Origin of the sequence: Marinilabilia salmonicolor JCM 21150 (assembly GCF_000259075.1) — a bacterium.
GTDB lineage: Bacteria > Bacteroidota > Bacteroidia > Bacteroidales > Marinilabiliaceae > Marinilabilia > Marinilabilia salmonicolor.
Window position 1 is genome coordinate 1 of sequence record NZ_AJKI01000004.1, and the last position, 57,671, is coordinate 57,671.

37 protein-coding genes (1 of these 37 running past the window's edge) are annotated in these 57,671 nt (G+C 41.0%); 28 read left to right on the plus strand and 9 right to left on the minus strand.

The annotated features are described in order from the left end of the window. Both W7W_RS23080 and W7W_RS0104500 read left to right on the plus strand, forming a co-directional pair. The coding region (locus W7W_RS23080; RefSeq protein ID WP_010662641.1) for a GIY-YIG nuclease family protein at positions 1-268 on the plus strand (268 nt) is incomplete at its 5' end. A 1,065-nt stretch (positions 269-1,333) separates the two neighbouring features. Then, positions 1,334-1,849: a DoxX family membrane protein gene (locus W7W_RS0104500; protein ID WP_199898073.1), complete on the plus strand. Its 516-nt coding sequence runs from the start codon at positions 1,334-1,336 to the stop codon at positions 1,847-1,849. Positions 1,850-1,873: 24 nt separating this feature from the next. Here W7W_RS0104500 and W7W_RS22785 read toward each other — a convergent pair whose 3' ends face one another. From W7W_RS22785 to W7W_RS0104520, 4 genes are all read right to left on the minus strand, one after another. After that, positions 1,874-2,923 carry an OmpA family protein gene (locus tag W7W_RS22785; RefSeq protein WP_025006924.1) on the minus strand — a complete coding sequence of 350 codons (1,050 nt, stop codon included), beginning with the start codon at positions 2,921-2,923 and terminating at the stop codon, positions 1,874-1,876. A gap of 6 nt (positions 2,924-2,929) precedes the next feature. Continuing rightward, the gene (locus tag W7W_RS0104510; protein WP_010662644.1) at positions 2,930-3,307 is read right to left on the minus strand and encodes a hypothetical protein; all 378 of its coding nucleotides are present in this window, start codon (positions 3,305-3,307) and stop codon (positions 2,930-2,932) included. A 169-nt stretch (positions 3,308-3,476) separates the two neighbouring features. After that, positions 3,477-3,635, minus strand: coding sequence for a YqaE/Pmp3 family membrane protein (locus W7W_RS23090; RefSeq protein ID WP_010662645.1), 159 nt, complete (start codon positions 3,633-3,635; stop codon positions 3,477-3,479). Between the two features lie 174 nt (positions 3,636-3,809). Beyond that, the gene (locus W7W_RS0104520) at positions 3,810-4,358 is read right to left on the minus strand and encodes an RNA polymerase sigma-70 factor (protein ID WP_010662646.1); all 549 of its coding nucleotides are present in this window, start codon (positions 4,356-4,358) and stop codon (positions 3,810-3,812) included. A 331-nt stretch (positions 4,359-4,689) separates the two neighbouring features. Between W7W_RS0104520 and W7W_RS0104525 the strand changes: the two genes are divergently transcribed. From W7W_RS0104525 to W7W_RS0104565, 9 genes are all read left to right on the plus strand, one after another. After that, on the plus strand, positions 4,690-5,682 hold the full coding sequence (locus tag W7W_RS0104525) for a FecR family protein (protein WP_010662647.1): 993 nt from the start codon (positions 4,690-4,692) through the stop codon (positions 5,680-5,682). Positions 5,683-6,080: 398 nt separating this feature from the next. Further along, a complete protein-coding gene (locus tag W7W_RS0104530) occupies positions 6,081-9,401 on the plus strand; it encodes a SusC/RagA family TonB-linked outer membrane protein (RefSeq protein ID WP_010662648.1) in 3,321 nt (1,106 codons plus the stop codon). Between the two features lie 20 nt (positions 9,402-9,421). Then, entirely contained in the window at positions 9,422-11,296 is a 1,875-nt protein-coding gene (locus W7W_RS0104535; protein ID WP_010662649.1) for a RagB/SusD family nutrient uptake outer membrane protein, read from the plus strand. Positions 11,297-11,453: 157 nt separating this feature from the next. Continuing rightward, on the plus strand, positions 11,454-12,836 hold the full coding sequence (locus tag W7W_RS0104540) for a BT_3987 domain-containing protein (RefSeq protein ID WP_010662650.1): 1,383 nt from the start codon (positions 11,454-11,456) through the stop codon (positions 12,834-12,836). Positions 12,837-12,934: 98 nt separating this feature from the next. Beyond that, on the plus strand, positions 12,935-15,820 hold the full coding sequence (locus tag W7W_RS22790; RefSeq protein ID WP_010662651.1) for a M60 family metallopeptidase: 2,886 nt from the start codon (positions 12,935-12,937) through the stop codon (positions 15,818-15,820). Between the two features lie 246 nt (positions 15,821-16,066). Further along, positions 16,067-17,389: a DUF3472 domain-containing protein gene (locus tag W7W_RS0104550; RefSeq protein WP_157202441.1), complete on the plus strand. Its 1,323-nt coding sequence runs from the start codon at positions 16,067-16,069 to the stop codon at positions 17,387-17,389. 56 nt (positions 17,390-17,445) lie between these two features. After that, entirely contained in the window at positions 17,446-18,843 is a 1,398-nt protein-coding gene (locus tag W7W_RS0104555) for a Gfo/Idh/MocA family protein (RefSeq protein WP_029510330.1), read from the plus strand. 330 nt (positions 18,844-19,173) lie between these two features. After that, positions 19,174-20,499: a Gfo/Idh/MocA family protein gene (locus tag W7W_RS0104560; RefSeq protein ID WP_010662654.1), complete on the plus strand. Its 1,326-nt coding sequence runs from the start codon at positions 19,174-19,176 to the stop codon at positions 20,497-20,499. Positions 20,500-20,588: 89 nt separating this feature from the next. Then, on the plus strand, positions 20,589-21,677 hold the full coding sequence (locus W7W_RS0104565; protein ID WP_010662655.1) for a phosphotransferase enzyme family protein: 1,089 nt from the start codon (positions 20,589-20,591) through the stop codon (positions 21,675-21,677). A 428-nt stretch (positions 21,678-22,105) separates the two neighbouring features. On the opposite strand, the gene W7W_RS0104570 is transcribed toward W7W_RS0104565, so the two are convergent. Together W7W_RS0104570 and W7W_RS21705 are read right to left on the minus strand one after the other, a co-directional pair. Further along, complete coding sequence (locus W7W_RS0104570; protein ID WP_010662656.1) at positions 22,106-23,617, minus strand: BCCT family transporter; 1,512 nt, start codon at positions 23,615-23,617, stop codon at positions 22,106-22,108. A gap of 544 nt (positions 23,618-24,161) precedes the next feature. Next, positions 24,162-24,581, minus strand: a complete 420-nt coding sequence (locus W7W_RS21705) for a hypothetical protein (RefSeq protein WP_010662657.1) — start codon at positions 24,579-24,581, stop codon at positions 24,162-24,164. A 394-nt stretch (positions 24,582-24,975) separates the two neighbouring features. Between W7W_RS21705 and W7W_RS0104585 the strand changes: the two genes are divergently transcribed. Both W7W_RS0104585 and W7W_RS0104590 read left to right on the plus strand, forming a co-directional pair. After that, positions 24,976-27,126 (plus strand): tetratricopeptide repeat-containing sensor histidine kinase, encoded by a 2,151-nt coding sequence (locus W7W_RS0104585; protein WP_010662659.1) that lies wholly within the window; start codon positions 24,976-24,978, stop codon positions 27,124-27,126. After that, positions 27,123-27,875 carry a LytR/AlgR family response regulator transcription factor gene (locus tag W7W_RS0104590; protein WP_010662660.1) on the plus strand — a complete coding sequence of 251 codons (753 nt, stop codon included), beginning with the start codon at positions 27,123-27,125 and terminating at the stop codon, positions 27,873-27,875. The genes W7W_RS0104585 and W7W_RS0104590 overlap by 4 nt, the downstream gene beginning before the upstream one ends. Positions 27,876-28,058: 183 nt before the next feature. On the opposite strand, the gene W7W_RS0104595 is transcribed toward W7W_RS0104590, so the two are convergent. After that, the gene (locus W7W_RS0104595; protein ID WP_010662661.1) at positions 28,059-28,313 is read right to left on the minus strand and encodes a hypothetical protein; all 255 of its coding nucleotides are present in this window, start codon (positions 28,311-28,313) and stop codon (positions 28,059-28,061) included. 345 nt (positions 28,314-28,658) lie between these two features. Here W7W_RS0104595 and W7W_RS0104600 point away from each other — a divergent pair, with 345 nt between their 5' ends. The 12 genes from W7W_RS0104600 (at position 28,659) to W7W_RS21725 (ending at position 45,939) form a co-directional block, all read left to right on the plus strand. Further along, positions 28,659-29,915: an OmpA family protein gene (locus W7W_RS0104600; RefSeq protein WP_010662662.1), complete on the plus strand. Its 1,257-nt coding sequence runs from the start codon at positions 28,659-28,661 to the stop codon at positions 29,913-29,915. A gap of 398 nt (positions 29,916-30,313) precedes the next feature. After that, entirely contained in the window at positions 30,314-31,231 is a 918-nt protein-coding gene (locus tag W7W_RS0104605; RefSeq protein ID WP_010662663.1) for a hypothetical protein, read from the plus strand. Positions 31,232-31,545: 314 nt separating this feature from the next. Beyond that, on the plus strand, positions 31,546-31,842 hold the full coding sequence (locus W7W_RS23970; protein ID WP_010662665.1) for a LemA family protein: 297 nt from the start codon (positions 31,546-31,548) through the stop codon (positions 31,840-31,842). Further along, positions 31,842-32,102, plus strand: coding sequence for a LemA family protein (locus W7W_RS23975; RefSeq protein WP_010662666.1), 261 nt, complete (start codon positions 31,842-31,844; stop codon positions 32,100-32,102). Before W7W_RS23970 ends, W7W_RS23975 begins: the two co-directional genes overlap by 1 nt. Further along, positions 32,099-32,560, plus strand: a complete 462-nt coding sequence (locus W7W_RS0104620; protein WP_010662667.1) for a DUF3137 domain-containing protein — start codon at positions 32,099-32,101, stop codon at positions 32,558-32,560. Before W7W_RS23975 ends, W7W_RS0104620 begins: the two co-directional genes overlap by 4 nt. A gap of 49 nt (positions 32,561-32,609) precedes the next feature. Continuing rightward, positions 32,610-33,395: an ankyrin repeat domain-containing protein gene (locus W7W_RS0104625; protein WP_010662668.1), complete on the plus strand. Its 786-nt coding sequence runs from the start codon at positions 32,610-32,612 to the stop codon at positions 33,393-33,395. Positions 33,396-33,519: 124 nt separating this feature from the next. Continuing rightward, complete coding sequence (locus W7W_RS22795; RefSeq protein ID WP_157202442.1) at positions 33,520-35,724, plus strand: T9SS type A sorting domain-containing protein; 2,205 nt, start codon at positions 33,520-33,522, stop codon at positions 35,722-35,724. A gap of 10 nt (positions 35,725-35,734) precedes the next feature. After that, complete coding sequence (locus W7W_RS0104640) at positions 35,735-36,316, plus strand: hypothetical protein (RefSeq protein ID WP_148660875.1); 582 nt, start codon at positions 35,735-35,737, stop codon at positions 36,314-36,316. 20 nt (positions 36,317-36,336) lie between these two features. After that, positions 36,337-36,822 (plus strand): T9SS type A sorting domain-containing protein, encoded by a 486-nt coding sequence (locus tag W7W_RS0104645; protein WP_010662671.1) that lies wholly within the window; start codon positions 36,337-36,339, stop codon positions 36,820-36,822. A 96-nt stretch (positions 36,823-36,918) separates the two neighbouring features. Beyond that, complete coding sequence (locus W7W_RS22800; RefSeq protein WP_010662672.1) at positions 36,919-38,025, plus strand: DUF1566 domain-containing protein; 1,107 nt, start codon at positions 36,919-36,921, stop codon at positions 38,023-38,025. Positions 38,026-38,135: 110 nt separating this feature from the next. Next, positions 38,136-42,527, plus strand: coding sequence for an FG-GAP-like repeat-containing protein (locus W7W_RS0104655; RefSeq protein ID WP_010662673.1), 4,392 nt, complete (start codon positions 38,136-38,138; stop codon positions 42,525-42,527). Between the two features lie 136 nt (positions 42,528-42,663). Then, positions 42,664-45,939, plus strand: a complete 3,276-nt coding sequence (locus tag W7W_RS21725; protein ID WP_010662674.1) for a choice-of-anchor U domain-containing protein — start codon at positions 42,664-42,666, stop codon at positions 45,937-45,939. Between the two features lie 346 nt (positions 45,940-46,285). Here the strand turns inward: W7W_RS21725 and W7W_RS23095 are convergent, their stop codons facing one another. Then, on the minus strand, positions 46,286-46,462 hold the full coding sequence (locus W7W_RS23095) for a helix-turn-helix domain-containing protein (RefSeq protein ID WP_262492826.1): 177 nt from the start codon (positions 46,460-46,462) through the stop codon (positions 46,286-46,288). 365 nt (positions 46,463-46,827) lie between these two features. Next, complete coding sequence (locus tag W7W_RS0104670; RefSeq protein WP_010662676.1) at positions 46,828-50,907, minus strand: hybrid sensor histidine kinase/response regulator transcription factor; 4,080 nt, start codon at positions 50,905-50,907, stop codon at positions 46,828-46,830. A gap of 178 nt (positions 50,908-51,085) precedes the next feature. On the opposite strand from W7W_RS0104670, the gene W7W_RS0104675 reads away from it, so the two are divergent. The 3 genes in view from W7W_RS0104675 to W7W_RS0104685 are tightly spaced (at most 26 nt apart) and all read left to right on the plus strand, a layout consistent with a single transcriptional unit that may run on beyond the window. Then, positions 51,086-53,530, plus strand: a complete 2,445-nt coding sequence (locus tag W7W_RS0104675) for a glycoside hydrolase family 2 protein (protein ID WP_010662677.1) — start codon at positions 51,086-51,088, stop codon at positions 53,528-53,530. Positions 53,531-53,536: 6 nt separating this feature from the next. Continuing rightward, on the plus strand, positions 53,537-54,733 hold the full coding sequence (locus W7W_RS0104680) for a glycoside hydrolase family 88 protein (RefSeq protein ID WP_010662678.1): 1,197 nt from the start codon (positions 53,537-53,539) through the stop codon (positions 54,731-54,733). Positions 54,734-54,759: 26 nt separating this feature from the next. Next, a protein-coding gene (locus W7W_RS0104685) for a SusC/RagA family TonB-linked outer membrane protein (protein ID WP_010662679.1) crosses the window boundary here: on the plus strand, positions 54,760-57,671 show its 5' portion. 115 nt of this gene lie beyond the right edge of the window; the window shows 2,912 of its 3,027 coding nt (coding positions 1-2,912); the start codon lies at positions 54,760-54,762; the stop codon falls past the right edge of the window.

A 57,671-nucleotide genomic window follows, 5' to 3' on the forward strand; every position in this document is an offset into this window, starting at 1 on the left:
AACCCTTCTCCTTATGCCACACTACGTTTACATTCTGTACAGCACTTTTCGTGACCGCTATTATATCGGAAGCGCCTCGGATATTGAAGAGCGCTTAAATCGTCACAATGCCGGAGCCACTCCATCAACCAAGTCTGGTCGCCCATGGAAAGTCGTTTACACAGAGGAATATTCAACAAAAAGTGAAGCATTAAAGCGTGAAAACCAAATAAAACGTCAAAAGAGTCGTATCTACATCGAAACGTTAATTGATAGCTCAACTGGTTAGAGCGTCCCGATCTAAATCGGGAAGGTCGGCGGTTCAAGCCCGCCTCTCGCTACGAAGGGTTAGAACTTAACAGTTTTAACCCTTTTTTCATTAAACCCTTCTCCTTATGCCACACTACGTTTACATTCTGTACAGCACTTTTCGTGACCGCTATTATCTTGGTACTACTTCCGATATCACTGGGCGTTTGTTGTGATACAATTCTGGCTCCATGCAATTCACTAAACGTTTTTCTGCTTTCAATCAATTGATGGGTGCAAGTTAAGTTGACTTTTTATCAGATAAAATGAAAAGAACATTCTTGTAATGAGTTGTAATGAAACGAGCCTGGTGCATAGTTCAGAGGGGATGGGGATATTGACTCATGCCTTGAATCTTTCAAACCCGGCAATTGGTTTGACCCCTGCCCCCGGGAGGGGGGGGCACAGTTTGGCATTATGATACAAAAACCCCGGCAGAGGTAACGCCTTTTTCAAAAATTTTGTAAATAAAAAAACTCCAATAAGCTGTAGGTCAATGCATTGGCTAATGATTCTTTTGTCCTTCTTCGTACCTTGTTCGAGTCTTGTTCGGGCTTTGTTCGACTGTTCTTCGACTCTTATAAGGTCGCAAATTAGTCGAAGAAGAGTCGAAGGAGCCCCGAAGCAGCTACGAATCAGCTACGAAGAAGGATCGAAGCTGTATCGAATGAATGTAAGGAGATATAAGCTATTAATATTTGGTTTTTGGGAAAAAGGCTCGATTTTTGGCTGCCGATAAAAGTTGCTTGTGGATGCTGGATATTCTGAGCGGAATTCCAGAATTGATTTTCCAGATCTGATGAGTTTACACAAAAAATGATAGAAAATGGCAAGGCCAGCATCTGGAAATGAATATAGAGTTTTTGTAAAAATATCAGAAGACAAAAGGTACTTATCTCAGCTTTATTTGCTTGCAATCAATTTTTTATTTCTTCCAATCAGGGGAAATTGTTTAGTTTTCTTAATTGGTTTGTTGAACAAGTCATTTATTCCTATTGTTAGATATTACTTTCTAACAGATGAGAGATGTTGATGAAAGTTGTTTGTGTCGTTAGGAATGGTGTTGTTATTAAAAAAAATAGAAACTATGAACCTTAGGGGGGAAACTTTTGAGAAAGCGGATAGAAAAATTACTTTCTGGATGGCTAAGCACGGCCTTGATATTTTGCGAATCAGTATCGGAATAATATTTTTTTGGTTTGGCATATTGAAATTTTTTAGTGGATTAAGTCCAGCGGAAGGAATTGCGGTGCAGACTATTGAAATTCTGACATTTGGGCTGATACCTGAAACTGTTATTCTCTATGGCCTTGGACTATGGGAGGTTGCGATTGGTATTGGTTTGTTGTTTAAGCTATTCATGCGGGAAACATTGTTACTTTTGTTTCTTCAGATGATTGGTACTTTCAGCCCATTATTTTTGTTTCCCTTGGAGGTTTTTCATGTTTTTCCTTATTCTCTTACAATAGAAGGGCAATATATCGTCAAGAACATAGTGATTGTAAGTGCCGCTATCGTATTGGGGGCAACGGTAAGAGGAGGAAGACTTGCCGTGAACTAAAATAAAATATGGTTTTTGAAAAGATTACTCCACAAATATTATCTCCACTCTTCTGTTTTCTGCAGCTTTGGCGGGCTCAGAATCGTCGGGCCATAAGGGATGTTTTTGTCCCATACCCAGGATGAACAGACGATCGGACTGGATGCCTGCATCAATAAGCTTTTGAGCTGCGGCTTCTGCTCTTTTGCGGCTCAAAGTGATGCAATATTCCGGGTCACCTGTCATATCGGTATGCCCCATAATGATGGCTTTGGTTTCGGGTTCTTCCTGCAACACCTGCAAGTATTGTGTGATGTCGTGCGTGTATTTCTCGCGGATGTGGTGTTTGTCGAACCGGAAATTTATCATGTTCTGGGGGCCGGTAAGAGGTACCAGGTTTTCTTTCTGAAGTAGTAGTTCCACATCAGGAGGAAGGGGAGGGAGGTCCTGTTGCGCAATTTTTCTCAGATTGGGCTTTTTTGCAGCATTTTTCGTGGAGTAGTTGATTCCGGTAGCTTTGCCGTCATACTCCAGTATTATGGTTTTCTCCCTTTCATAATTGTTGGAGGTTTCATAATTAATGGTGTAATAATGGAGGTTGGTTTTAAAAATTTCTCTAAGAGCTTCAGATACCGATTCCACATCATTCATTTGATAGTAGTGGGCACCTGTGTAATCGGCCACATATTTCAGTACCTGTTCGTTCACATATCCTCCGAGAGAGACAACGTGTATGGGGAGTGACATTTCGTTTGCCCTGCGGATAATCTCTACAGCCGAGGTGTTTAGATGATTCTTGTAGATGAAGGAAGCATTTTCGTATCCGTCGGTAAAGAGAATAATTTTTTGATCGGGGGTGTTCGTATCCATTGCATTTATGGCTGAGTCGGTGGCGGCATACAATGCCGTGTATCCCGATAACTCTTCCATACCTGTTTGATTGAAATAACTGAGCAGGGAATCCGGATTTGCGCTTGGTGGTGATACAGCGGTAATGGTTTCATCAAATTTTACAAACCGGATAGTGTCCATCGGGTGTTTTTCTTTGATGAGTTTGTGAATCAGTGGCTCCAGATTTGGCATGGAATAATCCATGGAACCCTAATAATCCAGCACCATCATCAGTTGTTGGGGACGATACTCTGTTTCTCCCAATTCGTACTCTTTTACCGAAAAATTTCGAACGGGGTAAGTTTTGTCTTCATATTTTTCAATAACCGTGTGGAATGGATTGTCTTCTTTTATTTGCTTATCGTCAGCCAGTCCTTTAACAAAATTGCCCTGACCATCGATGGTAATAACTTTCAGTTGCTTGCGGTTGATAGTGACATTCCAGGTAAGGGTGACGGTGTCGCCCTGAAATATTTTCCAGTCCGAGAGTTCCATGTTAAGATTTGACCGTTTGGGACCAAATAGTTGGGCATTTGTGCCAATGGAAAACAGCAGAAATGTGAGGATACAGATGTTTTTTAGTTGCATAGCAGCGTGTTTGTTACTGGCCAAAGAAAATCAGTGTGTGTGCATTCAATGTGCATTAATGAGCGATATTTGGGTCCCATGTAGCCTTGGAAATTACAAATAAAAAGGGGGACAGCTGCGAGCAACCATCCCCCTGATGAAAAAGAAAACTAATTGGAAATGCGATTTCTTATTTTTTGAAAATGAGCCATAATGCATGTATCAAACCCGGTAAGAATCCCAGGATGGTTAAAAGAACATTAATCCAAAAATGCTTTGTAATTCCCACATGCAAAGCAGCAGCCACAGGTGGCAAAATGATGGCAAAAATAATTTTGATAATATCCATAATATCAGGATTTTGATGGTTTTAATCAAAGGTAATAAAAAGTATTAAAAATCTTTGCTCCGTTTATTATTGAATCTGTTGAACCGTAGCCGGAAAAGAAATATGCTTTTTTGTGAAAAAAATTATAGTTCACCGTGAGGAAGTCATTAACTAATGATTAATGCGTGAACGATTTTAGTAATTCCAGATAACGATTAAAATAGCCATATAGTCTTTCAGATGTTTTCTCATCGTTAAAAGAGCTCTTGAAATATGGTATTCAACTGATTTGACAGAAATGCCTAATTCTTTTGCAATTTCCTTATATGATTTGAATTCTTCACGGTTCATTACAAAAATTTTTGCTGTTTGTTCAGATAATTCTTCTAATGCCCTGGAATATTGTTGTTTGATATATAGTAACTCTTCCTCAGAGAAATCAGGAGGGGTTTCATTTGAAATAAGCTCTAAGATATCAATTCGCAGTTTATTGGTGTTTTTATTTGACCTTAAAAAATCGATACACTCATTTTTGACAGTCTTATATAGCCATGCTTTACTTGCCTTTTCACTATTGAAATTTTCATGAATGTTCCAATATTTGACAAAGACCTCCTGGACAATATCTTCACACTGGTTAAAGTCTTGAATAAAAGAAAAGGAGAAGTGACATAATTCTGCAAATAGCCATGTGAAAATGTCATCAAAGCTATTGTTTTTATTTTTTTTAATAATATCTCTCATTTTGCTTTTACTCATTTACCGGAAACGAAAGTAAGTAAAATATGGTTTAAGATGTAAAGGAACGTTTAAGAAAAGTTTGTTCTGCCTCACTTGATCTTATGTTGTTTTTTAGTTTGGTGGTGTTTGAAATAATCATTTTAGGTGTTTAAAAATGCCTTTTATCATGTCTGACATAAGGACAAAGATAAAAAATATTTAATGGGAATTCATTGTAAACAGGCACGGAAAATATGGTTTTTAAGGTTTATATGTAAAAAAAAGCAAAAAAAACTCTCTTTTTGTTTAGGGTGGGAGGATGTTTTTTCGTTTAAGAGATATCAAATATAGAAACATGAGCAAGAAAGCTAATTTTAAAAGGTTACTAAGAAAATTCCTTGTCGGTTCCATTGATAATGCTGAATTGGAGGTTCTACATAAAGAATTAAAAGATTCACCTGAGAATTTGGAATCGGCCAGGAAAAGTTATTTTGGAATTATAAAACTGGCCGGATTAGAAAGAAGTGCTGTCTGGTTGGATCAGAACAGAAAAGAAGTTCAACGGAAAATAGTCAGAAGAAGAAGATTTATTCAAGGATTCAAAGTTGCTGCATCATTGTTGGCAATAATTGGTCTTTCCGGAGTGCTCCATTTGAGTGGTATTTTTAATACTACTCCGGAGTGGAAGACTATTACTGCTGCCAATGGTGAAATTAGGGAGTTTTATCTCTCTGACAGTTCACGGATTTATCTTGCTCCTTCCAGTACTTTAAAATTTCCGGTCAAATTCTCTAAGAATTCCAGGGTTGTTCATCTTAATGGTGAAGCGTACTTCGAGGTGAAAAAAGATACTAAAAGAAAATTTATTGTTAAAACTTCATTTTCAGAAGTGAGTGTATTGGGTACATCTTTTAATGTTAGAGCATATCCTAATGAGAGATATGAAGAAACTTTATTGGTTGATGGTATTGTTTCCCTATCACACCTGGACGAAAAGAAAAATAAGGTTCATCAACCATACATCCTCGAACCTTTGGAAAAAGTTAAATACAATAAAGATGATAATACAACCGAACGAAGAATTATTGATTCAAAGGATAAGCCGGTATGGATGAATCATCGGATTGCCTTTTATAATCAGTCACTAAGCTTTGTCACCAAAGAGTTGGAACGATTTCATAATGTCACGATAGTTATTGTAGATGAGGAGGTGGGTGAGATAAAAATTAACGGGGAGTTCAACAATGAATCGCTGGAGGAAATATTGAATTCTTTAAAAATCCTATTGCCTATACGATATTCATACGATATCCAAAATCAGTTAATTCATATTTATTCTTTAAAATAAACATATGACGGCCTGAAATAACTGTGAAAGGGGCTTGGGCTTCCCCACTAATTAGTGTCTGTCCATAAACTAAGCGTTTTTCACGTTTTTGAGATAGAAAGTTCAAATTCAAGGCGTGTGAAAAACCTAAACTGCAGTCCCGAAGTAGCTTTTGTAAGGTTTTTTTAAACAAAAAACCAACAAAAAGCACAATCGGGATGAGGATTTAGATTTTGAGCAACAACTTTATAGACAAACACTAAATAAAAAACGGTGTATGTGCCTGCATACACCGGAAAAAATAAAATCTCCTTTAGGAGACAATTTTTAATTTGCTAATTAACAACAAAGTTATGGAGAAAAATCAATTTAATCCCTTATTTCTAACAAAAAAAAGGCGACTTAAGTCGTCGAAGGTTATGAGATTAATGTTTCTGTTTTTAGTGGCTAACTTATTTGTGGTCAATGCATCACAGGGTTTTTCGCAGCCTGCAAAGTTGACTGTTAATGAAAAAAACGTCACCCTGGAGGACGTGTTTAAAATAATTAAAGACGTTTCCGAGTATAATATCTTATATAAGTCTGGTGATTTGAATGTTGACAAGGTGGTTAATGTTGACGTAAAGGAAGTATCTGTTGAAGAGTTGCTTGCTGTGGTCCTTGCCGGGGAGGATGTAGAGTATATTATTCAAAATAATCAGATTATCATAAAAAAAGCCTTACCGTCAATAAGATCGGATATTCAGGATGATATGTTTACCGTTACAGGAAAGGTGATTGATAAAGAGGGATTACCCATACCCGGAGTCAGTATTTCAGTGAAGGGAACTACCATAGGAACAATTACCAACGGTAACGGTAATTATTCGTTAAACGTGCCGGAGGCAGATGTGGTTCTCGTTTTTTCATTCATTGGCATGCAGAGCCAGGAAATTGAAATTAATGGAAGTTCCGAGATTAATGTAACATTGGAAGAAGATGCTGTTGGTTTGGAAGAGGTCGTAGTTGTGGGGTATGGGGCGCAGAAAAGAGAAAGCGTTGTTGGAGCTATCTCAACCATAGATCCGCAGGGACTGTCTGTTTCCAATGCTTCTGTTTCAACAGCTCTGGTAGGAAATCTTTCAGGTATTGTAGGGGTAACACGTTCAGGTGAGCCCGGAAAAAATAGTGCTGCAGAATTCTATATTCGCGGGATATCCAGTTTTACCGGTAACAATAATCCTTTGGTCCTGGTTGATGGTATTGAGCGTGATTTGGATTTGGTGGATACCGAAGATATCAAGTCTTTCTCAATTCTGAAAGATGCATCAGCTTCAGCTGTTTATGGAGTCAGAGGTGCCAACGGGGTTATTCTTATTACCACCAAACGGGGAACAGAAGGAAAACCTAAAATAGATCTTCGTGCGGAGTCTGGTATTACTTCGCCTACTGTAATGCCTGATCTGGTTAATTCAGCTCAATTTGCTTCAATGTATAATGAGGCAAGTGGTACAAATTATTATTCGGAGGAGGATATTGAGAAGTATCGGAATGGAAGTGATCCTGATCTTTTTCCAAGTGTGGACTGGATAGATGAGTTGTATCGTGATTTTGCCAGTAACCAGCGTGTAAATGTAAATGTTAGCGGAGGAAGTAATATTGCTAAATATTATGTCTCAGGATCTTTTTATAATGAAAGTTCCATTTTTAAGGATGCCGGCGACAGGTATGATTATAATTCATCAATTAATTATAAGCGGTACAACTTCCGGGCTAATATGGATTTTTCATTGACAAAGACCACCAATCTTAATGTCAATCTTTCCAATCTTTATGAACAATCTTTTGGTCCGGGGCAATCTACAGGAAATATATGGGGATATACGTTCGCGACATCTCCGAATGCTTTTCCTAAAGAATATTCTGACGGAACCATTTCTGCTCCCTCAACATCTTCTGGATATAACCCATGGAACCTGCTTGTGCATTCCGGATACAGGGAACAATTCTGGAATTCTGCCCAATCTCTGATTGGATTAAAACAAGATTTAGAAGGTATTACCCCGGGACTTAGTGCAGAAATTAAGTTTTCCTGGGACGCTTATACCTCTTCTCTTCAAGTAAGAAACAAAGAACCAAAACAATTTCATGCGAGTGGAAGAGATGAGGAAGGTAACCTGATTTTTGGTAACCCAATCTATGAAGGAAGTGAAACTCTTGGATATGATAGATCCAGTACAGGTACCCGAACCACATATCTTGAGGGATCACTCAATTACAGCCGCTTGTTTAATGATGTACACCGGATTGGTGGATTGTTTCTTTACAATCATAAGATCCATAATAATACGCATGCAGGTAATCAGGAAACTTCTCTTCCCTATAAACATCAGGGGATTGCAGCTCGCGTAACCTACGGATATAATGACACCTATTTCGCTGAATTTAATATGGGATACAACGGTTCCGAGAACTTTGCCCCCGGACATCGTTTTGGGTTTTTCCCTGCAGGAGCAGCCGGTTGGTTAATCTCTAATGAAAACTGGTTTGCCGGTATTAAAAACACTATAAATAAATTAAAAGTTAAAGCTTCATACGGAAAAGTAGGTAATGATAATATTGGTGCCGATCGACGTTGGATCTATGAACCTACGATAGTTGGTGGTAATAACTGGAATTATGGAGAAACCGGAAATATCGGTGGAGGAAGTATCCGTATTGGTGATGTTGCCAACCCCAATGTCAGCTGGGAAGAAGTCGATAAAACGAATGTCGGTATTGAACTTGGATTATTTAGTATTTTAGATCTTCAGGTAGATTATTTTTATGAGAAGCGCTCGGGTATTTTTATTCGAAGAGACGGTTTGCCAGCAATTGTTGGTGTATCCAATGTTCCTTTTGTCAATATTGGTAAAGCAGAAAATAATGGTATTGATGCTTCTCTGGAGTATCGCCAGGAGGTAGGTGAGGTTATTCTTACAGGAAAAGGAACATTTACTTATACCAATAATAAATTGTTGGATAATGATCAACCCGACTGGGAGTATAAATATCAAAACCAAATCGGGAAAAATATTGGACAACCGTTTGGTCTGGTAGCACTTGGCTTGTTTGAAAGCGAGGAGCAAATTGAAAACAGCCCGAAACAAATGTTTGGACAGTATAGGGTTGGAGATGTTCAATATCAGGATATTAACGGTGATGGTGTCGTGGATTCTTATGACAGAATTGCCATCGGTTATCCCTCCATGCCCAAATTTGTATATGGTATTGGGGGTAATCTTCAATGGAAATCAATAGATGTCAATGTATTCTTCCAGGGGGTTGGGCAAACCTCATTCTTTGTAGGAGGTACAGCAATGCATCCTTTCTCCAGTAACAATCTTGAGAGATCGTCCTTCCATGAGGAGCTTTATTATGAATCATGGAAAACATCCAATACATCTGAAGAAAATGATAATGCCAAATACCCACGTCTAAGTTTAGGTGGAGGTCCCGGTAGTTCCAATAACTCCCAAAACTCTACATTTAATCAGCGGGATGGCAGTTTTATCAGACTCAAAAATGTTGAAATTGGTTATACATTTCCCAAACGGATCCTGGATAAAACCTTTTTGTCTTCAGGGAGAATCTATTTGAAAGGACATAATCTTTATACGTTTAGTTCTTTTGATTTATGGGATCCGGAAAAAGGTGGTGGTGACGGTTCAGGCTATCCGCCAAACCGGGTTATCTCACTAGGGTTTAGTACTAATTTTTAACACCTAAAACAGACTAGAATATGAAACTATTGATAAATAAAACGATAAGTATTTTTTTAGGAGTTTTACTCTTAGGGTTACTTCCTGCATGTGAGGATTTTTTAGATCGTCAGGAAGATGAGGCCATGACTTTTGAAAAGATATGGAAAAACCGTTCCACAGTCAGAGAATATTGGAGAAACACCATGAGTTTTCTTCCTGACGATGCCAATGATTTTAATTTTTCTCCCTGGTTAGGAGCCTCGGATGAAGGGACAGTAACATACAATCGCGATTTCAGGTGGATTAACTTTGGCTCCTGGAATCCAACTTCTGTTCCTTACGAGAGAATGACTCACTATTACAAAGGGATTCGTGAATGTAATGTGTTTTTAGCAAATGTTGATCGCACCAGCGATCCACTTGTTTCAGAGGAGGAGATTCAGGAATGGAAGGTTCAAACCCGCTTTGCAAGAGCTTATTACTACTTTTTGATGATGCGTAATTATGGACCTGTCTTCCTGATAGGAGATGAGGAGCTTGATTTTACTGCCACGACCGAGCAGCTTGAAAGACCTCGTAATACCTGGGACGAATGTGTCAATTACGTTGTTAGCGAAATGGATGATCTGGCCGGAAAATTACCTGAAGAATGGCAGTCAAGCAGTGACTATGGGCTGGCAACCAGGGGCGCAGCTTTGGCGGTTATTTCTCGTCTGAAGTTGTATAGTGCAAGAACCCTTTTTAACGGCAATGAATTGTATTCCGGAATAACAAATCCTGATGGTACAAGACTTTTTCCTGCATTTAATGGAGAAAAATGGGCCGATGCGGCTCATGCTGCTAAAGCTGTGATAGATTTGGGGATCTATGAATTGAACAGAGAAGGTAATGGAAATCCTTATGAAGACTGGATGGGAATAACTAATGAACATTGGAATAGCGAAATAATCTGGTCAACCGGGTACAAGAGTCGTTATTCAATGGGGGTTCATACTGTTCCCACCGGGGTCCCAGGAACTGCTTATGGAGGTGTCGGACCTACTCAGCAACAAGTAGATGCTTATGCTATGCAAAATGGCAGATATCCGATTACGGGTTATGACGAGGATGGTACTCCCATTGTAGATAATACCTCCGGTTATCCTGCAGATGAGTTTGCAAAAGAACAATTTACGAATCCGGCATTCGACGCCGGTTACAATACTGCCTCGGATGACAATGAGAATATGTGGCCTGTGCTTTTTAAAGACCGTGAGCCCCGTTTCTACATGACCGTATTCTGGAGTGACAGCTATTGGAAACATGGGGACAGACATACTCTGATCTCTTTTGCTAAAGGTGGTAACGGTAATAAGAGTCATGATTATCCTAAGTCAGGATATATTATGCACCGGTTCTATGATCATTCCCTGCCATCTCATTCCGGTCAATGGGGAAATATTGTTTTTCCAACTTTCCGACTTGGTGAGATATATCTGAACTTTATTGAAGCGGTTCTTGAATGTAAGAAGAATGGAATTTCAATTCCGGTGGCTTATGAGACAGAAGCTATGAGCCTTTGGGCTGATTTGCGGGATAGAGCAGGAATGTCTTCCATAACAGACGCCTATCCCGGAGCATCAACTGAGCAACTTATAGACCTGATTCGCAAAGAACGTCGTGTGGAACTGGCTTTCGAAAATCACAGGTACTTTGATACACGCACCTGGATGATTGCAGAAGAAACAGATGGAGGACCTATGTATGGTATGAATATCAATGCGGAAGCAGAATCAGGAACTGATACTCCTGATTTGTTTTGGCAGCGAAGTATTTTTGAAACACGTGTGTTTCAACCCAATCATTACTTGTATCCGTTTTCACAGCGTGAAATAGATAGAAATTCTGAACTGATACAAAATTACGGCTGGTAATTATGTTTTCAGATGGAGGATTGAGTGGAAATATTAGTCCCTCTATGGTTCGTTTTTGAGATGAATTGTTTCCTTCATCAAAGAGAAAAATGATGGAAGTTTCAAATGGAAGTTTTTTGAGCTTCCATCAGGCCAATAACCATAAAAAAATATACCAATGAAAAATAAAATAAAGTTGTTCACTCTTTTTCTCGTGGCAGGAGTAGCTTTTAGTGCCTGTGAAGATTACAGAGATCAATTTCTGAATGAATTTGACACGATAAACTACTTTAAAGACAGTGGAGAAGTCTCAATTGTTGCCTATAATGTAGGTGAAGACACTAATTATCAGTTGACTGTAAATAAAGGCGGTTCTGAAATAGAGTCAGAAAGTTCGGTTCAGGTCACTACAATGACTGAACCGGTATTACAAATATATAACGAAGAGAATTATACTGATTATGTTCTTTTGCCCGACAATGCTTATCAATTTGATACGCAGACGGTGACATTGACTGAAGAATATCCATGGCAGGAAATTGAAGTTGTCCTGAAACCGGATGTCATCATAGGACTTGATGAGATATCCGGAACATATGTATTGCCGTTGGAATTGATTAATTCTGAAGATTCTATTAATTCTGAGAAAAGGTATTCTTTTTTGGCACCCAAAATTATGACACCCACTGTATTTTTTCCTGAATCATTGGGAGAGGATGTTATTTTTACAGCAGAGGATGAACAGCAAATTTCATTTATATTTCCGGTTGCAATCCCCGCGGATCTGGATAATAAATGGGACTTGAATTGCTCTTTGGAGATTGATGCAACTCTTGTTGAGCAATATAATCAGACTTATGGTGCGAACTATGCCCTGCTTCCATCGGATGCTTACACGATGGAAAATGTGGCAACCATTCTGTCGGGAGAACAACAGACAGAAGTTGAAGTTGTCATTGACAGAACTTCTTTGCTTTTTGGCAATTATGTTTTGCCGTTGAAACTTGCAGATTGTTCTAAACCTGAATTTGAGGTTGACGAAGAACGGGGTTCTTTTATAGTGCCTGTGTCATACACACCGCCTGTTCCTGCTGAGATTCCTCTTACTGCTGATATGGTTTCATCAAACGCAGACGAGCCCTATGAGGGACCTATTGAAGACTTGGTGGATGGAGATATTCAGACTTTCTTCCATTCGGTATGGAGTATCGATGTGTTCTCTCCCTACGGCCATTATATCGACATTGAACTTGAGGAAGACATAAATATAATGCAGTTTGCATACGTTACGCGGCATAATAATGCCAATGGAGCTCCCAAACATATTATCGTTTACACCAGTAGCGACGGACAAAACTGGAATCAACTGACTGAAATTACCAGGGGACTTCCTCAAGGTGTGGAGGAGACATATACTTCTCTTGTTTATTCCACTGAAGAGAACTTCAGGTACGTTCGAATCTCCGTAATGGAAAGTGCAGGAGGTATGATGAATGAACAGGAAAGTGCATTCTTTTCTTTATCTGAATTGCAATTCTTTGGTGAATTGTTTGTAGAATAAGAGTTCTCAGCTATTCCGGCACAGGAATGTTTTTCTGATTTCCTGTGTCGGATTATTTTTCTCACCCAAAGAACGCCTCTAACTACATACTTACCGATATGTTAAAAATTTCTTGTTATTTTGTTTTTTCCTTTGTTGCATTAATATTGGGATTAAACTCCTGCACAGATGAAAGTCAGGCTGCAGATATTGATGTGTTGGAAATTGATATTGAAAATGCTCAGGTGGCATTTCCGGCTGAATCATCCTCCAGACTGATAAGTGTAACTACTGAAGCGAATGATCTATCATTTGAGAATACCGTGGATTGGTTAAATGTTAGCTATGATAATGTTCGCAAAGCTATTGCTGTTTCTGTTCTGGACAATGTATCGCTGCAATCCAGAACTGCAAGTTTAATTGTTGCCCATAAAAATTTAAAAGATACCATTGAGGTGGTTCAGTTTGGTGTAGAGCCGGAAATCATCCTCAGTAATAAGCAGGTAAATGTCGATTTTAAGGCACAACGCATTGAGGTGCAGTTGCTGTCAAATGTGGATGTGGCATCCGCTCCAAAGGCAGCATGGATAAATACAGCAGACGACCTTAAAAGTGTGAGTCTTGAACCTCTTGAATATTCTTTTTCTTTCGATGTGGATGCACTTGATAGTAAGTCAGATCGCAAAGGATATATTTATTTTGATCATCTTGAAGGTGAAATGCAGGACAGTATTGCTGTAGTTCAATCGCTGGTCACCGACGAAGGCTATAATCCTGTCGGAACCAACTCTTTTGAAAAAGATGAAAAACTAAACATTATTTCCGCTACACTTACTCCATCAGATAAATATCAGCCAGGTGCAAATATTCAAAATTCTATAGATGGAGATTTAAGTTCTATTTATCATTCTCCCTGGGTGGGATTGCAGGATGGCACCAGTATCTCTTTTGAATTTACACTGAATCCTGAAGATGCTGACATAATCAATTACATAGTGCTTCATCCGCGAGTAACCGGGATAAATGGGGTGATAAAAACCGCATCAATATGGGTTTCAACAAAGTCCAATGCTGATTATGTGAAGATGGCTGATATTGAAGCTCCCAGAAATAATAACCCGGTAACCGTGTTCTTTGATTCCCCGGTGATTGAGCCTCAAAGAATTAAGATTGTTGTGACTGATGCTTATTCACAGGATGACAATTATTATGTTTCTCTGGCTGAATTTGAATGTTATGAAAGTAAGTCCATGAGTTCGTTGGAAAATGATCAGGTATTCTTTACCGATGAGACTTTTTCGGAACTGGAACCGGGTTTTTCAATGCAGGACCTTTCAGCGATCTCTAATCCTTTTCTTCAGAATATTGCAGCCTATCTGCTCAGTGAGAGGTATGATGATGAGTATCGGGTTCAAAGATATGAACCTTTTCAGGATGTTTGGGATCTGGCAGAAGAGTTAAAAATCAGCCAATACAGCCAATATGAAAATCCCACAGGTATGTATTTTGAAGAAGGAGAGGAAGCTATTGTTTTTGTGGGAGATCCTATGGGACGTAAAGTGAATTTGAAAGTAAGAGACTTTGGACCCGCGGGGGATGATTATACTTATGCTTTGCGAAAAGGTTTAAATATTCTTTCTATGAAGGGACAGGGAAATGCCTATGTCAGTTACTATACCCCCGACTATCAAACGGCCGAGTCTGTAAAAATCCATATTGCTTCAGGACAGGTCAATGGCTATTTCGATATTTCCCGCCATACCAATGAGGATGGTAAGAAATTGCTGGATAATGCAGTAAGTGAAATAATGGATATTAAAGGTAAAAGAGTTCAGTTGGCTTACAGCGTTAACTCTCTCAGTAATTATAGTTATAGTCAACTACATGATTTGACAATTGTTTATGACAGTATTGTCGGTTCCCAACAAACGATGATGGGGCTGAGAAAATATGACAGATTACCTAAGAATCATATTTTAGGCCGTGTCATATGGGATGGTTATATGCATAAAGACAGCTGGGGAGCTGCTTTTCATGACAATACAATGGAGACTGTGGCCAATCCGCAAAAATTAAAAAACAATAATTGGGGTGTAGCTCATGAATTCGGACATGTTAATCAAACTCATCCTGGCTTTATGTGGGTCGGAACCACGGAAGTAACGAATAATATTTTCTCCTTGTGGAGTCAATTTTGCTTCACCCCCCATAATATGCGTCTTGAGCACGAAGTGGTGGGAGGAGAAATTGGTGGCCGGTTTAATGCTTATTTTCAAAACGCATTCATAAAAAATCAGGAGTGGGGCTTACAAGCCGGCCCTGATGCCACTTATGGGGCAAATGGTGATGGCGTTTGGAGCGGAGACGTGTTTGTGGCTCTTGCGCCCATGTGGCAGCTGCAGCTGTTTTTCCATGTGGCTGGTGAAGGGAACGAATGGCATCGGCCTTATTTTTATGCAGACGTTTTTGAAGCAGTAAGGAATACGGACGAAAGCAGTCTTTCACATGGACAAGTGCAAATGAATTTTGTAAAGAATGTTTGCGATGCCGTTCAATACGATCTCACTGACTTCTTTACCAGTATTGGGATGTTGAAGGAGGTAGATAAAGTTTTTAATGATTATACCAGTGCAAGAAAGGCCATTACCAGTTCAATGATTGATGAAACGATAAATTACATTAGTCGTTATCCAAAACCGGAACTTAATAATGTGTTGAAATATATTTCGGTCAACAGCTATAAAACTTATCAAAACAAGTTGCCTGTTTCGGGTAGTTATAAAACCGGTGTTCAGGTTTTAGAAGACCAACTAAAAATTGAAGGTTCTGATTGGAAAAATGTGATTGTTTATGAAACCTATTCTGAAGAAAGGTTGATTAACATTACGATGGTCGGCACAGGGGATTCCTCAAATTCCTTTACAGTAGTGCCTTATCCGGGAGAAGCAACAAGGGTGGAAGCAGTTGCGTTTGACGGTGCCCGCACTCTTGTTTTTGGAGATTAAATTCCAGCAATTATTATCTGGTTTTTTCAGTGTTTTTCAGAAGGTCTTTTAACCTGCCTTATTTATGAATTATCGGAATAGATTATTAGTGAATAATGCAGGATAGGTTCCGGCTTCATATGATTTTTTAAAAACATGGTTCAACAGCTCCTTTGCATGTGGTTATCCAATGGGAAGACATGTAATATGGTTGGTAGATGGGTTGTATTATTCAGGAAATAATTAAAAATAAAAAAATAGATGGATATGCATAAAAGATATTTGATGCGATTGATAGGGATGAGTATCCTTACATTGTTGGTTTCGTCCAGTCAATGTACAAATGAGAAATCTTTTTCCGGGAATACGGATGTAAACCTGGAAGGAGGCGTTGCCATACCAACAGCCGGCAACAGTTGGTTTATTAATCAGCCATTTAAAAGCCATCAGTATATAACAGACAATGGGATTGAACACTGGGCCGGTCATGGTGATACGATTCGAACTTACTTTCATGCCGGGTCGGCAAATTCATTGTCATTGGGAATACGTGCCAGAGCCAGGGGAGAGGCTTCGTCTGTTGTGGTTGAAGTAGGCGGTCAGGCTACCGAAATAAAGGTGACCAGTGCAGAGCTTACTGATCTTCCTGTTGGGGAATTTAAACTTAACGAGGCTGGTTATCAGGAGGTGGATATTATTTCATCTCCGGAAAACCAAAATGCTGAACTGGATATTAGTCATATTATAGTTGCGGGCGATTTTAAGGAATTAGACTATGTTAAAGATGATTTTTACTGGGGACGTCGTGGCCCGTCAGTCCATCTGAGATACAATATTCCGGAGGAAGCTGCGCCGGTTCGCTATTTCTATAATGAGATTACTGTACCCGAAGGAGAGGATGTTCAAGGTTCCTATTTTATGGCCAACGGATTTGGACAGGGCTATATGGGAATACAGGTAAATTCGGAAGTCGAACGTCGTATCCTGTTTTCCGTATGGAGTCCTTACCATTCCGACAATCCGGATGAGATACCGGAGCATATGCGCATAAAACTTTTGAAAAAAGGAGATGATGTGCATGCCGGGAAATTTGGCAATGAAGGTTCAGGAGGCCAGAGTTATAAAAAATTCATGTGGAAAGCCGGTGTTACATATGGTTTTTTGCTTAAAGGAGAGCCCACAGAAAGCAATTCAACTCAATTCACAGCCTGGTTCTTTGATCCTGAAACAGACCAGTGGTCATTGATTGCCAGCTTTGAAAGGCCTGAGACCAGTACTTATCTTACCGGATTACACTCTTTTCTTGAAAACTTTAGAACAGAAACCGGTTTCCTAAGTCGAAAGGCTTATTATACAAATCAATGGGTGTTTGATACCGGAGAAAAGTGGCATCAACTTACCGGAGCGGTCTTTACTGCTGATGCCACAGCCCGGAAGAAAGCCCGTCTGGATTATGCCGGTGGTGCTGAAGGAGGAAAGTTCTTTATGAAGAATTGTGGTTTCTTTAATTCCGGAGTGGAAATAGATGCAGAATTTTTTCGTGAACCAGTCGGGAAAAGGCCCCGGATAAACTTTGAGGAATTACCATAAATCCAGCAGGTTAGAATAAGTATTTAATGTTTAATTTTTATCATAAAACACAAAGAATGAGAGCGTACAGAATGATCCGTTTATTGGTATTTGCTGTTGTTGTATCTACCGCAGCAGCCTGCCAAATGACAGGTGGAGAACAACAATCCACCACATTTACTCCAAAGGAAGTTTTTACTACACCTGAGCGACCCGCAGGTCAGGCAGATGTACTGGAACTTCGTGCCGAACCTATTGATACCGTTCGCATGGCCATTATTGGGCTGGGAATGCGGGGCTCTGGGGCTGTTTACCGCTACACCAATATTGAAGGCGCTAAAGTGGTGGCTATTGCTGATGTGGTGCCCGAAAAAGTTAAGAGAGCCAACGAGACGCTTGTTAAAAACGGCCGGCCCGCAGCTGATGAATACATTACGGAAGAAGGTTGGAAAGAGATTTGTGAGCGCGATGACATAGATCTGGTTTATGTTACCACTCACTGGAGTCTGCATACTCCAATTGCCGTTTATGCGATGGAGCATGGAAAACACGTTGCTACCGAAGTTCCGGCCGCTCTCACCATTGATGAATGTTGGCAACTTGTGAATACGGCTGAACGCACCCGTCGTCATTGTATGATGCTGGAAAATTGCAACTACGACTTCTTTGAAATGGCGACCCTCAACATGGCTCAGCAGGGGCTTCTTGGTGAAATTGTTCATGCCGAAGGAGCTTATATTCATGACTTGCGCTCCCTTAACTTCAACGAAAACGGCTATTGGAATATGTGGCGTCTGGAACATTTTAAGGAAAGAGATGCCAATCTTTATCCTACACATGGTTTTGGCCCCATCGCACATGCATTGAATCTGCATCGCGGTGACAAGATGAACTATCTGGTATCGGTATCGAGCAATCAGTTTGGGATGACAAAATATGCAAAAGATAAGTTTGGTGAAGATTCGGAATATGCTCAGCAAGAGTACATAAAAGGGGACATGAATACCTCAATTATTAAAACAGCCAAAGGCAAAACCATCATGTTGCAGCACGATGTGACAAGCCCGCGGCCATACAGTCGCATTCACATGCTCAGTGGAACAAAAGGTTTTGTCCTGAAATATCCACAACGTGGCATTGCACTGGACCCTAATGCTCACAGTTTCCTTTCGGACGAGGAAATGGAGGAGATGTTGGCTCAATATGAGCATCCTATTACTAAAGAAGTGGGTGAGAAAGCACGCGAGGTTGGCGGTCACGGTGGCATGGATTTTATTATGGATTACCGGCTGATTTATTGCCTCCGCAACGGCTTACCACTCGATCAGGACGTGTATGATGCTGCTGAATGGTCCAGCATTGTTCATCTTTCCGAAGAATCTGTGAAAAACAACGGAATGCCCGTTCAGGTTCCTGATTTTACCAGAGGCGCGTGGGATAAGCTGGATGAGGTAACTTATTATTCCGTTGATTAGCTAGTATCTGTCCATAAAGTCCCGTTTACTGCGTTACGCCATTAGCGGAACCTTCTGAACAGACACAGCGAACTTGAACAACTTTGCTTAGTTTATAGACAGATACTAAATAAAAAGAACAAGAATACCAATCACTATTTTTGTTATTATCTCGGGCCGGAAAATTTGTATTAAATTTTCCGGCCTGTTTCAAAACAAATTAACTTCTACACATCCCTCAGCCCTAAAAGTAGAACTACAAAACCAGTAAAATAGCCCAACATTTATTTGAAGACTGGTTTTTCGGAAAGTAAAATAGCACAAAGTTGCGGAAAAGCGTATAGACAGAGAATGGCCCACATAAGGATGAATGTTGAGAGAACAGCAGAAAATACAAGACATGTATTGGAGTTGAGGTGTGAACCACTGAAGAAGGTAAGAATTGGCTTTATCGGACTGGGGATGCGGGTCCCCAGAGCTATTCGGCGTTTTTTATTCATTGATGGAGCCGAAATTGGGGCTCTTTGTGATGTGGTGCCTGAGAATCTGGAGAACATCCGGACAATTTTAAAAAACAATAATCAGCCCCCAGTGCCGGAATATTCCGGCGAAGAAGACTGGAGGAAAGTTTGTGAAAGAGATGATCTGGACCTCATATATATATCAACTCATTACAATCTGCATACACCAATAGCAGTTTATGCGATGCAGTGTGGTAAGCATGTTGCGGTAGAAGTGCCGGCTGCCACCACTATCGATGAATCGTGGTTACTGGTGGAAACAGCGGAACAAACCCGCCGACATTGCCTTCAGCTTGAGAATTGCATCTATGGACGATTTGAATTGGCTACATTCAACATGTCTCAGAAAGGATTGCTGGGAGAACTGGTACATGGTGAAGGCGCATATATTCATGATTTGCGCCATTTGCTCTTCGCTACAGAAAATGGCTACTGGAAAATGTGGCGGCTCAACTACCATGAGAAATACAATGGAAATTTATATCCAACCCATGGTTTGGGGCCTGTGTGTCACAGCATGAATATACATCGGGGCGATCGTCTGGATTATATGGTTTCCATGTCGTCGGGCCAATTTGGCCTTACCGATTATGCGCAGAGAAATTTTGGTTCAGACTCTGATTTTGCCAATCGAAAATACGCCAATGGTGACATCAATACCTCCCTTATTCATACAGCTAATGGCAAAACTATTATGCTTCAGCATAATATAGTAAGTCCCAGACCATACAGTCGAATTCATATGCTAAGCGGAACAAGGGGAATGGTACAGCAATGGCCCGAACCCGGAATCACCCTGGATAAAAACGGTTCCGACTTTCTGTCTAAGGAAGCAATGGCTTTATTGCTCAAAGAATATGAACACCCCCTGATAAAGAAGTGGGCCCCCGTGATTGAGAAAAATGCGGAAAACGATGCTATTACCAAAAACAACGGAATGGACTACCTGATGGATCAGAGACTTATTTATTGCCTTCAAAACGGGCTGCCACCCGATACGGATGTCTATGATGCTGCCGAATGGTCGGCCATCATGGAGTTGTCGGCACGTTCAGCCAACAACAGAAGTTCGACCGTGAATATCCCCGATTTTACCCGTGGTGCCTGGCAAATTTTGAATCGGGTTCGTTATTATCAGAATAAGGAGGATCAATGATTAGATTTTTTATATAACAGAAGTGGAGAGGAGTAATAAACAAATCATACTACCCCGCATATTTTTTAATTTTACCAAACAATAATTTTATGACACCAGAACTAATAACCAACCAGTTTTCCATTAATGGTACGGTTGCAACCATCAAGCCATTTGGTAATGGACTTATTAATACTACCTATAAAGTTCGGACAAGCGAGAGTGATGCACCCAACTACCTGTTGCAAATTGTTAATCATCATATTTTCAAGAATGTCTCTGAACTGACTCGTAATATAGAGCGGGTTACCAGTCACATTCGTGGAAAATTGGAAGAGCAGGAAGCCCATGATATTGATCGACGCGTTTTAACCCCTGTTAAGACCAATGATGGCAAGGGGTTTTTCAAAGACGAGGAGGACAATTACTGGCGTATGTTCCTTTTTATTGAAGAGGCTCATTCTTACGACCAACTGGCCAGTGTTAAACAGGCTGAGGCGGGAGGGAGAGCCTTTGGGCAATTTCAAAAGCTGGTTTCCGATTTGCCCGGAGAACCACTTTACCCAGTGATTCCCGGATTTCATGACACCGAGATGCGCATAAAAAATTTTAAAGAACGTGTAAAAGAAAATCCGGTTGGACGATTGGAGGACGTTCAACAAGATGTGGATTTCTTACTTGAACGGTCAGATGAATACAAAAAAATAATACAGATGGGACGAGAAGGGAAGATTCCACAACGGATTGTTCATCAGGATACAAAGTTTAATAATGTGCTGCTGGATGAAAATGATGACGTTCTTTGTGTGATTGACCTGGATACAGTAATGCCCGGTTATGTCTGCTATGACATAGGTGATGCCATTCGTAATGGTGCGAATACCGGTAAAGAGGATGATCCCAATTTGGACAATGTGGGGATTAATATGGAGCTATTTGAAGGCTTTATGAAAGGTTTTCTTCAGGAGACCAACGGTATATTGACCAGAGAAGAAAAAGAAACTCTCGCTTTTGGTGCAAAACTGCTTACTTATGAGCAGGCGGTCCGGTTTATGGATGATTTCCTGGATGGTGATAAATATTACAAAACCGAAAGCGTTGAGCACAATCTTATCAGAGCAAGAGCTCAAATTAAACTGCTCAAGAGTATGGAAGAGAAGTTTGATCGTATGGAGGAAATCGTGAGTCGTTATATATAAGCAATATTGAAGAAAAATGTATTAATTGTTGGGAGTATGACGTAAAGGATCACTGAGTGAGATGCTGCGGCATATAGTGAGTACAATTATTGGTATTTCAACGGACCAATGTATTAAAACTTTTTATGCTGAGTAAATGCACATTAGTCGTTTCATTGGGGTTTTGAATTTTTCGATGACCAAATGGAATTTTGAAAGGTGAATATGATAATCGATATCTAAAAAAACATCAAATAACCGGAGAAGCCGGCTAAAAGCCGGCTCTTTGTCCGTTTTACGTTATTGCTGACACCCCGTAAAATCGGGGTGCTATACTCGTCATCCCGCACCTTCATTGGCGTATTCAATCCAAAGAGGAGGAAATTATGTATGGCTATCCGGAACGGGAACTATAAAAGGATAAAGTATAGTTCCACTTTATCCGTGTTTTAGCTCTTTAACTGCTCATCTTGTTTTAAACTTTTAATTAAAGAATAACTAACAAGCACCAAAATAATTGCAAAGGGAAAGCCTGTTGAAATAGAAGCTGATTGAAGTGCAGTTAAACCACCTCCTACTAATAATGCGATGGCAATAGCTCCTTCCATAAAAGCCCAAAATACTTTTTGTCCCTTTGGGGCATTTAATTTTCCTCCCGCGGTCATCATATCTACAACCAAAGAACCACTGTCAGATGAAGTAATGAAAAAAGTACCTACTAAAAGAATGCATATAAATGCGGTGATCTCATAAAAAGGCAGGGTCTCCAGCATTTTGAAGAGTCCAATAGAACTGTCTTGTGCTACTATGGATGCAATATCCAAGCTGCCATCTAATTGAAGATTTAAAGCGGTTCCCCCCAGAACAGACATCCATAAAAAAGAAAAAACAGAAGGTATTACCAATCCAAATATCCCAATCTCCCTAATGGTTCTACCTTTGGAAATTCTGGCAACAAATGTTCCCACAAATGGGGACCAGGAAATCCACCATACCCAGTAAAACATCGACCAGCCTTTAAACCAATCTCCCGAAGCACCATTATGATTTCGGAATAAGCTTAATTCTGCCAAATCTGAAAGGTAAGTCCCTAAACTTTCCACAAAACCATCTATTAAGCGTACCGTACTCCCTAAGATTAGCACAAATACAAAAACAATTAGTGCTATGATAATATTGGCATTACTCAAATATTTTAATCCTTTATTCAAACCTGAGACTACAGAAATAGTAGCAATTAAAGTTATTCCTATGATGGAACTCACTTGTAAGCCGGTGGCGTTTTCCAAACCAAAATATTCAGATAAGCCGGTACTGAATTGCAATGCTCCAAAGCCTAGTGAGGTCGCTAGTCCAAATAGGGTGGCCAAAACCGCCACAACATCAATTAGATGGCCAGGCCATCCTTTCAGGCGATTGCCAAATAACGGAATCAAAGTCGATTTTAATGATAACGGAGTGTTTTTATTAAAGGTAAAATAGGCAAGCGCAATTCCGAGTAACATGTAAATCCCCCAAACATGAAAACCGTAATGAAAGTAGGTGTTGCGAATGGCTAAGCGAGATTTTTCAATATCAGAGGCTCCTTCAATAATGGGATTATTAAAATGCAGCATAGGCTCTGCCACACTAAAATAAACTAAGCCGATTCCCATGCCCGCTGAAAATAACATCGCTACCCAGGAAAATTTGCTGAAGCTGGGTTTCGCATCCTTCCCTCCAATTCTGATGTTGCCAAATTTGCTAAATGCCAGATATAATACAAATATTAAAAAGTAATTAATACTTAGTGAAATAAACCAGCCAAAATTACTTGACATATAAGCTTGAAAACCTGAAAATCCAGCTTTGGCACTTTCGTTAAATATGATGGTTAAACTGACAAATAAAAAGGTGATTATCGCCGCCGGTATGAACACAGGCTTTGAGATGTCAAAATACTTGTTTTTGAAGTTATTCATCCGTATAAAATTTGTTTATTAAGGTCGGATGGAACTCGTCCCGAGCAATCGGGACTCGTTTCATTACTACTGCTTAAGAAATTTGGAGCTACTTCTAATGATTTTGAGAATTTTTTCTGTATCTGAAACCTTCTTCAGATGGACTACCCTATAATGTGAGTAGTGCCTGAACAGTTTTCTTCCTCAATAGGCACTAAAAATTTGGAATAAGAATTATTGGCAATTGCATTGAAATGGATTTTGTTATGGCGGAACCCCCAATTCACAGCTTTCTACATCGTTTTCTGTAATGTCTTTTACTATGCTGGAGTAAAAATTGGGCCATGCGGCAGTTTGATTCATAAATAAATCTGTCGTAAAAACTAATACTTAAAAATTTGAAGGTTGCGAAATAACCAAATACATTCTGATTTTTATAACAATACTTCGTTAAATTTTTTTAAATAACTAATAAATAATTATTTATACATTAGTAGGTGTTGGCTTTAACTCCCTGTTAATGAATGCTTCGCGTTCTTGCATCTTTCTCTGCGTTTAGGCTTTTTCAACGTTTCCCTGTAAGTTGTTGAGTATTGATATACTTTAGGTTGGCATCATCTCTGAACCTGCTAATCAGATGCATCTCTGATTGAATAATCTGGTCAGCAAAAGTTCTTTTAGAAAACCAGGCATCGGCAACCAAATATTTAGAAATGGAGGTTAGGGTATCTTTCCTATCGGAAATAATTTTGCCATACCAACCTGACAGCGATTGTTCTTTGGAGTTAAGGGATTGTATAGCTTCAAGATGAAAAGCTGTGTGGTTGTCAATATCAATAGCTGCCAAGCCACCAATTCCTCGAATGGACATAAACAGGATAAGTGTTTCAATAACAAACACTTTCCTCCATTGATTTATATTTGGCAGGTTTTCTAACATGCTGTAAAATAACTCTTTGTAAGCTTTCTTATCCCTGATAGTCATAACTTTTTCATAGATTGGGGAATCTATTAAGTCGCTGATTATCGGGGCGCTAATCAAGTGTTTCAATCACTTATTTGCATGAAATCAATGTTTTATGTCATTGTTTAACGGGCTATTGTTCATTGCATTAAATTTTAAATTACAATGCTAATTTAGAGTGTTATTATTCGAAATAATTGGAAAAAACGACCATGACAAAAAGAAGAAAGAGAGAATATATGATGGTGAAAAAATACCTCCGCCCCTGTTCATAAGAGATTCTCCGGTTGTCGAAAATTATGGTTTTTGATAAGTATAATGAGCTTTGAACTCCTGGCACAAAAGAAAAATGGACTTTTTTTAGCATTTTTTTTAAATTTAGAAATATTGAGATCCAAACCAATCACTTGCAACCATGACAGGAGTGTCGGTAATTGCATCTATTCTTTTAGTGGTCTTGTGCCAAGGGGTTATATCAGCCTCTCCGGTTCAGGAACCTCCCGATACGGCCGTGATCAATCAATTAACCAAAGAAGCTTACCTTATTGCCCGCCAAACCCCCGGCAAAGCCATTGCCAAGGGGCATAGAGCGCTTCAATTATTAAAGAATACTGATTATAAAAAAGGGGTAGCTGATGCCTTTCTGGCTCTGGGAATGGCTCATCTGGCAAAGTTTAATCATGCCGACAGTGCCTTGATTTATAATATTAGAGCCCTGGAGCTTTTTGAGAGTTTGGATGATATAAAAGGAAAAGCGTTGGCCTGTTACGCTTTGTCGTATGTCTATAGTTTCAGGGGTGAATTGCGGAAGTCGGAATACTACAGTGCTCTGAGTCTCGGGTATTTTAAGGAATTTGGGGATAAGCGGGGGATGATAAACGCTTACCATGCACTCTCCTATCTGGCCAAACAAAAAAATGATCTGGAGCAGGCCCTTTCGCATATAAATCATGCACTAGAAATCGCCCGGACAGTTAACGATACTACCTCTCTTGCCGATGTACTCAACAGTATGGGTAATCTCTATAAGGATATGGGACTCTTTAAAAATGCCATAGACAGTTATTTTGAGGCACTTGCCTTATGGGAAGAGATAGGAGATTCCACCGGTCTTTCCATTGCTTATGGTTCCATAGGGCTCATGTACTATTTCCAGAATGATTATGAAGAAGCACTTGAATTTAATTTTAAAAAGCTCTCTATTGTGCAGTCTAAAGGAGAGTTATGGGAGGAAAGCAAAACATACAATACGCTGGCAAACATTTTCAATGCACGGGCACAGTACGATAGTGCACTCTGTTTTATCAGGAAAAGTTTGAACCTAAGCCGGAGGATGAATTATAAAGCAGGGCTGGTGGCCGCTTATCACAACATGGCCTTTACCTTACTGATGAAATCCGAAGTGGATTCAGCATACTTCTATGGGAAAAAGGCTGTTGATCTGGCCCGCAGTATTAATGACCCGCTCCTGGATAATGCTTTGATTACTATAGGGAAGATTTACAGAGCTCAGGAAGATTACAGGGCTGCTCTGCAAAATGTTTTTGAGGCTTACCGGATGGGAAAGCAACAAAAACGACCTCTGGTGATATCTGAAGCCGCAGCTTTGATGAGCGATCTTTACAGTCTGACCGGTCGAAAAGATCTTGCCTACAATTATTTGAAAGAATTTCATCAGATCAACGATAGCATCAACAACGATGCGTTTCATAAAAAGATCACCCGCCTCGATCTTCAGTACGAATATAATAAAAAAGAGGAGGTGGCTGAGTTTTTACGGATGCAGGAACGACTTTTGCAGGAGGCCAGAATCAGCAGACAGAGGCTTTACCTGAAGGGGTTGGGGATATTGGCTTTACTGCTTGTGGTCATTTCTGCATTCTATATCCGGCACAGCAGGTTTCGTGCCCGGTATGCCCTTATGGATCTTGAACAGCGCCTGTTGAGGGCCCAGATGAATCCCCACTTTATTTTTAATGCGCTCTGCGCCGTACAAGAGTTCATTTTGGCCGGAAAACCCCGTCAGGCCAATGCATTCCTGACTAAGATTGCCCGGTTGATGCGTAACATTCTTGAACATACACGCCAGGAATATGTGCCCCTCGACCAGGAGATTGAGACACTAAAACTCTATCTGGATGTGCAACAGATGAGGTTTGAGACAACATTTGAGTACTACGTATCAGTAGATGAAGCCATCGACCCGGAGAATTTTTCGGTACCCCCTATGCTGGCACAGCCATGCGTCGAAAATTCCATTGAGCACGGTCTCCTTTCATGCAATAAAAAGGGGTATCTGAGCATTTCCTATCTGCTGAAAAATGACCTGCTGATGCTTGAGGTAACTGACAACGGGGTGGGCCGTGAACAGGCTTTACAAAAACCGGGAGGAAATATTAAAAAGGGGTCTCTTTCTACAAGCCTTACAGAAAGGCGGTTGGAACATTTCAGAAAGGCTCTGAAAGAAAAAAACATCAGCTACGAAATCATTGATCTTTACGACGGTGAAAGACCTAAAGGAACGAAGGTTGTGATGCTGCTGCCATATAAGAAGATATTTGCATGAAAGTAATAATTATTGACGACGAAATCTCAGTTCGAAACTCAATTACCGAACTCCTGAAAGAGAGCTATCCGGAAATTCGCATTATTGCTTCGGTGAGCTCTGTTTCTGAAGGCTTCAGCGCTATGCACCGGGAGCATCCCGATCTGCTCTTTCTTGATGTGGAGCTTCCTGATGGTCTTGGTTTTGAACTGCTCAAAAAAATTGATCCTATAGATTTTAAAGTGATATTTATTACAGGGCACCAGGAATATGCTCTGAATGCTATTAAAGTGAGTGCGCTCGATTATATTTTAAAACCTTTTGATTCGGATGAATTTTGCCGGGCCATGGATAAAGCGTGCCAGGTGATCGATCATGAAGAGGAGCAGTTAAAAATACTGGCTCTTCATGAAAACATGCAAAATAAAAAAGTGCTCAGGCGCATCATCCTGCCAACTGCCGATAACCTTCATGTGGTTTCCATAAGCGAGATAATACGGGCCCGGGCAGACAGTAATTATACCGTTTTTGTGCTTTCGCGAGGGGGGCAGATTATGGTGTCGCGCACCATTAAAGAGTTTGATTCATTGCTTTCGGGTTCCGGAATGATACGTGTTCACCAGTCTCATCTGGTCAACGTCAGGTACATCGATAAGTTTGTTAAACGAGACGGTGGTTACCTGCATCTTAAAGACGGCTCTGACATACCTGTATCGCAGAATCTCAAAAAGCAGGTTATTCAGGCCATCAAAGATTCCCTCTACGAGTAACCTTAAGATACCGGCTACCTGCTTTTTAATACACCCGGTGATTGATGTGTGTTAAATTGAATAGTTCCCCATTACCAGTTTTCTGTTTCAAGATCTTCCTGTGTAGTATAATCTCCTGATTTTATTTGTTTGGTCCATCACAATGATGAATACCTAATGCATAATAAACAAAAGGCTGATCTGTCAGATCCCTGGAAGGGGCGAATTCGAATACCTCTGGCCACGCAGGCACAGCCTGACGTGAGCCAGGGGGGATGATTCACCGGGCGTCATCGTGCTTTGCACTGATTGCCCGGGGTTACTCATATTTGCCCCTTTCAGGGACATACCAATTATCATTTCCTCATCAAGAATATTGCCGATTTTTTCCAGTAATGACGATTTGGATACATTCATTATCTTTTGCATCACGTTTGTTTTGGCCGTTTGTAAATCCATAATTGCCATCTTTTTATCTTCTGAAAATTAAACGATTCAAACGTTATTTTGTAATGTTTCCAACTCAAATAACTCCCCAATATCTGCATCACTCTTAACAAGGCATATTTGTCATAAATCTTACTGTTAAAATGTTGTTTATCATTTTGACAATCCCTGCCGGGCCTTTATTATCTAATCCTAAACCCCATAATTCTATTTTATATACTGCCAATACTCATTCCGGCAGGTCGCATACTCATTTACTATTTCTCTTCGTGGTTTTAGGTCGTAATTTTAAATGAAGGCTTGTTAAATAAGGCATTTTCATTTAAAACTCATTATTGTTTAGAAAAACCAAGAACCATGAAGAAGATACTGTTATTCGCAATGCTCTGCTTTCTCATTGGTGGTTTTGTAAATGTGCAATCCCAAATCAAGGATCCTGAGGAAGTGGTAAAGAAAAAAGGAACCAGCCGGACCAATAAGAAGGTTGATGATGGCATTGATAAAGGTCTGGATAAGATTGAAGAGGGTCTGGGCGGCTTGTTTGGGAAAAAGAAGAAAAAAAAGCAACCCGAAACACCCGCCGACAGTCGGTCCAATGCGCCTTCCCGAGATGTCCAAGGGGAAAGTGGCGAGCCCGTTTCTTCCCCGCAGAATCAGTCCCCTACTATGGCTTGGTCGAAATTTGATTTTGTGCCAGGCGATGTAATTATCTTTGAAGATAACCAGGAAAATGAAGAAAATGGAGAATTTCCCTCTAAATGGGACTTGAAAGAAGGCAATGTTGAAATTGCCAAATACGGGGATGATTATGTCATTAACTTTGCCACCACAAACCAATGCCTGATTACTCCTTTAATGGATGAACAGGGTGATTACCTGCCGGAGAAATTCACGCTTGAGTTTGACGCTTATTTCAGTGAGTTTTGCACTACTTACAATATATTCCTATATGATATCATCACCCAAAAACGTCCTTCATCCATGCCGTTTGTAGTTGTAAGAGCGAATCATGTTTCGGTGGAGGGGTTCGGTGGAACGGATACCGGATTAGAAAGCTCTGATTATCCCTTGTGGAAGCATATATCCATATCTTTCAATGTGCGGGCTTTGAAGGTCTATTTTGGCGAAAACAGGTTGTGCAATATCCCTAACCTTCGTGCTCAGCCTACAGGAATTACCGTTCGAAGTAGACAATGCCATGCGGGTAAACAGGCCCTGATAAAAAATATCAGAATTGCCAGGGGAAGTAAAAAGTTATATGACCGGGTAGTTACCGATGGGAAGATTGTGACTACCGGAATTCGCTTTGATTCGGGCAAAGCTACTATTAAGCCGGAATCAGAAGGGATCCTTAAGAAAATCTATAACCTGATGGCGGATCATACCGATCTTAACTTTAGTGTGGAAGGACATACCGATAACGTGGGAGAAGAGGAATTCAATATGGAACTTTCCGAAAAAAGGGCACAGTCGGTTAAAAACGAATTGGTGAAAAGGGGTATTTCTGCCGATAGGTTAACAATTAAAGGATTGGGTGAAAGTAAACCTCTTCATGCCAACAACACCCCTGAAGGCAAAGCCAATAACCGGAGGGTTGAATTCGTGAAGAAGTGAGAGCAGAGCCAAGCTTGCTTGAGCTTTGCCGAGCGCCGAACGAATGCGCGAAGCGAATCGTGAAGAAGTGAGAGCAGAGCCAAGCTTGCTTGAGCTTTGCCGAGCGCCGAACGAATGCGCGAAGCGAATCGTGAAGAAATAGGGGAGCCCCTCCAAACCTCCCCAAAGGGGAGGCTATAAAAGTAGCCGATAGTATATAACTTAACTATGCAGGAAACTTCGGTCTTCTAATAAATACCCAAATATCATGCAATAGTCCCATTGGTATTTTATTTCATTGAATGTCAGTAATATGTAGCATTAGATCATTAGGCTGTATGGCTCTGAAAATCAATAAGTTGATTTTGTTCTAAAATCTTATCCCGATGCTTCGGGAAAAATCTAGCAATCTCTTGACCATGAAAACTGCAATAACAACGTTTCTCATCCTGATCTTAGGTTTTGGCCCAGCTCAGATGCCGGGTCAGGCCCAGTTTACTGCCAACATGGTTGATGTCAGGCAAGGTACTGAAAGAAACTATTTTGTACAGTCGGATGGCACCCGGTATCGTTATGATTTTGAAGAGGGAGGCTCGAAAGGCATCGTGATAGTAGATCCCTTAGCTGAACGCACCGCCATTTTATTTCCTGAGGAAGAAAAGGTCCACTTTACCGGTCTGATGTCTTCAACGAGTTTGATGAACGATCCTTTTCAGTCATTCCGCAATATGCAGAAGAATTATACCGAAAAGAAAGTGGGAACAGAAAAATTATTGGGGTTTGATGCGGAGAAGCTGGAATTGTATGCCGATGATCAGAAAATATTCACGGCCTGGTACTCTGACAAGCTTGGGTTTTTACTCAAAATGATCAACCATATGGCTGAGAATACCTATATGGAGTTGAGAAATATTAAGGAACGGGATGTCGATGCCACTCTGTATGATATTCCGGAGGATTACGTGGAAGTTGATAAACGAATGCGACCCATAATACCGGAACCTCCACCTCCTGAATCCTGGGAAACCATAGAGGCTACCATTCCGTTAAAGGGTGATTTCAGTAGAGGTGATCAACTCACTTTCAAAGTCCCAGAGAGCAAGAACTATAAGATCATCTTGAAAAATCAGACAACCGAACCTGCTAAAATTGTAAGAATTGCCATGCGGGATGGAAAGGAGCTGTCCTTTAATGAGCAGGGGCCTCTTAGCTATAGAACCCATCGTCTGTTTAAAGATGAGTCTGTTACCAAAACCTATTCGTGGCAGTCGGGCGACGATAAAATCATTCAGGTTCATGAAGGAAAACTTCACATTGAAATTGTGCCTGAAGAGTGATGATTTATTTATGGCAGCCAGATTGTTTTTAAAGTACCTCCGGGCGGCCGGTGTCATATACGACTAAGAAATGCAACCACTCAACCGGCAAAGGTTATTTTATCCTCTGTGATGGAAGGAGAAGGACTTGCTGAGAACGAGCAAAGCCTTGTTTGTCAACGGTCTGAAAGGGTGCCTGGGGGGAGGTCCGCCTCTATGTTGTATTCCGGAGATGCCGGCGATATGGTGGTTTTAGAGGTTCATGATGGGAAAATACATATTGAAGTATGTAAGGACAAACCATGCCTGGTCAATAACCTTTAATATTTACGGATATGATATACATAATTGTAGTCGCAGTCCTTTTACTATTGTTAATTGTCGGACTTTATAATTCGCTGGTCCGCAGGAAAAACGATGTAGAAAATGCCTTTGCTTCGGTTGATGTGATGCTAAAAAAAAGGTACGATCTAATCCCTAATCTGGTTGGAACGGTAAAAAGTTACATGAAACATGAAAAAAGCCTGCTTAATGAACTTACCGAACTACGTGCCCGTGCCATTTCCGGCGAACTCCCCAATGACGAACGCATTACCCTCGAAAACAAAATAACTAAAGAATTTCAGGGGTAATGGTTGCTGTTGAAAATTATCCGGATTTAAACGCTAGCCAGAATTTCTTGCAGCTTCAGGCAGCATGGAACGAAGCCGAAGAACAAATATCTGCTGCACGCCGGAGTTTCAATGCGGCAGTTACCACTTTTAATAATAAAGTTGAAACTTTTCTTTCGAATATTATGGCGGGTATCATGGGCTATAAACGGCGAACCCTCTTCGAAATACCCGACGTGGAAAGACTAAATGTGAATGCTAAAAAATTATTTGATTCATGAATGCAACTACAAACTTTAAAGCATTTTACGATACAAAACTGCTACCCGACCTTAAAAAAGAGTTTTGCGCTTACAGAGACGACCAGGTGGAGGCACGGTACATCCTTTCGCCATCGTTAATGGAACGTATTGTTGATTTTAAACAAAAATGGGACACCAAAGTATATCTCTCGTTCCGCGACTCAAAAGTGTATATCGCCATAAAAATGAAAAAAAACCTGTTTGAAACAAGGCTTTTTAAATCTATTGTCGATTACAATTTTATTGAAGAAAATATCCGGTTTCTGATTCTGCTTACCGGCATTGTACGCGATCTGACAGCCCTCAAAGGAACAATCCGTATTGAAGACGACATGGGACTGAGAAGCATGGATATCCCTGAGGACACCACCGTGAACCAGTGGAATGACGGCACTCCGATAACCGAAATAGTGATTTTGACCAAACAATCCTTATGATGTTCAATATATTCATAATTAAGTAATTACAGACTAAAAAAATGAAATAATGAAGAAAACTAATATTATTACAAGATCTGCAATGTTATCCATGGTGTTGATCGGGCTTTTTGCCACAACAAACCTGCTCGCTCAGGAAACAGAACTTTTTGCCAAAGTCGGGGCAAATGATATTGATGCCGTGAAAGCTCTTATTGCTGCAGGTGCTGACGTTAACTATCAGCAGGATGATATGATGGGCTATACTGCCTTGGGCCTGGCTAAGGACACTGTGATGATGAAAGTCCTTATCTCCGCTGGTGCCGATATCAACCACCAGGATACTAGAACCGGGTACACCCCCCTGATGAATGCACTTAACGGTCAGAATATAAGTGTTGCCGGCTTTCTGATCAGGCAGGGGGCAGATGTTAAAATTAAGTCTAATGATGGCACTACCGCTCTTATTCTTGCCTGTGGCAGTTCTGAAAAAATAGCAAGGCAACTCATCGATAAAGGGGCAGATATTCATGCTCTGACTGACAAAGGGAATGGTGTCTTTACCCAGTGTACCAGTGTAGGCCTGAGCAGGGAAACGGTCAGCTATGAATTTGCTGAGTTCCTTCTTGCCCAGGGCGCTGATATCGATGAAGCAAATACCACAGACTATTATGGAGGATATACCCCTCTTTTCTGGGCCGTGGAACGCGGAAATGATAAAGTGGTAAGCTTTCTGGTCAAAAACGGCGCAAACGTTAATGCTGTTTCAAACAAGGGGAAAACACCCCTTTCATTAGCCACAGAAGCCGGGGCCTCAAACATTGTTGAAATATTGAAAGCTGCCGGGGCAAAGTAATATTTGCCGGCAGTTTTAATGCGTGCTTTTAAAAGCTAAATATCAAAACGATAATAAATAAGCCATGAAAAAAACCTTACTCTTTAAAGCTAAATTATCAATCGCTCTTCTTATGCGTAATTTTATGAAAAAAGCGATCTTGATTTTTCTGATCCTTATAGGCTCTTACCCCTTATTAGCCCAACCGGGCGGGGTGTGGGTCAAGAAACAATTGCCAGCTGCACTACCAGCAGATAAATATTACGCGGTAGGTGAAAACTGTCTTATTTATGTGAATAAAAATGACACGACTATATATGCTTTTGACCTTATTTCCGGTGCATGGCATGAACACGATCAACCCACGTCGTCGCCATGGGACCATCCGGCCCGGGCGTCGAAAGATATGGCCATGGTGTGTTCGGAATCCCTCGCGGTTGTTTATAGCGCCACTTCACAAACCTTCAACACTCTGGACTTTGAGGGTGAACTGATTAACAGCACCAGCAGCAGCGCAGGCACATTAACCGGGTGTTGGGAAAAATCGGCTTATTTGGTAACCGACCAATATTTTTATGTGTTTAACGCGGAGACCGGACAGTGGCAAAGTAACCCAATCAGCGGACTTGGCACCTTGGATAAAAAATATGCTTATGAGGAACCTGGTTATGTTTTAATCACACTCAACGATGAATCCGGTAATAATAAAATTATTGCCTACTGTACCGGTACAAAACAATTCTTTGAACAAAATTATTCTTTTGGCATCGGTATTGAGCGGCTGGATTATGGATTTATCGTATGGTCTCAATCCGGACTACCTGACGGGGAAAGGTTTTTCGGCTGTTACAGTGCTATTCACAACACATGGGCCGAGCATTATGAAAGTGAGTATTCTATAGTTGGCGCCAGCACCACTGTTAAGAATCTATCTCCGCGCACCGTTTTTATGTTTCGTGTTACAACAACAATTAATTATCCGGACGCTGAACACTCCTTCTACATTTACAACACTTTGTACCCGGAACCAATCGTTTTCAGTCGCACCTCAAACGATGATTATAATCTTAACACATTCTGCGTTGGAGCGCAAACTGCTGTTATTTCATTCAGGAACCGGAGCAGTAATAATCTGGAAATTCATTCATACCAATCGGATACCCATACAATGAACCCATGCATAGTGTCCCAACTGCATGTTGAACAAGATTTTGGCTGGCAGAGTTGCGGTGGGAAAATTTACCTGGGCCATGATTTTGACTATTCAATGGGTGGCTATCCCAATGAACAGTTCACGGGTTATGCTGCTATGCCGGCGGATTATGAGAATACTTACAAATGGAACCGAAATATCGAGCCCCGTGACGATTGGGGAATTATGTTGTTCGAAAACAACGACGCTGATACGGCATACGTTTACAGCTATAATATGGCCAGCGCAGAGACCCTCACTCATTTTAACACCGAATGGGGAAATTATTCATTTCTAAAAATGGGGTATAACAATAATGTGGCTGCTCTTTTAGCGAATACTGACACCGGGTATAAGATGTATTTTTATTCGCCTGTTTTTGATGCCTGGACAGAAAAAGCCTCCGGGCCCCAAAGTCCGTATCTTAAGCTTAGTGGCGATTTTATTTACTATCTCGAACCAAACAGTAAGCTGATATCCATTTTTAATGGCGCAACCAATCAGGAACTGGATTTACCGTATGGACGCACCACAACAGACCTTTACACCAGCTCGGGAGAAAATTTCCTTATTGCTTACACTACTGATAATAAATATGTAGCATATAGCGCGATTACCGGAACCAGCAGTGAGTTTGTAACCGATCGTCGTATGCTTTATGGCGATCATAGTATTTGCTTTGCTAAGAATGTCACGGGTATTTGGGCTTATAATGCCATATCCGATGCCTTTGTTCAACAAGCCCTCACGGAGGATCATGGTGCGGCGGCTTTATTTAGTCCCGGAGATAAAACGGCATTGGTGATGACAACAAAGGGGTACCTGTTTGCTTTTGATCCATACAGGGACATTGGTACTTCTGTAGAAGATAATATCCGGGAAACGGATTCACCTGCTGGTTTTAAGCTGGATCAGAACTATCCCAATCCATTCCATACAGTAACCTCTATTAGTTTTTTTCTTCCTGTACCCGAACAGGTAAAGTTAGATATATTTAATTCACAAGGGCGTCAGATACGCACTTTAATAAATAAAGAATTAGTAGCAGGTCAACATGTAATTGAGGTTGATAGTGAAGGGATGGCCGGGGGTATATATTTCTACAAATTAACTGCCGGAAATTTTCAGCAGAGTAAAAAAATGTTGTTACTCAAATAAATACAATGCCATGAAAAAACTAATCCTTTTTGTTTTAGCTAGTCTGTCAGGACTATCCTTATCCGCCCAATTCACAGGTAAAATGAACTTTACCTCCATGGGTGAAACCCGGTCTTTCACAGTCCATTCGGCCGATACAGGTTACCGTTACGATTTTGATGAGGACGGGCAGAAGGGAGCCGTCATTGTAAAAAATGGCTCCGGAGAGGTCATTATACTCATGCCACAACAGAAAATGGCTATGAAAAGCCCGTCGGACAGTCCGATGAGCATGTCAAACGATCCATTGAAATCAATGGAGTATTATCAGAAAAGCGGTATTATGAAAGAAGAAGGTAAGGAAATGGTTAACGGTGTACCGTGTACCAAATCAACACTCTACAATGCTGAGAATCCGTCCCAAAAGCTTTTCACCCTGTGGGTTTCCAATGAATACAAGTTTCCCATGAAGATGCTAAACCATATTGATGGCAATGAGAACTCAGGGATGGAGATGAGCGGGGTGGAACCCTGGACTCCCGTCTCGCAATTTTTTGAAATACCTGCTGACTACCAGGTGATGGAGATGCCTGTAATGCCGGGGGGAGACTGAACCATTAAAACCAAGAAAAAATGAAACACAGAAAAGTTATGTTAAGTATTTTGTTGTTAGCTATTTGCATCTCAATACAAGCACAACAATTAGTTACCGCCACCGGCGGGAATGCTTCAGGATCAGGAGGCACGGTGAGTTATTCTATCGGACAAGTTGTTTATCATTCCCATACAGGAACAAATGGGTCGGTGTTAGAGGGCATACAACAACCTTATGAAATTTCGGTATTAACAGTACTTGAAGAAGCTGAAGGCATAAACCTTTTGGTCTTGGTTTATCCCAACCCAACAACCGATTTTCTACAACTAAAGGTTGAAAGTGATAATTTAAACGATTTGACCTATCAGCTTTTGAATATGCAGGGAAAATTGTTAGAGAACGAGCAAATCACCGGTAATCAAACAAGCATTGCTATGAGTAATCTTGCACAGGGAACCTATTTTGTGAAGATAATTCAAGGCAGCAGAGTAATAAAAACCTTTAAAGTGGTAAAAACTGAATAAAGCAGTATTTTATTTTAAAAACTCCTGTTCTGACAATTCCGGACACCAACATCCGAAACAAGGAAGATTGAAGTTGAATTTAAATAATAGCGAACCATGAAAAACTTATTCACAATCTTAGTAATCTTATTCTTAGCGGTTTTTGCCGGAGCTCAATCGCCCGAAAAAATGAGCTACCAGGCGGTAATTCGCGATGCAAGTAATAATTTAGTTACCAACCAATTGATTGGAATGCAAATTAGTATTTTGCAAGGCTCCGTGTTTGGCACTTATGTTTATGTAGAAACCCAAAGCCCCTATACCAATGCCAATGGTCTTGTAACTATTGAAATTGGAGATGGAACCATTGAAAGCGGCGACTTTTCAGCCATCGACTGGACAAATGGACCTTACTTTTTAAAAACTGAAATTGACCCGGCGGGCGGAACAAACTACGCTATAACCGGCACAAGCCAATTGCTAAGCGTTCCTTATGCTTTACACGCAAAGACGGCTGAATCCTTAAGCGGACTCATAGCCGAAAGTGATCCTTTTTATTCAGGTAGTGAGGCAGCTAACATTACAGCAACCGACATTACCAATTTGGATAACCTTTCAGGCACAAACACCGGCGACCAGGACTTAAGTGACTTGGCCACAAAGTCAGCTTTAGGCGATTCAATAGCACGGTTGCGCAGGACAATTCCGGAAACATATTCTATAGGTGACTATGCCCAGGGTGGTATTGTATTTTATGTTGATAAAACAGGCCGACATGGTTTGGTTGTGACTAAAGAGGATCAGTCTGCGGGTGTAAGATGGTATGCCGGAACTTACGGCAAAACCCAAGCCAAGGGAGATGGTTTGTATTCAGGTGTAGCCAATACAACAATTATTCTTGCAGCACAAGCTGTTATTGGTGATGATGACAGTCCTTATGCAGCGCTTATTTGTAATCAATTACGAACCGTCGAAAACAATGAATCCTATGGCGATTGGTATCTGCCGTCGAGAGGGGAATTGACCATGATGTACCTGGAAAAATCAACAATTAATGCGACTGCCATAGCAAATGGAGGCAATGCACTTGCTGATGCCTATTATTGGTGTTCTAACGAGCTGAATAATTACCTCTTCGCTTGGAGAGTGGCTTTAACTAATGGAAACATGATGGTCACTGATAAGGCTCACTCAGGCAGAGTTCGTGCGGTTCGTGCGTTTTAACTATTTTTCTGCTTAATAAAATAATCTCGAATCGGTCTATTTTGGAAGAATTATGCTTTTACATTACGAATCTCAGGTTTTTAAGGATGTTTATACTAAAAACCAATGCCATGAAAACAATCTCTACAACAACCCAAACAAGGAAGCTCTATCAGAGGCTTCAGTTAATGATGTTGTTCTTTGTGCTTGCCACCAGTACGGTATTTAGCCAGCTCTCAGGAACCTACAACATAGGTGATGCCCAGGACTACCCTGATGTTCAATCGGCCGTAACTGACCTGAATACCAATGGTGTGAGTGGGCCGGTGACCTTTAATATCTTGCCCGGAACATACGATGTTCATGTGACCATCAACCACATTACAGGGAGCAGTGCAACCAACACGGTAACTTATCAGTCGTCCACACAGGATTCTACCGATGTTATACTCGAGTATGATGCAGTGGGGCTGGACGATAACTGGATCTTCCTGCTCGACGGTCCCGATCACCTCAGCTTTAAGCACCTTACTTTTAGAGCCAAAGGGGAAAACTTCTATAACACCATTATCCTATTCGATGGATTTTCATCCTATGTAACCTTCAGCAATAATGCATTTTACGGACAATATTCAGGAGGAGGGGCCACGGCCCGGGAGACAATTATCCGGGCCGATGTAGAAAACTTCAACAATGAGTTCTTCGGCTACCTTAATTTCACCCACAACTATTTTCTTAAAGGGAGTTATGGCCTTTATCTTGAAGGACTTAACGACCATCATTTGCCAGGTACCCTGGTGGATAACAATACCTTTGAGGAGACCGGCTATTGTTCTACCTATTGTAATTTTAATTATGCACCAATAATCACATATAATAACATGGAAGCTGGCTCTTATGGTTTGCGGGTTAGCGGAGATTATGGAGGGGGCACTTATTCCGGGAATAAAATAAATTCAGAGAACTGGGGGATGGAAATACGACGGCTTGGTGACGAGGGGGGCCGTGCACTGATCGCCAATAATTTCGTAACCATTGGAGAGAATGGGAATCAGGGCATTTCCATTGGAAACTCTGTTTTTACCGATGTCTTGAATAACTCTGTTTATGTGCTTAGCAAAAGCTTTCAGGCTTCTGCATTTCATGCGGCCGGAGGGGTCAATAGTTTTCCTACGGTAACTGTTAAAAACAATAACTTTTCTTGTGAGGATAAGGCTTATGCTGTTGAGGTGCTCACCGAGAATGTAATTGGTGAGATGAGCAACAACAACCTCTATACCGCTGGAAATTACATCGCCAACTGGGCTCAAAACAAGGTGTTTGATATCAACGAACTTCAGGATCTAACCGGGTTGAATCAAAATTCTCTCTCGGTATATCCTCATTATCTTTCTGAACGCGACTTACACACCATCGCACCCTGGTTGGATGGGAAAGGGACGATACTGTCTCTGGTCACCGACGATATCGATGGCGAAATCCGCTCAGGCACACCCGACATCGGGGCGGATGAGTTCACGCCTGCACCTGTCAGTACCATACCTTTGGACGGAGCTTCCGAATATACCATTGGTTCTGGCGGCACCTATCCCGATTTTGAAACGGCCATGGCCGATGCATTGCTCCGGGGAATATCGGCGTCTGTAACGTTCGGCTTCCTCGAAGGCACCTATGACGATCAGTTCGTTATGAAGAGTATTCCGGGATCCAGCGATTTGAACCGGGTAACTATCCAGTCGGCAACGGCCAATGAGGATACCGCGCTTTTGACTTATTCCGCTCAGGGGCTGGATGATAATTTCGTATTCTGGCTTCACGGGGCCGATTTCGTTACCCTGAAAAACCTGAAACTTTCTGCCGAAGGAACTCAATATGGAAGAGTGGTTAATCTTTATCAGGGAGCAGACAGCATCATTGTTGAAAATTGCTGGTTAGCGTCTACACGCAATACCAATGCAACCGGGAATATCGTTGGCATTTTTTCCGGTGATTCGGATTTCAGAAGCCGGATAATCAGAAACAATCATATCCGGGGTTCTGCTTTTGGCCTCTACATGCGGCGCGACCAGAATAATTTTCTTTATCCCACTGGCACCATTATTCAGGATAATGATTTCATCAATGTTGGCTACTCCGCGATGTATCTTCAATTTTACGAGAGCCCGCAGATTAATGGCAATATCATTGAATCCAACACAAAAGGAATTCAGGCTTTAAGTTGCAGCAACGATTTAAGGATACTGAAGAATAAGATCAATGTCAATGGAGATGGTGTTACATTATCGACATGCTATGGCACTGAAGAGCACAAGGGTTTGATAGCCAATAATTTTATTCATTGTGGCGGGGCTTCCGGTGTAGATGGAATATACATCAACAATTCACCCTGGCAGTTGATTTTTAACAACAGCGTGAATGTGACCAGTCCCAATTCCAACAGCCGGCCTCTGTATATCACTTCGGGAGGATCAACCAGTGCTACCCTCTTTAATAACATCTTTTCTAATATCGGAGGAGGTCGGGCCATCTATATCACAACGCCTTCCACTGTGTTCAATTCTGATTACAATGCCTATTACGTTACCGATGACAACCTTGCTTACTGGGGTGAAAATGTGGTTACCCTGGAAGATTTGCAGCCACTGAATTCAATGGATGCGCATTCGATTTTTGGCGATCCACACTTTTTCTCTGATTCTGATCTGCATGCCAACGCTCAAATCCTGGACAGTGCCGCGGTCTCCCTGGCTGCTGTGCCCGATGACATTGATGGGGAGCCGCGCGACCTGACCTATCCCGATATCGGGGCCGATGAGTTTGTAAAAACGGAAGATTTTACGCTTTTAGCTACCAACCTGCCAGGTTTGTCTCATGGGGCCATCAAGTGGGGTGATTACGACAACGACGGTGACATGGATCTGCTTCAAACTGGGTGGATTGGGGACACCGATCAGTTCAGGACAAAGATTATTACCAATACAGGGGCCGGCTTTGAAGATTCGGGAATTGCCCTGACCGGACTCTCCGGCAGTACCTCTTGCTCGGCCGACTGGATAGATATGGACAACGACAACGACCTGGACATCATCGCTACCGGACGCCTGGATGGGGATGAGCAAAATAAAAAGACGGTACTCTACCGGAACGATGAGGGTGGATTCTCCTTGCTTGAAGAGACCGGTATCGAAGATGTGAGTTCTTCATGTGTGAAGTGGGCCGACATGGACCGGGATGGCACATACGATCTTCTGCTTTCCGGAAGGGGCGCCACACGCGATTATAATCAAATTTACCTGAACAGCGGGGGCAGCTTCACGGCTTCACCTTTCTTCCTCGGCCCCACCCAGGGTGGCGAAACCAGCCTGGTGGATATCGACAAGGATGGGGACGTGGATATATTTACCTGCGGTTCCAACTTTAATCCTTGTGCGTTCCACATCAATAATGGGGATGTAACCTTTACCAAAATGGATACGGAGATACCCGAAATGACCAATGCCTCGGTCGATTGGGTCGATATGGACAACGATGGTGACCTGGATGTGGCCGTCATGGGTAAAATAGAAAACGACCCCGTGCTTCGGATTTATCGCAACGAAGGCATGCCAACTAATGGCGGAACCTGGTTCAGTCTTGTGGACAATTTTACGGGTACCGAAAGTGGCGACCTGGCTTGGGCCGACTACGACAATGATGGGGATGTGGATTTGGTCGTGACCGGCAACCACGCTGGTTATCAGCCAAGTACTATTATCCTTGTAAACGATCAGGGCAGTTTTGCCGAAGCCGGTTACAACCTGGTGCCACTTGGACGCAGTGCCCTGGATTGGGGTGACTTTGACAACGATGGCGACCTTGACCTGGCCTTACAGGGCTATAGTGCCGGTGAGACTGTGACAGCTATCTATCGCAACGATCGCGAGACTATGAATACACCGCCCCTCGCACCGGGTCAATTGCAGGCCGTTATGGATGGAGATACCCTTGTTTTTAGCTGGGATATGGCTCAGGATGAGGAAACCCCTCCATATGGGTTGTATTATAACGTCTTTGTATTCACAGCAGCTAGTGGCCCTTCTGTGCTTTCGCCTATGTCGGATGATGACTTTTTGAAAAAAACTTTCACAGGCAATGCCGGAAACCGTAACACTTTGAAACTGGCCGGCCCTGTTTCGGCTACCTATTTTTGGAGTGTGCAGACCATTGATCAGGGCTTTACCGCATCGCTCTTTGCCGATTTTGAGCAGGTGGTGGTCACAGCGATCCCGGAAGAGGAGAAAGCATCAGGCTTATCGATTTATCCCAATCCTTCCCTCGGCAGAGTATGGATACGGAGTGCTGAGGCAGGCCATTATCAAATCAGGATACTGGATGTTGCCGGGCGTGTAGTGCTTTCCGAACAGACAAACCTTAACCGGGAGGAGAATCATCTCATTAACCTAAGCGACATGAAAGCGGGTGTTTACATTCTGGAGATCGCAATGGGAGATCGATCCATAAGGGAGAAACTGATCATTAAATGATAAAAAACTTTGCTTGCCCGGGGCGTGGCTTTATGCCGTTCCCGGGTCATCATTCAAGTTGCAACCCCTTAGTCGCTGCCATCGCATGGCTGAGATTCAACTTTTACCACTTTACCGAATACTAAAGTATACAACCATGAAAAATCAATACTTATTTCTACTACTTACCGGCTTTTGGATTACCACTTTTATTCCATTACAAGAGCTAAGAGGACAATATGTCGAATTTGTCCAGATTACCGATGACGCCAACATTCAGACCCTTCCTGCCATCGATGGGAATTACATCGTGTGGGAAGACTACCGAAACGGCCCCAATGGCGATATATATTTATACAACCGTTCAGACGGCACCGAAATCGCTTTGACTTCCGATATTGCAGTGTCAAGCACGAATCCTGCTATATCGGGCAACCGTGTCGTTTGGTCAGAGAAGGGAGAGATTTATATTTATGATATCAACACCCCCCAAATCGATCCGCATCCATTATTGGTTTGGGCGGGGACAGAAAAGAGTCTCGCCATACATGGGGATGTACTGGTTGGTTCTCATACGGCATGGACAGAGCCCAGGACCTGGAATGTTTTTATGTATGACTTTACTACGGGCCAACTAACCCTGCTTACAGATGATGACAATGGGGACCAGGAAAACCCCGACGTGTATGGAGATTATGTTGTCTGGCAAGATCAACGTTCCGGCGATTGGGATATTTACATGTATCACATCCCCACCGGTACGGAGACACAACTGACCGATGACCCCGCCGATCAAACAGAGCCGGCTGTTTACGGAAAGCGCGTGGTGTGGCAGGACACGCGTAACGGCGATTACGATATCTACATGCACCATATGACTTTCGGGTTGGGCACAGTGTTCGAAAATTTTGACTGGGCATTATGGAACCTGGGGCAGTATAATAGCGATGATCAAATGCACCCCGATATTTACGGAGATCATGTGGTTTGGCAGGATGACAGGAACGGAGACTGGGATTTGTACCTGTTTACCTTTATAAACGATATCGCAGGTAACTTTACAAGAATGTTCGATGTGGAGCACGACCAGACCTATCCGGGCATATACGATAAGTTTGTGGCTTTTAAGGATAGTCGCGACTATGATGGCGGAGCCGATATATGGCAATGGGAAATGCCTCCGGGATGCGATTTGTCTTTGGTTGTTGAAGATGAGCCAGACCCGGTTGCCACCGGCAATGAACTGGTTTATACCGTGTATGTGAAAAACATTGGCGAACAGGAAGCTGATGATGTGTTGGTAACATGTACTTTGCCCGCAGGTGTTGATTATATATATGCTTACAATAGTACAGGTAATGGTGCATCCCGTGTCGACGACGAAGTGTTTTGCGACCTGGGTACAATGGGATACAATGATGTTGATACGGTTAAAGTGTACGTTACACCATTGGATGAAGGCAGCCCCATGTTTACCGCTCTGGTTGAAACAAGTGATGACGACATCAACCAGGAAAACAATACCCAATCTATCAGTACCGAAGTGATCCTGGCATTTCCTGACGAGAACGAAACAGGAACTGTTCCTGATTATTCCTATGGAGAGGTTCTTACTATGTGGGGAACCGTTACCGATGAGGGAGTTGCAAACCCCGGACCTCGCGGTGGTTATTCCGAAAGTGAAGAAGAAAGTCCTTCCGGGGTGTTTTTAGCCAACGGGGAACGCTGGTGGGGTTATCCTGAAGCTCTCCTTTTAATATGTAATGGGTTTCCGGCTTTTAATTATCCGGGTTTTCATGGAGTATGGGATATGTCTCATCTGGCTTGTTCCAGTGGCATCCTGGGGCATATGGCTGCCTGGGGAGGAGTAGTTATTGAGCCGGAAGAAAGAATGATACGATGTTTGGGCGGGGCTATTAATCAGGATGATGGGCCTACGAATCAGTATTGTGTTCCCAATCCATTTGGCTCGGGGGAAATATGTTATGGTATTCCTTCACAATGGGGATATTTGAAGTCTTATGGTTATCTGCGTAAAGTTGTCAAGGTTCAATCAACGGGGGTATTGTTGGATGGCGATCCTGTAAATATTTCTGCGAGCCTTACATCGCAAGGTGTCTATGACGGAGATGGGACAATTATAAGTGGAGCTACGCTTTTCCTGAATAAAATATCTGAAACTCCGGGGCATCAATGGGGATTGGGCAGGGATTACCTGACTTCAGGCAATGTGGCAGATATAGCCGGCACTCCTGAGATGCTGAATAATATGCTTGGCTACATCACTTATATGGGGTTGAACACTACCGAAAATACCAGCGGAACAGTTGCCATTGGCGATACGATTGTTGTTGAGATAGCGTTCGATAACACCGTAACTCAAGAAAACCCAGGCGACAGAGTCCCGGGTAGCGAATCAGAAGGCTGGGTGGGAGAAAGACCGGATGATTTATTTTCCGACATAGCTTATACCAGAACCGACTCGGTTAGAAATCTAATAAAAAACAATGGGAATAGCCTTACTTACAATTTAACGAGTGAAACACCGGGTGCTGCTCTTATACCATTAGCACAAGCCGGTCCAAACCAGGATACGGATAATGACGGGATTATTGATGCCCGCGAAAAAGGGCCTGATGTTAACGAGAACGACTATGATGGTAATGTCGATGGCTTACCTGACTATGAGCAAGCTAATGTCGCTTCATTTCATACTTTTGATGGTGAGAATTATGTAACTTTGGTAGTGCCGGAGGATACAGAACTTTCGCAAGTAGTGGTAACCGATAATCCTTCGCCTGGCGACAGCCCTGAAGATGCCGAATTTCCTTTCGGTTTCTTCGACTTTTCTATTGATGGGCTCGACCTTGGGGAGGCTGTTACGGTTACATTGTATCTGCATGGTGGCGAAACCGTTGATAATTATTTTAAGTATGGTTATACGCCCGACAATAATGAACTGCATTGGTACGAGTTTATGTATGATGGCGAAACCGGTGCAGAGATCAGTGGTGATGTAATTACCCTGCATTTTGTCGATGGACTTCGCGGTGATGAGGATATTACGGTAAATGGTTCGATAAAAGAGCCGGGTGGTCCAATGAAAGATGTGTCAACAGGAGTTGAGGAAGTCGCTGAGCCTGGTGCATTTATCCTGGAACAGAACTATCCAAATCCTTTTACCGGGCAAACAAAAATAGGTTATCAACTAAACAGTCCGGCCAGGGTTATCATAAGTGTTTTTAACCTTTCAGGGGAAAAGGTTAAAATATTGGTTAGCCAGAATATGCCACAAGGAAAACATGAAATCTTTTGGGATGGAAGGGATAATTCGGGCAAAAGCCTTAACAGCGGGATATATTTCTATCAAATGGAAGTGATTTCAGAGAACGGAGGTACTTCGAAAATGAAAAAGATGGTGCTTTTGCAGTAGGTTGCAGATTATTTTAACTCTGGTGTCATGGGACGCATAAAATAACGTACGAAGTATGACCGATTTTCGGTTTTTCTTCATGATAAAAGGAGCGCAGGTGCAAGGCAGAAGACAGGAGTAGCTCGAAGCTCGAAGTTTGAAAACTCCATTTTGCAACACACCCAAAGAACTAACGAAATGCTGATTTTGAATTTGTTGCCGTTTTTATTAGATAAAGCTTAGGTAGCTTTGGCTATGCTCACTTTCTCTCATTTTGAACAATCAAAAATCAGTTACATCCTATAGGTCATTTTATACATGATGTATTGTTGTTCCAGATCCTCATAAGGAAGTTTTAACTGCCGGATTATTGAAAAGATATAATTACGCTGAGCAATTTGATAAACGATGCCATGGTGATGCCTGTACCACTGCCTTTTTCAAAACCGCTGATGGTAAATGCACTTAACCCGGATTTATGAGAAAGTTCTTTTTGTGTTAGCCTCATACGTTTTCGGTAGTCCCGAAAACGCTGGGCTAACACACGAATTTATTCTGCTCTCGATTTTGCGGATATACTGTCTAGCATTAAATTATAGTTATATCTGCAATCTTCTGGAATTTATGGGTAAAATAAAGATTTAGCTGTATTGTTTAGGACAATCCTGACATTTCTTGAGGTTTCTTCTCCTTTTTTATGATATTTCTTCTTTTTATAAGATTTCTCTCGTCTTTTCTTTACTTTTCCAATAGCTAATCTTAAATTCTCGAGCAAAAAATGGTTTTTGATGGATAATGTAATCTGTTAAAAGGGCAGGATTTTTAAAATTTCAAGTTGTTATTCATTTTTCCTGGATAAGGGATTAACTTTCTCCTTTTTAAGGTTTGGGGATTTTGGTTCAGGAAATATTAAAAATTTCTTTCCTGGTCTATATTTGTTTGCCCCTTAGTTATTTGCGACGTCATAAATTGTTTTGGCGTTTCGTCATACACGGATTTGAAGCATTTTATAAAGTAGGATGATGAATTAAAACCAAGTTTGAATACAATTTCTTCGACATTGTATTCTCCCGATTTTAACAAATCAGCCGCTTTCTTTAATTTAATCATCCTGATATACTCATTGGGACCGCGATTGATTAGCTGTTTCATTTTTCGGTGAAGGTTCCCCCTGCTCATTCCAATTTCCTTTGATAATGACTCCACACCAAATTCACTATTTGTCAGATTCTCTTCAATGATATCTGTGATTTTTTTAAGGAAAAAATTTTCCGGGGTTTTTTCCCGGAATATCATCTCCTTATTGTTATTGAGGAACCGATATTCAAAAGAGTTTTTTAGATCCTCTCTTTGCTTTAACAAATTTCCAATTCGGGATATTAGGAGGCTGTTTTTAAAAGGTTTAGTGATGTAGTCATCTGCGCCTTTTGACAAACCATTTAAATGACTGTTTTCAGAAGATAAGGCGGTTAGCAATATTACAGGAATATGACTGGTTTCTTCTTCTGATTTAATGTTGCTGCATAGTTCAAATCCATTGGTTTCAGGCATCATGACATCAGACAATACCAGGTCATAATTGTATTCATGAAGGAGAGATAGCGCCTGCTTTCCGTCAGAGCAAGTCTTTATCTGGTAGTGTGGAGCCAGAATTGAACCCAGGAATTGTAGCATTTCTTCATTGTCGTCCACTATTAGAATCTTATATTCTGTTCCATCCTTTTTTTGGGGAACGATAAGTTTTATAGAGCCGAAAAAGAAATCTGATGAATTAACTTCGGAATTTGATGACTGAGAATAGGTTGGTGCGTTCTTTATGCTTTGTTTTAAAGGTAAACGTACTGAAATACAAGTTCCGGATCCCGGCTTGCTTGAAATGAGTATTTCACCCTGATGAAGAAGGATGAATTCTTTGCATATAGAAAGGCCTAAGCCTGATCCCCATTCCTGTCCCGTTCCTTTTTCAAAACGCTCAAAAATGTCAGAGATGTGTTTACTGCTAATACCGGTTCCTGTGTCAATAATGCTGATCTGGAGGAAATCCTTAGATAGAAGCTCTCCCAGTTTAAGGGGGTTTCCGTATTTTGCTCCAGGGAAATAAGCACCCTCATCAATAATAACACTTATTTTTCCACTTTTTGGGGTGTATTTAAAAGAATTCGACAATAGGTTGACAAATACTTTATCTAATTTTTCTTCATCAGCCTCAATCAAAAAATCTTTTTCTAACTTCATTTGATAAAGAACATTCTTTTCCTTGGCTTCTTCCACAAAATAATTGAAACAATTTTGGATAAACTGGCCAAAATAAAATTGAGTTAACATTAATGATTTTGCTCCGTTTTCCAACTTTCTGAAATCAAGCAATTGATTTATTAGTGCTAATAGACGGTCGGTATTTCGTTGAATAACCTTCAGTTTATCTGCTGTTCTGGAGGTTAGGTTTTCATAATCTTCAAAAACAGAAGAGAGAGAGCCGGCAATAAGTGTCAGAGGCGTGCGAATTTCATGGGAAATGTTTGTGAAAAACCTCAACTTGGACTCATGAAGATGTTCTTCATGTTCATGTTTAATCCTTTCAATTAAAATAGCTTTTTTTAAATTAATCCTCTCTTTTCTGGCTTTGTATATTAGCCAGGAAATGGCAATGAAAATAGCCAAATAAATGGCAAATGCAGGAGCTGATTTCCACCATGGGGGAGGTATTTTTATTGAGATTGTGGCTGTATGATTACTCCATATTCCATCATTATTGGCTGCTTTTACCTCAAATATATATTCTCCAGGTGGAATGTTCGTAAATACCGCATTGTTGTTGGCCTCGTTGCTTATCCATTCCTCATACATCCCTGCCAATCTGTATTTATAGTGGTTCTTTTGGGGAAGGAGGTAATTATCACAAGAGAATTCCAGGTTAAAAGAGTTTTCGTTGGGGCTGAATTCCAACGGTTCATAAGAAGATATTGCCGGATTGTATAAGGGGAATATTTCGCGTTTGTTGTTTACTATTACTTTGGTAATCATGCTTTTGGGCGGTCTTGGATTGATTTTTACATTGCGGGGATCAACAACCGTAAAACCATTGGTTCCTCCAAAAAAAAGATTTCCCTGGCTGTTCTGAAAAATGGCCTGAGGATTAAATTGATTGCCCTGGATGCCATCTACTTCATTGAACATCCTGATGCTGTTGTTTCTTTTGTCATATAAGTAAATACCTGAGTTTGTTGTTACCCAGAGGTTCTTGTCCTGGGCCTGAATGAAACCATATACATCTTTTCCGGAAAACAGAGAAATGCTATCTAATAAAACTACAGAGTCTTTTGTCGTGCGGAAAGCGCGAATTCCAATAGCTTTTGTTCCGACATATATTTCCCCATTATTTATTTCATTAATAAAATAAACAGTTCCCAGTTGTGAACTGAAATCTACAATTCCTTTATATTCTGAATTTAGTTTAACTCGAGATATTCCAAAATTACTTCCGATCCAAAGGTTATCATTGGAGTCATAATATAACGAGCGGACATGTTGCAGGTGGTCTAAGTTCTTTGACTCAGTCATGTCTGCTAATGCAGAGATGGTTTCAGTGGAATAATTGTAGAAAAAAACACCATTGCCAAATGTTCCAATCCAAACCCCTTTTGCGCAGGGTTCTACTGCGTATACATGTTCAACCGTCTCCGGAAACCCCGGGAAGTTACTTGTACGAATTTGTGTGAATTTGTTTTCCCCAATTTTTTTATACCATAGTTTCTCCCTGAAAGTTCCCACCCATATAGTATTATTTTTGTCACGAGCCAGCGTTTTTATATTAACCGGTTTCAATTCCTCGTTTATTTCAATGGATTCAAAAGTTTCCTTTACGGGATCAAATTTATTTAATCCGCCTACTTCTGTTCCTACCAGCAATGAACCATCATTCAATTCAATAAATGAACTGATTGTATTGTCTGAAATTGATTGTTTGGTTTTACTATAATGATAGTTTTTGAAATCATTCCCATGTTCATTAAGGTAAAACAGACCACCTGACCACGCACCAAACCATAATTTACCCGAACGATCTTTAAAAATTGAATAAATAGATTTGTTTAAAACCGTATGGTGGTATTTTGAATTAATTCGTATGAGATCACCGTCTTCTTCCATGAACAGACCTGAATAGGCCCCAATCCACAAGTTCTGGTTGTTATCCCGGATAATAGTTCTGACACTTGTGTTTTTCAAATCCCATTTCTTTTCTTTTTTATATTCGAACTTTTTGATTAGCTCTCCAGTATTTGAGAATACGGATGCACCATGACTTTGGTACCCCACATATATCTTATCATTTTCTATAAAAATGGTATGAGGATAAGATCCAGGCCCCTCAATTATCTTAACCAATGTCTTCTTTTGTGGATTGAATTTATAGACCGATCCCTCAAATGTTCCAACCCAGCCCAGTCCGGTTTTGTCAAAATAAATTAAGTGGGGGCGCGATTTCAGATGGTTGGCGCTCACATATTTTATTTTTCTGGTTAAAGTGTCCAGACAGCCCAAGCCCATATCGTCAATAATCCAGAATCTTTGATCTTTATCAAATGCAAAACTTTGAACCGAATGGTTTTGTATTTCCCGGTCTTCATTTGCGTAGTTAAAGTGAATGAAACTTTGATCTCTTTTGTTGAACAGGTCTATCCCCGAATTTGTGGCAACCCATAATTTATTGTTTTGATCAATCAACAATTGATTGACTATATCATTTCTCAGGCTTTTCGGGTTATTGGGATCATGATTAAAGCGTTGGAAACCTATGGGGTTGTATTTGTAAATCCCCTGGTTGCTCCCCATCCAGATATTTCCTTCAGCATCCTGAGTCAAACTATGGATGTGCTGGAAATTGAGTCCTCCCGGAGGGGAAACTCTGGTGAAATTAAAATCCTGCTTTTGAGCTCCGGTGTTTATGAATAGAAATAAATAAAAATACAGCCAAAGAAGTCTTTTCATTTTTAAGTGGTTTTGTACAAAAATATACAATGCTGATTACTTCGGATAGCAATCATGTATTAAAAGTGTGACAAATGTTGCATTGGATGAACAAATTTTACAAAAATGGCTACATGGGTGTTAAATATCCTGTGAGGTTTATTTTAATATTGCTTTAGACTTTTAAACAATTAAGGATATGAGATTTTCTGTAGTGCTATTTCTGTTTTCTATATGTGTGTTTGGTATCAAGGCGCAAAGAGTGGAAACATTAGATCAATGGGAGTTTTTAAAAAGTGATTTAGGAGGAATATGGGAAGGCGTCAGACATGCGCCCAAAGGTTCTCAGGAAGCAGTTCCTGTTTGGGAAGAAGTAGATGTGCCTCATTGTTACAATGCAAATGATGCGGTCAATCCCTATAAAAACTATTATCAGGGGCCGTCCTGGTATCGCACGTTCGTTGACTTTTCTCCAATTGATGCGAAAACAATCCTTCTCTACTTTGAAGGCGTTGGTCAGAAAGCAGATGTTTTTGTTTTTAACCAAAAAGTAGGGAGTCATGTCGGTGGCTACGACGAATGGTCAATAGATATTACACAGGCAGTAAGGAAAAATATCGGGAATGACTATCTCAATGAGCATTATGACGGGAAAATTCCTATTCTTATCCGTGCCGATAATTCCAGAGATGTGGAAATGATTCCTTCAGATTTGTCTGATTTCAATTTGTATGGAGGAATTTATCGCCCGGTTTATCTCAAATACCTACCTGCCACCTATATTGACCGCATTCAATTGACTCCCCAACTCAACGAAAATCTTGATAAAGGTTCACTTGATGTAAATATTCAGATAAATGGCACTGATGACACGGATTATCAACTTTCTGTTAATCTTTTATCCCCTGCAGGAAAAGTTATCGGCCATAAAGAGATAAGAGGTGCCCATCCAAATCCAAAAGTGCAATTTGAGGTATCTCAACCTCTTTTATGGGCTCCATCTTCACCTTCTCTTTATTCTGTCGAGGTCTCTGTTATTTCTGGAAACAAGACACATTCGGTAAAAGCGGTAAATGGTTTCAGGAAATTTGAATTTATGGAAAACGGGCCTTTTAAACTGAATAACGAACGTTTATTGATTAGAGGAACTCACAGGCACGAAGATCATGCCGGAACAGGGGCTGCAATGTCAAGGTCGGTTCTAAAAAGAGAAATGAAACTGATGAAAGAGATGGGAGTCAACTTCATCCGTCTTGCACATTATCAACAATCTTCTGATGTACTGGAGCTCTGTGATAGTCTTGGTTTTCTCGTGTGGGAAGAAATTCCCTGGTGTCGTGGTGGTCTTGGCGGGGAGATTTATAAAGACCAAGCCAGGCGAATGTTGAAAAACATGATAACTCAGCATTACAATCATCCTTCAGTAATCATTTGGGGACTGGGAAATGAAAATGATTGGCCCGGTGACTTCGTGCATTTCAGGGAGGACTCCATAAGGAGTTTTATGAAAGAGTTAAATGGTTTGGCGCACGGTCTCGATAACACCCGAAAAACAGGGATTCGTCGTTGTGACTTCTGCAAAGACATTGTTGATGTTTACTCTCCTTCCATATGGGCCGGATGGTACAGGGGGAAATTTACCGAATATCTTGATGTGTCAAAAGAATGGAATGATAAGGTAGATCATTTTTTACATATGGAGTGGGGTGCAAGTCATCACTCTTTGCGACATTCGGAAAATCCTGAAAAAGATCTGGAAAATATTGTTGCGGGAAAAGGTGTTGATGAGAGAGACGGCGATGCCACATTGTATGGGGGCCCTGCAAGGGTTTCAAAAGATGGTGACTGGACTACGACTTATGCTTGCAACTTAATAGACTGGCATCTTAAAGAGCAGGAAAAGATGGGATGGCTTAGCGGAACGGCTTATTGGCCCTTCAAAGATTTCTCTACGCCGGTTCGGCCGGAAAATCCAATCCCCTATGTTAACCAGAAGGGCGTTGTTGAACGCGATCTTACTCTGAAAGAATCATACTACGTTTTTCAATCCTATTGGACTGACTCACTAATGGCTCATATTTATGGTAGTACCTGGCCTGTCAGATGGGGTGATGAGGGCGAGAAAAAACTTGTAAAGGTTTACTCTAATTGTGAAGGGGCAGAATTGTTTTTGAATGGAGAAAGTATGGGGGTGAAGAAGCGTGTTACGGAAAATTATCCAGCGGCAGGACTTCACTGGAATGTGGTTTTTGAGACTGGTGAAAACCAATTAAGTGTTATTGCAACTAAAGGAGACAAAAGCGTGAAAGATGAACTTACACTATATTATGAAACGCGGCAATGGGGAACTCCACAAAAAATTGATTTTTCCCAAGACCAAGTTGAGTCGGGAGTTACCGAAATTGAGGTGGTTGTGAGAGATGAAAATGGAGTGATTTGCCTGGATGCCAAGAATTGGGTTGAGTTCGATTATGTTGGCACTGGGAAAATGCTGGCTGATATGGGAACCTCAAATGGATCCAGAAAAATCCAGCTGGCAAATGGAAGGGCATTTATCAGGGTTCAGCAGAAAGAGGGTATAGGCGTTTTGAAGGTTGCCATTGAGAACTTAGAACCGAAATTAATTTCTATTAATAATAAATAAGTAAACATGAGAAATAAGTCATTTGTAATTTTGTTATTGGCCTTCCTTTTTATAGGTGCCTGTACTCAAAATAAAGATGTCAGTCCGCAGGCAAAACTAGTCAGTCACTTAAAGAAACAACTTTCATTTGCATTAAATCAAATAGAACCATTATTGCAAAATGAAAACGACCTGGTGGCCCCCAGAACAATAGAGGAAGGGGCATTAAGAATGGTTCCCTCCAGCGACTGGACGAGTGGTTTTTTTGCCGGGGAATTGTGGCAGATGTATCAGATTACGAAGGATACTTTCTGGCGAAAGGAAGCAATGAAATACACTACACTTCTTGAACAAGAGAAATTTAATGCAAAAACACATGACATGGGATTTAAGATGTTTTGCAGTTATGGGCAGGGTTATGCAATCACTAAAAATCCCCACTACAGGGACGTATTATTGCAATCGGCCGAAACCTTGATAAGTAGGTTTAACCCCAAGGTTGGATGCATTCGGTCATGGGATCATAATTCTGATAAATGGGATTTTCCCGTTATCATTGATAATATGATGAATCTGGAGTTGCTTTTCTGGGCTGCAAAAGAGACCTGTGATTCGACATATAAAGAGATTGCTGTTAGTCACGCTTTAAAAACTCTGCAAAATCATTTCAGAGAAGACTACAGCACTTTCCATGTGGTTGATTATGATCCTGAAACAGGCGAAGTTGAGGGACGGACTACGCATCAGGGATATTCATCCGGTTCTACATGGGCAAGAGGGCAAGCCTGGGCCTTGTATGGTTTTACCATGGTGTATAGAGAAACCAATAACCCTGTTTTTCTGGAGCAAGCCGAAAATATTGCAGATTTCATTTTAGCGCATCCCCGCTTACCCGAAGATTTGGTGCCCTTTTGGGACTTTGATGCTCCTGCAATTCCAGACGAGCCAAGAGATGCATCGGCTGCAACCATTATGGCTTCAGCACTTTATGAACTTGCTGAGTATTCGCCTAATCGGGAAGAGTATTTATCAGCTGCCAATAAGATATTTGAATCTTTAAAATCGGATAAATATCTGGCAAAACAGGGAACAAATAAGGGTTTTTTGCTTTTGCACTCAACCGGATCAAAGCCTCATGATTCTGAGGTGGATGTGCCTCTTGTATATGCTGATTATTATTTTTTGGAATCCTTTATCAGAAGAAATAATTACTGCAACCATTAATTACTAATTTATAAAAATTTAAATCTATGAAAAATCTACAAAGATTATTTTTCTTGAATTTACTTTTCTTGGTCTTTTTTGCCTCAGGAATGAGTGCGCAAGAATCTGTTTCAGGAAAAGTAACTGACAACTATGAAGAACCTCTGCCGGGTGTTACTGTCGTGATAAAAGGGACAAGCCGGGGAACCATCACAAATAGCGATGGATTTTATTCTCTTGAACTTACTCCGGATGCAGAAGCATTGGTCTTTTCATTTATTGGTATGAAAAAACAGGAAGTTACATTAAATGGTCAAACAACCATTGATGTTGTATTGGAATCTGATGTTATAGGATTAGACGAGGTGGTGGCTGTAGGGTATGGTACTTCAAGAAAAGTTGATCTTACCGGATCGGTTTCAACGGTATCGACTGAAGGCTTTGACAGACTTCCGGCAACCAATCCATTACAAGCTATCCAGGGAAAAGCTTCCGGCGTTCAAATAACCTCCGGATCAGGAATGCCGGGTGAACCCGGAGAGGTGCTGATCAGGGGTGTTCAATCAATTAATGGTACAAGTTCACCGGTGTATGTTGTCGATGGGATGATTACCAACAGCATCAATAATATAAATCCCAATAACATTGAGTCGGTTTCAGTCCTTAAAGATGCTTCGGCTGCAGCCATTTATGGAGCTCGGGCTGCCAATGGAGTTGTGATTGTAACAACAAAAAGAGGAACGGCATCGAAAAAACCTGAGATAACTTTTAATACGTATTATGGTATTCAAACTGAAAGTAACCTTCAGGTAGAAATGCTTAATGCAGATCAGTTTCTGCAGCTTTGGACGGAGTCATACACCAATGATGACATAGATATTCCCTGGAGTGACGAAGAGTTAACTGCTTACTCCGGGGTAGACACCGACTGGAAAGATCTGATGATGCAGACAGGTACCATTCAGAATTATGATGTTTCAGTGGCCGGAGGGTCAGAAAAATCAAAGTTTTTTCTGTCGGCAAGTCATCTGGATCAAAAGGGGATGATTATTGAAACCGGATATACCAAAAGCACCTTTGCATTAAATACTGATCATCAGATCAATGATTGGCTGAAAGTGGGTAACTCACTCAATTTGTACAGATACAAACAGGAAGGAGAGGGTGGAAGTCAAAGCCCCTACAATTATGCTCTTCTGAAAACTCCGATTACACGCGCCTATGAGGAAAATGGAGATTATGGTGAAATACGCAATACAGACCTGGAACATATGCATCAAAATCCTATCTGGATGGCCAAAGAATCAGAGCATTCCAGAATAGGAAAAGGTTTGCAGGGTAATATTTATATGACTCTTAATTTATTTGATGGATTGACTTTTACAACCCGGGGAAGTCTGGATTATGGTAATGTATATCGCACCAGCTTTACGCCGGGGGTATCGCCAAATTATGGATGGGAAGGTTCTTCGATCAATTCAATCGAAAAGGAATACCGTGAAACGGTAAATTGGATTGGGGATTTTCTATTGAATTATGAAACGACCATTGATGAAAACCATTCAATTAATGCCCTTCTCGGGTATTCAGTTGAGGAATCGGTTTTTGAGAATTTATTTGGTTCACGCACCGGCACTCCCAATAACGATATCCGGTTTTTAGCAGCCGGAGATCCTCAGAGTCAGTTGAATGATAATACTTATAGCGACTGGTCTTTTGCATCCCTTTTTGGACGAGTAAATTATAATTTTAAAAATAAATATCTGTTAGGGGCTACCTTACGCCGGGATGGAACTTCACGTCTGACGGAAGATAACCGTTATGGTGTTTTTCCATCTGCATCGGCAGCATGGAGACTAAGTGAAGAGGCATTTATGAGTGATAATGATGTGATTGATGATTTGAAACTGAGGGCAAGTATAGGAACCCTCGGAAATATTTTGAGCGTAGGTAATTATGCCACCAGTGCTTCACTAAATGCACGAAAGGCTGTCTTGAATCAGGGCGGTGCATTAGGCTATACATTAACAGATGCGATTAATGAAGATTTACGATGGGAGGAGGCTCAGAAGAAGAATTTCGGAATTGATGTAACAGCTTTTAGAAATAAGGTGTATTCCAATTTTGATTATTTCATTGAAGATACTTATGATCTTTTGTTTAGAGACCCGGTGGCAAATTCCACAGGATTATCGGGAAGCCCGCTGATTAATGCAGGCCAGATACGAAACACTGGTTTTGAATTCCTTCTGGGCTACCGTCAACAACGTGGCGATTGGACTTATGATGCCAGTTTTAATATTTCCCATGTGAAAAATGAAGTTATTGATCTTGAAGGACGTGATCTGAGAACCTCAGGACTCGTAGAGGGAGAACCGGTAAATTCGTTTTTCGGATATAAATCAGACGGTATTATTTATAGTGAAAATGAACTTGGAGTATATGAGGAAGGTGCCTTTACCGGTAAAAGAGTCGGCGATATTGCTCTTCTTGATATAGATGGATATGATGAAGATGGTAACCTTACAGGTATCGCCGATGGAAAAGTGGATGCTGCAGATCGTACGATTATTGGCAATCGTTATCCTGACTTTACTTATGGTGCATTTGCTACTGTTGGATTCAAAAATTGGAGTTTTCAGGTTCAATTGCAGGGAGTCCAGGGCGTTGATAAGTATTTTGGAAATACCGGTGCTTACTCTTTAATTCAACTTATGTCCTCCTGGGCAAGAAATGAAGATGCGAGAATACTAAACCGCTATCACGCAACCAATAATCCTAACGGGACATGGCCAATGCTTTCAAAGAATCAATCTGGTAAAAATCTTGAAGACTCTGATTTTTGGCTGGCAGATGCCTCATATTTACGTATTAATAATGTGAATTTGAATTATGACTTCCCCGAAACTGTCCTTAATAGAGTTGGGATGAGTAAACTGGCATTATATGTTAGTGTTCA

Bases quoted from the DNA above. Each gene is read 5' to 3' on its own strand.
- W7W_RS0104540 (WP_010662650.1), top strand. From the start codon at position 11,454: ATGAAAAATAAAATAAAGTTGTTCACTCTTTTTCTCGTGGCAGGAGTA.
- W7W_RS0104555 (WP_029510330.1), top strand. From the start codon at position 17,446: ATGAGAGCGTACAGAATGATCCGTTTATTGGTATTTGCTGTTGTTGTA.
- W7W_RS0104625 (WP_010662668.1), top strand. From the start codon at position 32,610: ATGAAGAAAACTAATATTATTACAAGATCTGCAATGTTATCCATGGTG.
- W7W_RS0104530 (WP_010662648.1), top strand. From the start codon at position 6,081: ATGAGATTAATGTTTCTGTTTTTAGTGGCTAACTTATTTGTGGTCAAT.
- W7W_RS21725 (WP_010662674.1), top strand. From the start codon at position 42,664: ATGAAAAATCAATACTTATTTCTACTACTTACCGGCTTTTGGATTACC.
- W7W_RS0104585 (WP_010662659.1), top strand. From the start codon at position 24,976: ATGACAGGAGTGTCGGTAATTGCATCTATTCTTTTAGTGGTCTTGTGC.
- W7W_RS0104620 (WP_010662667.1), top strand. From the start codon at position 32,099: ATGAATGCAACTACAAACTTTAAAGCATTTTACGATACAAAACTGCTA.
- W7W_RS23090 (WP_010662645.1), bottom strand. From the start codon at position 3,635: ATGGATATTATCAAAATTATTTTTGCCATCATTTTGCCACCTGTGGCT.
- W7W_RS0104565 (WP_010662655.1), top strand. From the start codon at position 20,589: ATGACACCAGAACTAATAACCAACCAGTTTTCCATTAATGGTACGGTT.
- W7W_RS0104550 (WP_157202441.1), top strand. From the start codon at position 16,067: ATGCATAAAAGATATTTGATGCGATTGATAGGGATGAGTATCCTTACA.
- W7W_RS0104645 (WP_010662671.1), top strand. From the start codon at position 36,337: ATGAAACACAGAAAAGTTATGTTAAGTATTTTGTTGTTAGCTATTTGC.
- W7W_RS0104605 (WP_010662663.1), top strand. From the start codon at position 30,314: ATGAAAACTGCAATAACAACGTTTCTCATCCTGATCTTAGGTTTTGGC.
- W7W_RS0104570 (WP_010662656.1), bottom strand. From the start codon at position 23,617: ATGAATAACTTCAAAAACAAGTATTTTGACATCTCAAAGCCTGTGTTC.
- W7W_RS0104590 (WP_010662660.1), top strand. From the start codon at position 27,123: ATGAAAGTAATAATTATTGACGACGAAATCTCAGTTCGAAACTCAATT.
- W7W_RS22800 (WP_010662672.1), top strand. From the start codon at position 36,919: ATGAAAAACTTATTCACAATCTTAGTAATCTTATTCTTAGCGGTTTTT.
- W7W_RS0104675 (WP_010662677.1), top strand. From the start codon at position 51,086: ATGAGATTTTCTGTAGTGCTATTTCTGTTTTCTATATGTGTGTTTGGT.
- W7W_RS0104525 (WP_010662647.1), top strand. From the start codon at position 4,690: ATGAGCAAGAAAGCTAATTTTAAAAGGTTACTAAGAAAATTCCTTGTC.
- W7W_RS0104655 (WP_010662673.1), top strand. From the start codon at position 38,136: ATGAAAACAATCTCTACAACAACCCAAACAAGGAAGCTCTATCAGAGG.
- W7W_RS22790 (WP_010662651.1), top strand. From the start codon at position 12,935: ATGTTAAAAATTTCTTGTTATTTTGTTTTTTCCTTTGTTGCATTAATA.
- W7W_RS0104595 (WP_010662661.1), bottom strand. From the start codon at position 28,313: ATGGATTTACAAACGGCCAAAACAAACGTGATGCAAAAGATAATGAAT.
- W7W_RS0104670 (WP_010662676.1), bottom strand. From the start codon at position 50,907: ATGAAAAGACTTCTTTGGCTGTATTTTTATTTATTTCTATTCATAAAC.
- W7W_RS0104520 (WP_010662646.1), bottom strand. From the start codon at position 4,358: ATGAGAGATATTATTAAAAAAAATAAAAACAATAGCTTTGATGACATT.
- W7W_RS0104600 (WP_010662662.1), top strand. From the start codon at position 28,659: ATGAAGAAGATACTGTTATTCGCAATGCTCTGCTTTCTCATTGGTGGT.
- W7W_RS23970 (WP_010662665.1), top strand. From the start codon at position 31,546: ATGATATACATAATTGTAGTCGCAGTCCTTTTACTATTGTTAATTGTC.
- W7W_RS22795 (WP_157202442.1), top strand. From the start codon at position 33,520: ATGAAAAAAGCGATCTTGATTTTTCTGATCCTTATAGGCTCTTACCCC.
- W7W_RS21705 (WP_010662657.1), bottom strand. From the start codon at position 24,581: ATGACTATCAGGGATAAGAAAGCTTACAAAGAGTTATTTTACAGCATG.
- W7W_RS0104640 (WP_148660875.1), top strand. From the start codon at position 35,735: ATGAAAAAACTAATCCTTTTTGTTTTAGCTAGTCTGTCAGGACTATCC.
- W7W_RS0104680 (WP_010662678.1), top strand. From the start codon at position 53,537: ATGAGAAATAAGTCATTTGTAATTTTGTTATTGGCCTTCCTTTTTATA.
- W7W_RS0104560 (WP_010662654.1), top strand. From the start codon at position 19,174: ATGGCCCACATAAGGATGAATGTTGAGAGAACAGCAGAAAATACAAGA.
- W7W_RS23975 (WP_010662666.1), top strand. From the start codon at position 31,842: ATGGTTGCTGTTGAAAATTATCCGGATTTAAACGCTAGCCAGAATTTC.
- W7W_RS0104535 (WP_010662649.1), top strand. From the start codon at position 9,422: ATGAAACTATTGATAAATAAAACGATAAGTATTTTTTTAGGAGTTTTA.
- W7W_RS0104510 (WP_010662644.1), bottom strand. From the start codon at position 3,307: ATGCAACTAAAAAACATCTGTATCCTCACATTTCTGCTGTTTTCCATT.
- W7W_RS22785 (WP_025006924.1), bottom strand. From the start codon at position 2,923: ATGGATTATTCCATGCCAAATCTGGAGCCACTGATTCACAAACTCATC.